The organism is Neorhizobium descurainiae, from assembly GCF_051400715.1.
GTDB lineage: Bacteria > Pseudomonadota > Alphaproteobacteria > Rhizobiales > Rhizobiaceae > Neorhizobium.
In genome coordinates this window covers 1-55,133 of record NZ_JBLFFK010000020.1, presented here as the reverse complement: position 1 = coordinate 55,133, position 55,133 = coordinate 1, and the positions used below count along the sequence as shown (strand labels likewise).

Sequence of the window (55,133 nt, the reverse complement as noted above, 5' to 3'; positions counted from 1 at the left end):
GCCATGCCCGCTTGTCCGACCGATCCGTCAGGCGGTGTTACCGGCGTGCGACGATCCGGGCAAGCGCCAAGGCGTCGCATGGCCTGCATTGCCGCGCTGCCGGCCGGTTCCCTACGCGGTGACCCGGATCAATCCGGTCCGGCATCCGCTTCCTTCGCGTCGGGCTCGGGGAGAGAACCCGTGCCGGGCGTCTTCTCCCGGTCCGTCAGGTGTTCCTTGGCATGCGGCCCGGCCGGCGGTCTTTGAAGCCTGCCTGTCCTGTCGGCATGTTCCACGGCTTCCCGTGCCTTCTTGTCTTCAGCCATCGCGGTTCTCCAAAGGTTGACGCTCATGGAAGGAACGCTCGCGCGGAAGGCCTGTTCCCGTTCGATAGGCGGGTTATGGCCGCGCTTTTGCAATCACAGCTGTCGCGATCGCCGCTTGGCTCTGGCAACATGGTGCGTAACCCTTTATGAGCGGACGAGCGGTTACTGATGCCGCTGCTCGCGCGGTTCATTGCAGATGGTTCCTGTCAAAGTCCGACACGCCATTTCTCCTTGGGAAGAGGGTCACTTCATCGGCGGCCACCCCGCGCTCGATCTGACCAACACGGTCTTCAACCGCGCCGAACCAATTGCCGACAACGAACTGCTGAAGAGCAGCGCGGATGTAAGCACCTGGTGCCAATCGGTCGGCCTCGTCTCGTCTTCGCAGGCAGCCAGGCTCGCCGCCGGCCGCGACGAGCGATTTGTCAGGGCCGTTCGCCGGGTCCGCGAGAACGCGTGGGCCGTGTTTAGCGCCGTGTCTGAAAGCCGCGCCCCACCAAAGAAGCCCTTGGAAGCCCTTCTTCGATCCGCCGCGGCCGGCGTGTTCGAGCACGGCCTATTTTCCGAAGAGGGCGCCTTGAAAGCACTCCCCGACAGTCTGGCCAGCCCCGACGCAATCCCGCCCGCGCTTTCCTTGCTCGTGGTCGAAGCGCTGTTCGTTCTGCCGAAAGAGCGCGTTCGGGCATGTCCGCGCTGCGGCTGGCTGTTTCTTGACGCATCCAGGAGCGGCCAACGCCGGTGGTGCAGCATGAGCACATGCGGCAACCGAGAGAAAGCCCGCCGACATCGAGCCGGCTGAGGCTCCTCAAACGCCCTCGCGTCGGCGCGTCTCCATGTTCCCGATAAAATCGCCGATCAGGGCGGCGCATTCCTGCGCGTGCGTTTCAAGCAGGAAATGCCCGGCGTCAAACACATGCGTTTCCACCGTTCCGAGCGCGCGATTATAGGCCATCACTTCGCCCAGTTGGAAAAACGGATCGTGCCGCCCCCACAGAACGAGGCAGGGCGGCTGACGTTCGCGGTGATAGGTTCGTATCTCCGGGAAACGCGCGACATGGTTCTTGAAGTCGCAGAACAACTTGAAATGGATGTCGATCACATCCGGCCGCGAAGACCTCTCCCAATCCAAGTGCCAGCATTCCGGCGGAATGAGCGGTGTCAACGCATCAGGCAGCCCGCCGAGATATTCATTGCGCGTTCCGTCGAAATTGAGCCAATCGGGCAGATTGGCCCTGTTCTTCGCCGACGGATCCGCCCAATATGCCTTGGCGCCGTCCCATTCAGCACCCAGTCCTTCGTCGTGGGCGCTTCCGTTTTGGACGATCAGGCCGAGGACCCTGTCTGGAGAGCGGGTCGCAAGATAATAGCCGACCGCCACGCCCCAGTCCTGCATATACAGATAGCACGGGCCGATGCCCAATTCGTCCAGCAATGTCTCGATCGTGCGCGAGATGTTCTCGAACGTGTACTCGTATTCCTTTGCCGAAGGCACCGCGGAAAACCCAAACGCCGGCATGTCCGGCGCCACGACATATGCCACATCCGACAGGGGCGAGATGACATGCCGGAACATGTGCGACGAACTCGGAAAGCCGTGCAGAAGCAAAAGCGCCGGCTTTTCGTGCGATCCCGCGTCGCGATAAGCGATCTCCACACCGTTAACGGTTTTGCGATTGTGCCTGGTTTTGTGGAGGGTCAGCATCTCCCACCTCCTGTTCGCTTCGCGCCCGAAAACGCGAATGGCCAAAGCAAAGTAACCTTTGTAACGTCTTTATCGGTTATTTTGTTGCACGCCGAATCTGCGAAGGATCGTGGCATCCTTCTTGCCGAGCGCCGCCGGGCGCCCCGAGCACGAGCCGGTGGCGGCCTTCGGAGCGACGGACCGCCTGCCGCGCGGTGAGCTTTTCATGCGTGAGAAGATCGGCGAGCACGAGGCCCATGCCGACCGCCTGAAGACAGTTCGGGATCGGGGATGAAGCGCTCCGCATCCGGCACGGCATCGGGGTCGAAACCGTCGGGATCAGCCATGTTGGTCTGACGCACGGCGTGCAGGCTGCGCATGAAGGGCCCTGATCGGAATAAAGAATTACGCTGCCATCGCCGATCGGGAATTGAGATGATCGCGGATGGCGGCCTTCAACTCGCCGACGCTTGCGAATTGTCGATTGTCCAGATCGATGACGTGGAATTTCACGGCAATGAACCGCAGCTTGTCGTTATGGGGAACGGTTATTCCGACCGGGATGCCGCCATATTCAATGACTTGTCTCTGCATTTTCGTTTCTCCGCCTTCTCGGGCCTTGTCTTTCAGCGATGTGCGTGTCTCGGGTGAGCGAGGTCCGCATTCGGGACGGGGAGAAACGACAACAGGCAATGCGCGAGGCATGGATACGATTTCCCGTCAGGAGTACCGGCGCTGTGAGGGAAAGGGTCATATCTCAAGTCCTCGACCTGGCTTGTTTTCTATCAAAACACTATACTAAATCATGCCGGAGGCCAATGGGAATTGCTCTTTAAAGAGAAGAAAAATCTATATTTCCAGCAGATCGGCAGGGATGCAGGATTAAAATCTCGCTGTGTGGCGCTCTGTGAAACGGAATTCCGTCAATCGCGTTTTGCCCGCAACCGCCGCACCGGTCCGAGGCTATAGCGAGAGCGCCTAAGGGAAGGCCCGGCAAGTTCGGTGGGCTACGGACCCGGCTCCTCGTGGTTATCTGCCAAGGTCGCGGCGTCGCCTGGGTTGGCGGAGGGCGGGCGCACGTTCGTGGGTCTCCACAAACATGCGCCGGCAAATCAGGCAGCCTTGATCTTTGTATCCGTCTGCGGATAGCGGAACTAGCTCTGCAGCGGCGCATGCGAAGCTGTCGGCGAGAGATTCCGGCTGACAAGGCGCATTCGGTAGACAGCGGCCTGCCCGTCTTTTTCGAGAGGCCCGATCTGACCTATATCGACGCCTCAGACGAACATGGCACTATCGGTGACCCCGGCCATACTTTGCGCTTGAACGAGCAGTTGAAGCTGATCCCCGGCCATTGCGATCCGACCTGCAATCTCCATGACTGGTATGTCTGCGTCCGCAACGGGCGCGTCGAAGCTCTCTGGCCTGTTACCGCCAGGGGAAAGCTGATGTGACAGGTCTTGGACCCTATTCGCATTAGAGCTCCGCTTCAGCCGGAAGTTTTCAAAGCTGGACTGAAGACCCTCGCATGCACGGAGGGAAGGGGACGCTATTCCGCAAGAGCTATCTCAAGGGAATAGAATTCCCATCCTTGGCTCGCTGATACTTCTCCGAAAGCTCCGCATAGCGCCTGGAAATCATCGAGGCTCGCGCGTCCAGCTGTCTGCGCAGAGGAGAGGGAGCACTTTGTACCATCTCCTTGATTGAGTGGCTTCTCCAGAAGGCATTGGCGCGTCTGTAGCCGCCGGGGCGGAGAGTGAATACCTCTTTCAGAATTCGCAGATCGTGTGGAATTGCAAACGCATCCCGGGAATCTTCGTGGCTGAAGAAGTAATAAAAATTATCGAAGCCTGACCAGGTGATGGCCGAAAGGCACATCGAGCACGGTTCATGGGTGGAGAGGAATATCAGCTCGCTGGGGCTCGGACGCATTTCAGCGGGCAGCTCATAGAAGCGTTTCAGCGTATGAACCTCCCCATGCCACAGTGGATTTTCGATCTCGTTGTTGGTCTCGGCCAGTACGACGGAATAGTCCGCCTTTTTGAGAAGAGCCGCACCGAAAATCTTGTTTCCTTGTTCGACGCCAAGGGTTGTTCGCGGAATGATCTCCTCCTCGATGGCGCCGAGGAGCGCGTTTAACAGAGTGCTGTTTTGCTCGTCCGCCATCGGTGTTTCCAATCTCGGCAAATGAAGTGAATATGCATGTCGTCAATTTGAAAGAAGCCGCCCCGCCCGAGCGGCATCCGACGTCAGACAGGCTTGCATGAGCAAATGCCGGACACCATCGCGATCGACGGAGGCGGCGATCGACTGATCGGGGGCGCTATCCCAGGCACCCGGCGGGTGGAAAACCGATCGGTCCTTCTGGATGGTTTGGCCGATCGTTATCCCCTCGGTCGCGACCCTTATCGGCCCTTGTCGAGTTCCAAACAGCGAGCGATCCAGGACGAAGGCCACCGCCGTCGAATCGTGGACGTAGAAACCGTCGACGCCGAAGCGCTGGTGATACGCCATATAATGCCGCGATATGTCGGCAACGAACCGCCCGGCATCCCCGCTCTCGCGTGCCAGTATCTCGATATCGGCGGGGCGCATGATCACCTGCCGGGTCACGTCAAGTCCGACGGCCGTTACCGGCCAGGACGCACCGAACACCACGTCCGCGGCATGCGGATCGCCTATGATGTTCGCCTCCGCCACGGGCGTGACATTGCCGTTGGGGCCGGCAAGGCCGAACGCCCCTCCCATCACGACCACGTCCTTTACCAACTCCGCAATCGCCGGATCCTCCGAAAGCGCCAGGGCGAGATTGGTCAGCCGACCCACGGCCAGCAAAGTGACCTGATGCGGGTGGGCGCGCACCTGGTCTATGATGAAGCGATGGGCGGGGCGTGGATCAAGGGCGGGCAGGGCGTTCTCATCGATCCGCACGTTGCCCAGACCGTTGATCCCATGCACATGGACCGGAGGGGGAGCTGCATCGATCCGCAGGGCTCGATCCGCCCCACGGGCGATTGGCGCGGCGATGGAAAACCGGCGCTTCAGGTATCGCGCATTGCGCGTGACCGTATCGATGTCACCATTGCCGAAAACCGTCGTGATGCCGAGCAGCTCCACATTCCGGCTCGCATTCAGGAACAGAAGCGCGGTGGCATCATCGATGCCGGGATCCGTGTCAAAGACGATCTTGAGCGACATGTCGGCGTTCTACGAACTCAGGCCACCAGGGACGGGAAGAGGTGCGATTTTCCGGCCGCCTGTTTCTTCGCATCCCAGCCGGCCAAAATCACGACCGCACGGCTTGCCACGGCGCAGCAGCGCTTGATCGAGTCGGCCGAGTCCGCCCGCTTGCGCGTGATGCGGTTCGCGCCGACCGAGCAGATCATGCCTCCCCGGAAGCCGAAGAGTTGAGCCAGGGTAAAGATCGTGGCCGCTTCCATTTCGAAGTTTGCCACCTTGGCCCGCTGCAGATCCTCCAGCACGTGGTCCATCTTCGACTGCCAGAAACCCCCGGGCATGGGATTGACTTCGCCGGCATAGAAACTGTCCACGCTGGCGGCCAGGCCCAGGTGGTATTTCTCGCCCATCTCTTCCGCCGCCTGGATCAGCGCCATAAGGACCTCGTGATTGGCGACAGCCGGGTAGGACCTGTCGACATAGGCGTCCACCGTGCCCGTCAGACGCAACGCACCGGTCGAGATCACCAGATCGCCGGGTTCGATTTCCGGCTGCAATGCCGCGCAGGATCCGACGCGGATGAAGGTGTCGGCGCCGCAGTTCGACAGCTCCACGACCGCAATATCCGTCGAAGGGCCGCCCACTCCGTGGGAGCATGCGGTAATATCCACGCCGTCGAGCGTGCCGCGGGCGGTCCGATATTCGCGAAAATGTGCGACCTCCTCATAGGTATCCCAGCTACTGCCCACGACTGGGACGCGTCCCGGATCTCCCGGCGTCAGCACGTAACGGGACACATCGCCCGGCTTGATCTTGAGGTGCATCTGGACCCCGTCGGGATGGATGGGCGTGTGCTGGAGGTTCATGGCCGTGTTTCCTCTTGAAAGCTTATTTGTGGGGGATGAAATCGGTGGAGTAGAGCGCCTCGACATCGACATCTGCCGTGAGGCCTCCGAACTCCTGGAGCATTGCCTTCGTATCGCGAATGACCGTGCCATCGAACGCGCAAGCGCCATTGACTTCGGTGAAATCCGTGTAGACGTAGCTCTCTTGAAGCTTGAGCTGCTCGGCTTGCTGCTTCGGGTCGAGCTGATTGTTGAGTTCCAGGACGGCTGCGACCGTCTCGTCCTGATGGGCGAAGGCGTAGTCGTATCCCTTCCGGGTCGCCGCCACGAAGCGCTTCACCAGATCAGGATTTTCATCGACCATCTTTCGGGTCGTGAAGATCACCTCCGCATAGGTCTGCACACCGTAGTCGGAGGGCAGGAGCACAGAGGTTTTGTGACCCTGCAGATCGAGCGCGACCGCTTCGTTGATCGCAAAGCCGGTTTTTGCGTCCACCGAACCGTTGAGCAGCAGTTCGGTGCTGGGCGAAACCACAAGCTGAACCTGATCGAGGGCAACGCCTGCCTTTGCCAGCATCGCCCGTGTGAGGACCCATGGCCCGCCTTCGTTATATGCGAGCTTTTTGCCGGCAAGGTCCTTCGGCTCCTTGATATTCTCCGACGCCAGCGAGATCACGCCGCCCGGATGGCGCTGGAAGCAGGCGCCTACCATGACAAGGTCCATGCCGTTCGCGGCGCCCAAGACGATCTGGCTTACGTCGTTGGTCCCGAACGTATTGGCCCCCGAGGCCACCAGTGCCGTCGAATTGAGGTTCGGACCGCCAGGCATGATGTCGACATTCAGCCCTGCCTGCTCATAAAAGCCCTGCTTCTTCGCCATCACATAACCTGCCGACTGGACGTTGAGGAGCCAGGGCAGGCGCAGCGATACGTCATCGGTGGAAGAGGCAGGCGCTGCCGTCGGCAGGGACGCCGCCGATAGGAGGATGAGGGCGAGCAGGGTCTTGAAGCCAGCTGTCATGACGGGTTTCTCCGGAAAGGGCTGATCAAACATCGGCGGTGGCCTCTGGCCAGAAGAGGCAGAGTTTTTCGACGGCGACAACGAGGTAGAACATGAGGATGGTGGCGATCGAGGAGACGACGATCGCGGAAAAGAGCATGGCGGAATCCTGCTGGTAGCCGGCGGTGACGATGACTGTGCCGATGCCGAGATTGGCGCCTGTGAACTCGGCGACGATCGCTCCGATCACCGCCATGCTGGAGCTGATTTTCGCCGCCGCAAAGATGTAGGGCAGCGCGGCATAGAGCCGGGCGTGACGGAATGTCTGACTGCGCGAGGCACCGATGATCGTCAGGAATTCGAGGGACTGCCGGTCGATGGTGCGAAAACCCTTTGCCGCATTCACGAGTGTCGGAAAGAAGCAGACGATCGCAGCGATCGCGACCTTCGGCGCCAAACCGAAGCCCAGCCATATGGTAAGCAAGGGCGCAATCGCGAGGATGGGAATGGTCTTGAGCGTGATCGCCCAAGGGAAAAGCGCGCGCTCGGCAATGCGCGAATAGAGGAAAAGAACCGCCAGAAGGACAGCGAAGGCGGTGCCGATCGCAAAGCCGAGAACGGCGGCCGTCATCGTCGATATCAGGTTCTCAAGCAGCATTCCGCGCACGGCGTACATCTTGCCGGCGATCGCGCTCGGTGCAGGCAGAAGGTATCCGGGGATATCGAAGAGACGTACCGCCGCTTCCCAAAAGCAGGCAACCGCCAGAAACAGCGCAAGGGAAGGGCCGAGTTCCGCGACGCGCCGAAACGCGCTGAACCGCCTGCCGGGGCCGACCGTCGTCTTGTCATTGCTCATGAAGCAGCGCCTCCAGTTCCTGGATCTGGCGAGCATAAGCGGCACTCGCCCGGATTGCGGGATCGGCTACACGCGGCTCGATCACGGGCACGACCGCCTTTATGCGACCCGGGCGTGGCGCCATCACGATGATCTGGTCGGACAGGTAAAGTGCCTCGGAAAGGGAATGCGTGACGAACAGCACCGTCAAGCTGCGTGACTTCCAGATATTGATGAGCTCGTCGTGCATCTCTCGACGCGTGAAATCGTCGAGCGCACCGAAGGGCTCGTCCATGAGCAGGAACTCGGGCTCGTAGGACAGAGCTCGGGCGATCGCCACCCTCTGACGCATTCCACCGGAAAGCTGTGCAGGATAGTGGTCGTCAAATCCGTCAAGACGGACCAGGCCGAGGAGTTCGCGGGCTCTTTCGCGCCGCTCGGACGCCGACATCACGCCCATGATCTCAAGCGGCAATTCCACGTTCTGGAGCGTGGTTTTCCACGGAAACAGGCATGCTTCCTGGAACACGAAGCCAAACTTGCGCTTCCGCTGGTACTCTTCGCTGCTTGTTCCGTTGATGCGGACGCTACCCTGCGAGGGCGCAACGAGATTGCTGATGATGCGCAGCAGCGTCGATTTTCCGCAGCCGCTGCGGCCGACGACCGAAACGAACTGGTCGCGTGGGATGGCCAGACTGATATCATCCAGCACATCGACCTGACGGCCATTGCCCGAAAAGGACATGGATACGTTGCTGATTTCTATGGCCGCAGGCATCGTTTCGGCAATCCCGGAGGAGCGTGGCGATGGAGCGAGGTCGCGGCTTCCTAGTGCCATGGTTGATGCATTCATTCTGTTCCCCATGTGGAAGCCCCCGGGACAAGCGTGATCGGGTGGCGTTCCGGCATCGCTTGACGGTGCTCTGACGGCACTTTCATTCAAGCTGTGAAATAGTAAGCATCATCAAAAGCATTGCACTAGCAGTAAATTTCGCGCTTACTGCGCGAATTATTGGATCGCTTCGAGGTGCAAAGATGGCGCTCCTGCGCACGGCGCTTCTCTATTTCGACACTGCGGTGCGGCACGGCTCGATCAGAAGGGCCGCCGAAAGCCTGCATGTGGCGTCGTCGGCAATCAATCGCCAGCTTATCCTGCTGGAGGAAGAGCTGGGTATCGAATTGTTCGAGCGGTTGCCGCGGGGTATACGACCGACCGCGGCGGGAGAGGTGCTGCTTGGGCATATCAGGCGCTGGAACCGTGAAAGCGCACTGCTGAAACAGGAGATCGGCAGCCTGCGCGGCGGCGTGCGGGGTACGATCCGGATCGCGGCCGCGGAAACCTTCACCGAACATGTGCTTCCATGCGCGATGACGAAGCTGCACCAGCGCTTCCCGCATGTCGACTACACGGTCATCTCCGGCGACAATCAGCGCATCACCAACGAGCTGTTGGCGAAGGATGCCGATGTCGTACTCGCCTACGACGTCAGCGACAATGTCAGGGCGGAGACCGTTTACACCGTGAGCGAACCCATCGGGGTCATCATGACGCAGGACCATCCTCTCGCACGGCGGCCCGTCCTATCCTTATCCGACTGTGCCGATTACCCGCTGATCGTTCCGGGGCGGGAATGGCTTTCCCACAGCGGGCTCAACGTTCTGTTTCAGGGGAATTACCCCCTTGGCCACGTGGTCGCCCATGCCGAGCGCCCCGGCATATTGAAGGCGCTCGTGCGCGCGGGCCTCGGTATTGCATTCCTGACCTCGCTCGGCGTCGAAAAGGAGGTCAGCGAAGGTGCACTGGCCTGGGTTCCCCTTTCCAAGGGCGCGATCGAGCCCGCCCGCATCTCCATGCTCGTGCCGCGCGGACGCGTCCACCCCAGCTATCTGACGGCATTCATCGAAGTGCTCAAGAACGAGTTCGCGGACTACGTCGCGGTCAACCGCCGTTCGGTCGTGCCGGACGCCGTGCTCGAGCGTACGCACAAGATGCGGGCCGATTGAGGCCCGACCAGGCAAGCTGCCCCGGTGATCGCGGCTCAGTCAGGCAGATCGACGGCACATGCGCGACGCACCTCCTGAACGGTAGCGGGTGCTCTCAAGTTGAACAGGCCGGACAGGCCGCGTTCCACGCGCGATGCCCGGATTGCATCCTTGATGGCGAAGAAGACCGAATTCGCCAGCACCAGCGGCGGTTCCCCGACTTCCTTGGCAGAGAAGATCCCCTGATCGTCCGGAGGGATGTTGACCACCGAGGGATCGTTGCGCGGAAACAGCGATACGTTGAACTCGAGTGGGATCGTGACCTGCGCAGGGATCTTATACCGCCATGTATTCGTCGTATTGAGTTGCCCCTTCTCGTTTCCCGCATTCGTGTCGGGCTGGTAGACGAGATCCTCTGTCATGAGGAAGCCGACGCCCTGAACGAAGGCGCCCTCGACTTGCCCGACGTCGAGCGCGGGGTTCAGACTCCAGCCAACGTCATAGACGAGGTCGGAACTGCGTATCTTGGTCTCGCCGGTGAGGATGTCGACCTCGACGACCGAGCAGGCTGCCGAGTAGGTGAACCCGACGAACTGGTTCTGCACGTCTGTGACCGTTGCGACGTTCGCCCGCGTGATGCCAGGAATATTCGGCTGATCCCCGGCCTGCTTGAAGGTCAGCACCGGCATGTCGAAGTCGCCGTGCTCGATATTGGCGTTGAACGTTGCGGTCAGCGGCAGTCGCTGTACATAGGCGTAGTTGACCAGGTTTTGCCAGATCAAGGCCGTGTTGTCGTTGATGGTGACCTCGGTGTTCCAGCCGGCCTCGCCGTAGTTCCAGAAGTCAAACCCATGCGCCCGGCACCAGTCATTTCCATTGTCCTTGAGCAGCCGATAGCCGAATTCGTTCAATTCTTGCCGCAGTTGCTCGCAGGTGCGCTTCACCGCCTCCGCGCTATAGGGCGTTCCCGTCGAGGCACCCGAGCTGCTGGTGTTGGGAGTTGTATCCGTTTGCGGACTTTCCACATGGATGAGTGACTGCGGGATGTTGAGCACATAGGCCGCCACCTGCCTGACCTGGGTCAACAAGCCCTGGCCCATGTCGACACCGCCCTGATGGATGACGAGCGAGCCGTCCGATTGATTGACCACGACGATCGCAGAGGACTGCTTCAATTGCTCGAAATTGTATCCCGATCCGTATTTGACGGGAATGAGCGCAATGCCTCTCTTCCTCCATTTGTTCTGCGCATTATACGCTTGAACCTCCATAAGCTTATTCTGGAATTGACATTTTTCCTTCAGGTAATTCCAGACCTCCAGCATGTAACAGGCGGTCAAGGTCTGGCCGTAAGGCGTGACTTCACCCCGCTGGTAGAAATTCTTCTCCCGCAGATCCTCCGGGCGAAGACCAACCGCGGTCGCAGCGTCGTCGATAAGGTTCTCCAGGATATTGGTCGCCTGAATGTCTCCAAACGCTCTCATCGCCGTATTTGGAGGCGTATTGGTCCTGCAGGCGTCGATCTGGCTCTCGAAGTTGCCGATCATGTAGGCGTTGTCGATGCGGGTCTGGATACAGTTCGTGACCACGAAAGAACAGTCGTAATATGCGCCGCCGTCTGCCCAGAGCGTCAGATGCGTGCCTTTAATCCTCCCTTTGTCTTCGGGACGGACGGAGCCGTCATCGACGGCTATCTGTCCCACTCCGTAAAGGGCGTGCCGCTTGCCGATCATCGCCATATCGCTGTCGCGGGCCATCGCCAGTCGGACGGGCGCATCGATCACCGCGGCAGCGACGGCCGTCGGCCCCGTGGTGAAACGCGCCTGCTCGGTTTTTCCGCCAAAGGCGCCGCCCAGCAACCGTGTCTGGATCTTGACCTTGTTGTATTGGCGCCCCAGAGCCGAGGCGACCGTCTGATGCATCTCCATCGGACTCTGGGTCGATGAATTGACGACGATCCTTCCTTCGTCCGCCGGAACTGCCAGGCAGGCTTGCGTTTCCATGTAGAAGTGCGCCTGACCGCCGGTTTTCTGGTTGTTCACGACTCGGATGCAATTCGCCCCGTCGACAAGCACGTTGTCCGTCGTCGCCGGATCTGCGTCGAAGTCGCTCGGAATGGCGGGCAGGGTGGCCATCCAATCAAACCGGCTGCGCGGACGGGTCACCTTCCAGATGTGGCACAGATACGACGCCGTAGATGGAGTGTCGGGAAAAATACTTCCCTTTGCGATAGCGTCCTCGATCGCCAGGATCGGGTCCTGCCAACCTGCGTCCCAACCGATCGGCTGGTAGCCGAGGCAATGCGCGGAAACATAGTCGGCAATCAGGTTCGCATCCTCTTCGGTATCGGCAAGCACCATTGCGATCGCCTGCCCGAAATAAAGAACGGAGCCTTCGGCAAACATCGGTTGGTCGCCGCCCATGCCTTGGAAATTGGCTGGCCGGACGGGCACGTCCTCGCATGTCAGCAGCCGGCGGAAGCGCGGGAACATGTCCGCCAACTCACCGTTGAGATCATCCGGTTGAACCGGGTTGCCTTCCCATTGGAATGAAAATTGGGCCAGGGCGTTGCGGCTCTGCACGAAGGCGGCATGCAAGGTCCCTTGGGGATAGGCGAGTTCGTGGGTATAGTGCGTGCGGCCCGAGCACTGCTCCAGGGCCGTCGCCTTGACATAGGGCTGACCGACCGGGGCCTTGAAATCCTGTGCGGCGTAATCCTGAAGGCCATCGCTGACCGCCCAGGTTCCCCAGGTCATTTCCCCGGCAGAATTGGCGTTGACCGGCATGGCGAAGCCCAGCCTTACAAGAACCGCGACCCCCGCCTTGTAAAACATCGCCACGGCAAGGTTCGCCTTGTACGCGTCGGTGAATCCTTCCCATGGAGCTTCGCCCCTTCGAGCTGCGGAATCCACCAGAGCTTGCGTTACGTCTGCCTTGAGTTGCGCGCAGGCGGACAGCAGGTTTTCATACGAGAAAACCTTCCCGTTCCAGAACCAGCCCTCGATGGTCGACGCCCGCCAGTAAGAGGCATTTATCCCTCCGAATATGACCTTGCCAGGGCTGTCCACGTTCCCCGACTGGGTATCAACATCGAATGAAATGAACGAGTTTACGATGGAATGCGAATTCACCTCCCGCAGCGCCACCTTCTGGGCAAAGGAGAAGTAGCGCTCATAAGCATCCGTGATGGAGGTACGGACGGGAGTGATCTGGAAGCTGACGATCACAATTCTGGCGGGGAAGGTGGGATCGGCTTCGATCTTGGCAAGGAGCGCATCGACCTGATCGGTCGATTGCTGTCCCGGCGCTCCATTGGCGAGATCCAGTTCATAATAGGTTACGGTCATGCTCGTGCCGATCAGGGCCAGCGTCAGGTCGGACGGGAACGGCTCACCGCTGCCGCCGGCAACGTGATGGAGCCACAGCATGAAGTTTCCGCCGATCGAAGCGGCATTTCGGACGATCCGCCCGGCCGTTCTTTCGGCCATGTACAGTATGGCGGCAAAATCGGGAGAGTCGTCATCGAGGTTGACGATAAATTCGATGAGCTCATTGTAGGTGGTGCAGGCGGGAAGAGTGTAGTTAAGCTGATCGTGAAATGCCGGGCTGGGTTTGCCTTGCAGTTCCTGGACGTACCGCAGGTCGATAAAGGCGTCGACGGTTTCGAACTCGGTCTTGTAGATCCCATAGGACGTGCCGCCATGTATGAAACGGAACGTCTTGCCGCCCTTCGTCAGGCCGGCCGCGTCCGCTGCCAGTTCATCCATGTTCGACGGCGTGAACCACTGCACAGATCCCGGAACGTCCAGGGGCTCCACTGGAAATGGCGAGGTCGGTGCGTCGATTCTGACCGGCGTTCCTTTCGGAATGTCGATCTCCGGATCCTCCATGCACTTCATCCGGTTGTCCTCGTCTTCCGAGGACCAGTCGCTGGCCAGGGTTTTCATGCCGGTGAGGATTGGACGGTATCCCGTGCATCGACAGAGATTGCCATCGAAAATGTCTTCGATATCCTGCTTGGTGGCCTGGGGATTGTTCGTGATGAACTCCGACATGTTCATCACGAAGCCAACGCTGCAATAGCCGCATTGGCTGCCATTGTTGCTTGAAAGAGCATGGGCCACAGGATTGATTTGCGAGATGTCGGGGCCTGCGGCCAGTGCGAGATCGCCCCTGTTGCTTGCCTTTACCTGCTTGACGGCTTCAATCAGGCTGGAGGGCAGGGAATCGTGGAAATCCGGCCCACCGCGTGAGGCGGTTGGATGATGTGCGGGATAGGCAGCCAGCGACGGGGGTACACTGCCTGTCCCCTCGATCGTTGTAATCGCCATTCCATTCAGCGAGCAGAGCCGGCGCAGGCAGGAATTGATGGCGCGGTGCCTGACGGGGCCTCCATCCGGCCAGTCCGAAAGAATGACCGTGCAGCCACCGCACCCGCCTTGCCCGCAGGGCTTCTTCGTGCCTGTCAGCCGCACCTCCGGCGACCGCAGATAATCAACCAGCAACGTAGAAGGAGAGGGGTTTTCGATCGTTACCGATTTTCCATTGAGAAAAAACTGCAAGGTCGACGTTGTGGCTGTCATTTGCGGCTCCCTGGCTGATTTCGACGAATAAATGGCCTCGCCAGCGGAAAGGTCGGTCCGCTAGTCGTGAATCGGTATGCCTATTTGAGGTTGATTAATCTGCCGGAGGAGCCGGATTTTACCAGCACCAATTCAAGTGCGGCGTGTCCGAATTATTAGGGCGCTGTCCGGCGAGGCCGGAAGGCAGAAGCCGACCGACCGGCGACGGAAAGGTGCTCTTTTTTATCGTGACAGATTGTTGGTCACGGCAGGGTTTCGCACCTTGTCCGTGGGACAACGGGATTCCGGCACGAGGCGTGCTCGTTTGGAGGCCAGGGATGTTGGACGCGTCGTGCGGCAACGCCTCAAGTCGGCAAGCCAAGGCCTAATGTTCCTTCGGAATGGCTGGCGTCGGCGCCTCCAAGATTTCCTTCTGGCGTTCCCGGATCTCCGACAGATCACGATCGAGAAAGTAGTTGAGGAAGGTGCGGATCACCGCGATCGCCGCAATGCGCCCGACAGCCTCCCAATCCGTCGTGATCGACGTCTCGATGATATCGGCCGCGAGCTGGAAGGTGAGGGCGGCCACCAGCCAGCGGGCGTAGCGCAGCCAGATGTCGCGCCGCTCGTGGCCGGATAGCGAGCCGAGCATTGCGGATAGGCCCAGGAAAAACGCCTCCACCGTCCCGATCAGGACAATGACAAGCGCCATCCAGTCGATGATGACTATCCCGTGCTCCGTTATGACGATCAGCCATTCCTTCATCTATCCGACCTCGCATTCCTTCCATCATCGTTTCAACCCGTTTCGAATACCGTGCGCCAATCCCGCTTCATGCTGACGACAACGATGCCGTATTCGTCTGCTTTGTCGAGGGCTTCGGCGAGCGGGCTCAGACGGAACTCGCGGTCGTAAGCGAATTCGCGCTCCGCGTCGTCGTGATGAATCAGCAGCGCCAGGCGCGGCCCAGGCCCCGTCTTGCAGTACCGCAGCATGGCGAGATCGCCGTCGGAGTTGCCGAAGGCCAGGATCGGACGGCGGCCGATATGCAGGCCGATATTATGCGGCTTGACCTCGCGGTCGTCGAAGGAGTCTATCTCGGCCAGCTTCACAAGTTCGCCGCGGTCATCCTGCATTTCGAAACGCGTCTTGACGCTGGAGCCGACGACCTGATCGCGGGCAACGCCGTAGCGCTCTTCGGAAAAGCAACGGATGAGGTCGATACCGCCGCCGGAGACGATGAAGGTCTTGAAGCCGTGTGCCCGCAGGAAATCCAGAAGCTCGACCTGAGGCCGGTAGGTGAGCTCCGTGAACAGCCGTCCGAGCTTCGGGTGCTTCGTGGTCGCCAGCCAGTTGCGTGCATATTCCTCGAACGCGTCCTCCGTCATGCCGGCATGGACGGCGGCACCGACTTCGAGCAGACCCTTCTTTCCGAGATCGTGGATCGCCGCCATGTCGCGTTCGAGATAGGCCTTGAACGGCTGCCGCTCTTTCAGACCAGGGTCCTTCCGGGCCATGGTCTCCAGCCGCTCGCGGCCGAAGAAGAACTGCACCTGCAGCGGCTGTTCGCACCAGAGCGTGCCGTCATTGTCGAAGATGGCGATGCGTTCGGCGGGCGGCACGAAATCGGGGCCGCCTTCTTTGGTCACGCGCGCGACGAAATCGAGAATTGCGGATTTCGCCGCGCCGTCGTTCCAGGAGGGAAGTGAATCGTTCGTCATGGACATCTTCCGGATTTGCAAGGGACGCGGGCGGGTGAAAGCTCCCGCCCGCGTCCCTTGTCTCAGTGGCCGGCACCGCCGGCCGTGTCCTCCATCACCCTGATGGAATCATCGATGGTGAAGGTGTTCGGCTTCTGGATGATCGGGAACTCCTTGAACGTCGCCGCGAACTTTTGCGCGATCGTCATCGCGCCGTAGAGGATGTAGGCGTGATAAAGGAGCCACTCGTAATAGGAGTTCGAGGTAATGTCCGCGAACTCGTAAGGATCCGTTCGCAGATTGAAGAACTTGGCCAGCCGCAGCCGGACGAACGGTTCTGCCCAGACGCCCATCGTTCCCGGAAGGCGCTGTTCCATGAAGACAACTTTCCAGTTGTCGTAGCGCACGGCCAGAATATCGCCGTCGTCGCTGATGTACATGAACAGCTTGCGCGGGCTCTCCTTGGTCTCGCCCGTCAGGTAGGGCACCAAGTTGAAACCGTCGAGGTGGTTCTTGTAGGTGCGCCCGCAGGCCTGATAACCCTTCTTCACCTTTTCCTCGATGTCGGGCTCGCCGGCGATGGCGAGGAAGGTCGGGAACCAGTCGTGGTGCTGAACGATCTCGTTCGAGATCGAGCCAGGCTTGATCTTGCCCGGCCAGCGCACCAGCAGCGGAATACGGAAGGCGCCTTCCCAGTTGGTGTTCTTCTCGCTGCGGAACGGCGTCATGCCGCCGTCCGGCCAAGAGTTGCGGTGCGGGCCATTATCGGTCGAGTACTGCACGAAGGTGTCGTCGGCGATGCCGAGCTCGTCGAGGAAATCGAGCATCTCGCCGACGTTCTTGTCGTGGTCGATCATGGTGTCATGATAGGGTGACTGCCAGCGGCCGGCCTGACGCAGGCTTTCCGGCTTGGTGTGCGTCATGAAGTGCATGTGGGTGGTGTTCAGCCAGATGAACCATGGCTTGCCGGCATCGTTGGCGCGCTTGATGAAATCCTTCGCTGCCGCGACGAACTCATCGTCGCAGGTTTCCATCCGCTTGGTCGTTAGCGGACCTGTGTCCTCGATCTTCTGCTTGCCCACGCGGCCCCATCGGGGCATTTCGGTCGGGTCGTCCTTGTCGGTCGCCCATGAGTGGATCACGCCGCGCGGTTTGATGTTCTTGAGCAGGTTGGGAAAATCCTTCTCCGGATAGTAGTCGTACATCTCCGGCTCTTCCTCGGCGTTCAAGTGGTACAGGTTCCCGAAGAACTCGTCGAAGCCATGATTTGTCGGCAGCATGTGATTGAGATCGCCGAGGTGGTTCTTGCCGAATTGGCCCGTCGCATAACCCTGGTTCTTGAGTGCGCCGGCCATGGTGATGATCTTCTCGTTCATGCCGATCGGCGCCGCAGGGATGCCGACTTTCGACAAACCCGTCCGCAGCACGCTTTGTCCCGTGATAAAGGACGACCGGCCCGCGGTGCAGGACTGCTCGCCGTAGCTGTCGGTGAACATCATGCCTTCCCTGGCGATGCGATCGATATTGGGCGTCTGGTAGCCCATCAGCCCATGCGAGTAGCAACTCAGGTTGCTGATGCCGATATCGTCGCCCCAGATGACGAGGATGTTCGGCTTTCCATTTTTCGGTGGCTTTGCCATGAATCTCTCTCCTGTCGCCATGTTCCATCTTCGGCCGCCCCAACTGCGGGACGGCCTCTAGGTCGGGTTTGGACCGTCAAATAGCAGCGAGGTCCTCAGTTGTTCGAAGTGTGGGCAGCTTCCATCTTTGCCATTGCCGCTTCGAGGGCCTTGTGGAGGCTGAGCGTGTCGGCGCCCTGTCGCGGTGGATAGTCCATCAAACTCTTCAGGTGGCTGCGGATGAACGGCTGTGCAGCGGTTGGCGCCCACATCTTCTGCGCGAAGAACTTGCGGCCGGCATAGCCCCACTCGTGGGATTCCGGATCGATCTTTTCCATCGGATCCATCAGCAGGTTGAAGACATAGGGGACGTTCGGGTAGTATTTCTCGTTCCACCAGCTGCCCTCCGGCTTCAGGCCGATATGCATCTTCCAGCTGTCGACGCGCACGGCCATCAGGTCCGTCTCGTCGTAGTAGAAGAATTCGCGCCGGGCCGATTTCTTCGAGCCGCCGGTCCAGTGATCGAGGTTGTTGTAGCCGTCGAGATGGACCTTGTAGGTCGTGCCGTTCATCTTATGGCCCGTAAGCAGCTTGTCCTTGAGGTCCGGCAAGCCGGCGGCGGCGGCAAGCGTGACGAAAAGGTCCTCATGGCTCTGGATCCCGTTGGAGATGGAATGAGCGGGTATTTTCGCAGGCCAGCGCACGAGGCAGGGAACCCGTAGTCCTCCCTCCCAGCTCGTTCCCTTTTCACCGCGGAACGGCGCATAGCCGCCGTCCGGCCAAAACAAGAGCTCGTTGCCGTTGTCGGTGGTGTAGACGACGATGGTGTTGTCGGCGACCCCGAGGTCTTCGAGCTTCTTCAGAAGCATTCCGATCTGTTCATCGTGCTCCAGCATTTTCGCGCGCACGACGTCCTCTTCGGCGCGCCCTTCGTCCACCGCCATCTGCACGTACTTCTTTTGCGGATGCGACCAGATGTGGATGGCAGTCGTGTTGAACCAGCAGAAGAAGGGCTTGTCGCCCTTGCCGTTGCGGTCGAGCCAGTCAAGCGTATGCTCAAGTACCTCCGAATCGAAGGTCTCCATGCGCTTGCGCGTGAGCATGCCGGTGTTTTCGATCCTCTGCTTGCCGACGCGGCCGAAGACGGGGTCCGTGGTCTCATCATCCTCGTCTGTTGCCCAGGCATGCAGCACGCCGCGGGGGCCATATTTCTTGAGGTATTCGGGGTTCTTCTGACCGGGATAATCGAGCTCTTCTGGTTCTTCTTCTGCATTGAGGTGATAGAGGTTGCCGAACCATTCGTCGAACCCGTGCACGGTCGGCAGGAACTCGTTGCGGTCGCCGAGATGGTTCTTGCCGAATTGTCCGGTCGCATAGCCCTGTGTTTTCAGAACTTCGGCGAGCGTCGGGTCCTCTTTCTGAATGCCGCGAGGCGAGCCCGGAATGCCAATCGTCGTCATGCCGGTACGGACCGGCACCTGCCCCATGATGAAAGCTGCGCGGCCCGCCGTGCAACTCGCCTGGCCGTAGTGATCGGTAAAGACAACGCCTTCGCGTCCGATGCGATCGATGTTGGGCGTGTGGCCCATCATGCCGTTGGCGTAGACGCCGACATTCCACATCCCGATGTCATCTCCGAAAATGACGAGAATGTTTGGCTTATCTGTATTGGCCATGTCGCTAACTCCTTATTTGATGATCGTTGGCCGGTAGTGTGAAGACAGCCGAGGATGGCGTGCTCGCCTGCTCGCTATGCTTGGTTACCGTCCCAGTTCATCCGAACGGGCCGGCCCGGAACACCATGCTGAGGATGACGATCACCCCGATGATCAGCAGCAGGACGGCGGTGATCAGCGTCATCGAAGGTGGAAATCTGCTCTCCGCGTGAACAAGGCCTTCCTGGTGCATCGCCTGGCGCTCGTGGCGCAGGCCGAGCATGAACTGGACGTGATAGACGATGCCGACGACCAGCATCACGATGCCCAGAAGGACCAGCGTGGCGCCGAAGTTGCGCGGGGCGGCCGCATGCGTGATGGTGCCGGCGTCGCGCATCCTCTCGAAGAACTGGAAGATGGTGAAGCCGAAGGAGATCAACGACAGCGACGTGCGGATCACGGACATCAGCGTGCGGTCGGCGCTCATGCGCGTGCGCTGGAACGACATGCCGGTCCGGCGCATCGACATTTCGGTGCGGTCGGTCGAAAGGTCGGTGCGATGCGTGGAAAGGTCGGTCCTGTATTCCGACAGCGAGGTGCGGTGTTCCGACAGGCCCGTCCGGTGGTTGGAGAGACCGGTCCTGTAAGCCGAATATTGTACCGACGCGATGTCCGATTTCGACTCGTCGACTTTCGGGACCGGCGGCACGGGGGTTTCCGGCAGCCTCGCGGGCCTTTCAGGGATTGCTTTCGGTGGTTTGGTCATGTCGCTCACTCGTTCTACGCAGTGGGTTTGCGGGCGAACCACCAGCCGGCGACGCGCTCGATGATCCAGCGGAAGGCGAAATAGGGAATGATCGCGAGCAGGATCGCCATCATCACCGCCTCTGCCGGATAGAAACGGTCGAACATCCTGAGCTGGTAGATGACATCCATGCTGATCCCCAGCAGCACCACGCGCGCGGTGGAGATAAGCCCTTGCCGCAGCCGGCCGTGACGCGCAGTCGGATCTCCCCTGTTCGTCCAGAGGAAGAAGGAATGCCCGTGCCGCGCGTCCGCCAGGCCGTCCGGAACGGCGGCGAGCAGCGCCATTGCCGGTTGCAGGAAAAAGCGGAAACTCATCGGCCCACCCACTCGGCCGAAAATATCGGCCCAGAAGCGTTGATGAACGTCAGCCGAAAAGCCGTGAATGGACACGCCGAGCAGAAGCAGCAGCGCAGTGATGCCGAGGGCGAGCCAGGTCAGCGCCAACTGGAACCGTGAAGGCTGGCCGTTGCTCATGTCTGCACTCCCTTCCGGACTATGCAGCGAAAGCCGACATGGCTCGCCGAACTGTCGATCGGCTGGGCATGTCGCGCCGCCGGGCGGTACCGCCGGCAATAGCTCGGCGCGCAGAGATGAGATCCGCCCTTCAAGACGCGGCGGGGGATGCGGATCCCCGCCTGGCACGGATCGATGCTTTCTTCGGACCGCATATTCCGGGGATTGACGGGTATGCAGCATGGCTTCGCCGCGTCCGCCGGATGCCGCGCCGCATAGAAGTCGGACGTCCACTCCCAGACATTGCCGATCATGTCATGGAGCCCATAGCCATTTGCCGGAAAAGCGCGCACCGGCGAGGTCCGATCGTATCCGTCCTCTTTCGTATTCTGATGGGGGAAGGCACCCTGCCAGATGTTGGCCATCGGTTTGCCGTCGGGCATGAAGACGTCGCCCCATGCATATTCGGCGCCGTCAAGCCCGCCGCGCGCGGCGAATTCCCATTCAGCCTCGGTGGGCAGGTCCTTCCCTGCCCATCTTGCGTAGGCCTCGGCGTCCTCATAGGCGACGTGCACCACCGGATGATCGTCCAGCCCGCTGATCGAAGAACGAGGACCATGGGGGCGGCGCCAGTTGGCTCCGAACTTGAACCGCCACCACTGCGTCCAATCGCGCAGATCGACGGCCAGTCTGGGTGGTGTAAACACCAGCGAGCCGGCCTTGAGCATTTGCGGCAGGGCGCCGGGATAGTCCTCGGCTCGCGGCTTGCGCTCCGCAAGCGTGACGTAGCCGGTCGCATTGACGAATTTGCGGAACTCGCGGTTCGTGACGGGGGTCTCGTCGATCCAGAAGCCGTCGACCTTCACGGAATGAACCGGAGCTTCCTCAGGATAGTGATCGGCGGATCCCATCATGAAGACCCTGCCGGGAACCCAGATCATCCCTGCGGGTGTCGTATCCTCGCAGTCAGCACCGTCGAATGCCAATGCCATTGGTCGCCTCCGGTTCGTGAGGCGGTCATGTTTGCGATTGCAACGGGCCAGCGGAAGTACGCAACGGTAAATGTCGGGATCGTTTACGTAAACCGGCAGTGGTCATCTGCCCGGCAGTATGGATTTGGCCGTCTGTGTGAATCCGGCCTGACTGTGGCCTCTCGGACCGGGGCAAACACTGGAAGCCATGGGCGCGCGAACGCAACGGTAAACGGGCGTAAACTTACGTTCGCGGCGGGGGCATTTACCGTTGTGTACTTACCTCTCGCCGGAGCTTCTGCTCGACTCCGGCCGGATGAACGAGCCGCCTCCAAGGTGAGGCCACGGACGTGACAGCGATCGCAATTGTCTTCGGCTCGATGGAGAGATGGGCTCCAAGGTCTATGACCAGATCAACACTTCGTCGCCTTGCCGGCTGTCTTTTTGGCACGTATGCGGGAGATCGTGATGTCAGCGTTTGAACAGAAGGAGCAGATTCACGCGCCACATGATTTTATCGTGACGCCGGAATTGGCTCTCGCCGAACTCAACCGCGTTCTGGAAAGCAGGGAATTCAAAGGCACGCCGCGACGCAGGAAATTCCTGCAGTACATTGTTCACGAATTTCTCGCAGGCCGTGATCGTGGTCTCAAGGGGTATACGATTGCGACGATCGTCTTTGGGCGGGACGAAAGCTTCGATCCCCAGACAGACCCTGTTGTGCGCCTGGAGGCCCGGCGTCTGCGTCATGACCTCGCCAGCTATTACGTTTCAGCCGGGCGCGGCAATCCGCTTCGAATTTCCATCCCGAAGGGGCAATACGTGCCGGTGATCGAGTGGGTCGGGGTAGATTATCAGCACGCGGCTTCACTCCCGGCGGGAGCCGCGAGGTTCAATCGCTTTTACTCTCCAGCCATCGTACGTAAAGCTGTCGCCATTGCATTTGCGGTATTCGCCCTCGTTGCGATGACGGCGTGGTTTCATCCCTCGGCCGTTGGCCAGAATGCGAAGGCGGATGCATCAGGCGGATCTTTGGCCGTATTGCCGTTCAAGGCGCCGTCGATCAAATGCGAAATTCCCAGCGGATAGCCCCGGCGGAACCTGCCGACCTTCCGGCAGTTCGCCGTTTGAGGAACAGGAACGTGACGGTGGCGCGAATTGGAACGGCAAGCCGATCAAGGAGGCGACCGGATTGGACAGCTGTTTGGCAAGGTCGGACCCGGAGGAGTCTTGCGCCGGCGTCTCCTCCGGGCATGCGACCGCGCCGGCGAGCGCCAATACCGTCACCACCGCGGCGTTTCTCGACGTTTGAACCGCTCGGGAAAGATGGCTTGCATCAATCATCAACCACCTGCCAATCATCGTTCGGATTGAAGGTTTCGATCTTCGACGCAATGTCCGCCGTCTGCTCGCCAAGATCGGCTTCGTATATGATGCCGCTCTTGTTGACGACGAAAGTCCTCACGCCGGTCACGCCATAATGGACCGGCCAGGCCACGAGGCCGAACCCGGCAATCATGTTGCCGTTGATGACGTAGTCATGAGCTCCCCCGGCGATCACGTCTCCCTGGCGCGTCAGTATTCGATAGCGATAACCGTTGAAGCCTTCTCCCGCCCTGGCGGATTGCAGCGCGTCTCCATCCGAAAGTGCCGCGCCGCCTGGACTTTCCTCTCCGCCGAAAGCGTCTGCCGGCCAGTACAGACCGTCCTGCTCGCCGGGTGTGCTGATGAGCTTCGGCGCATATTCGAGAACGCCGTCCCCATCGTGATCGGCGAGGGCATATTGTTCCTGCGCAGCCACGTAGTCCTGCATGGTCTGGATAGTCGATAGCTCGTTTGCGCCGACCTTGCGATTGGCGACTTCTTCGAGCCCGACATAGGTATCGAAGGCCCACCTGCCGTCATCGCCCCTGGACACCGGGAAGGGGAAAGGCCAGCGTTCGCTGCCGATCTCCAGCACCTTGCGCCCATTCACATCCTCAACGTCCAGCTTCTCCTTCAAACCGGCCTGGATTTCAGCATAGGCATCCATGACGCCGTCAGCGGCCCTGGTCTTGGCGACATCCAAGCCGAGCAGGGCTGCGAGCTTATCGACATCGCCTTCCTCGACGGTCGATCTGAAGGCGGCAACTGCCTCTTCGGGCGAGGAGAAGGTCGGCGGTTCCTCCGGGGAGGCGAATGCCGAGATCGCCATCTCCTCGCCCGCGTCCTGGGAGTGGACGGCGGGGACCGGCATCGCGGCGCTGATCACCGCGGCGCAGGTCAACGTGTGAAGAATGTTCCTGTAACCTGTCTTCATCGTCATGTTCTCCTCCAAGCGGGGATTAGCGACGACGTCCGCCACCGTGTCTGACAAACTTGTGCCCGCCGCCACGATGGCCGCCTCCCATGGAGTGCCGGCCGCGGTTGGACGACATATGCGTGAGATGACGGTTTCCGGGGCTTCCGAGAACGGAGTGCTGCCGGCTCGGGCGGTGCTGCACATGCGCACCCGGCCTCGGCTGCGTGGCACGCCGAGTTGCGTGTTTGACATCGCGGCTGCCGACATGCGCAGTTGCGGCATTCGACCGGCGGGAGACCGCCGTCTGTCCCGCCGGGCGCGATCTTTGGTTGGCCGCGCCGGAGCGATTGCGTATCCGGTCGGCATCGATCTTGCTCTTGCGGATATCGGTGGCCGTGACTTTGGGATGATGGGCGATCGCGGCGCCGCGGTCCCGGCCGATATCTTTGGCTTTGGCCGCGATATTGTTGCTGCGGTTCGACTTGAACTCATTCCGTATCGCGTTTTGGTCGATCCTGCTGAACTGGTTCTTGTCGAAATTGATCTTGGAGCGGTCGACGTTCCTCCAGTCGATATCGTTGAACTTCAGGTTGCCTCGATCGAAGTCGCGGTCGTTGAAGCAATGATCGCAGTTAATGTCGATGTCGGCGCCATCCCAATCGCCGCTCCAAACGCCCCAATCGTCCCAATCCACCACCGATGCCCAGATTGCTCCGGTCACGGCTGCAGCAAAGAACGGAGCCGTCGGATAGTAGTAGTTGGGATATGGGTCGGGATAGTAGGTGATCGGCGCCGGCGTATAGGTCGGCTCATAGAGCATCTGAGGCTCATATTGCGGCACGTAGACCTTTTCGGGATCCTTGGATTTGATCAGGACGTTGTCGCCCTCGTTCACCACCGTAATCTTGTCGTCGCTCTTGATGACATTATTCGCAACTGCCTTGTCGCGCAGCGTCTGGATGGCGATCAGCACATCCTTCTGCTGGTAGGTCAGGGCACTGCCAAGCCCCTGCGTCCATTCCAGGTCGTCGCTCATCATCTTGACGACCTGCGGATAGTTCAGCAACGAAATGACGCTGCCGTCCCAGTCGTCGCTCGGCTTCAGGTCCTTGGTCGTCTTCGATTGCTCAAGGAAGCGCTCGGCTTGCACAATCTGCAGCGGAAAGATCGACGCGGAGGTGATGACGGCGACGAGCTCGTCCGGATAGAGCGCTATGCGCGCAACAAGCACTTCGAGCTCCTCTTCCGTCAGGAGGTCCGGCGCGGTCTGGCCGTCTGCTCCCGATTGGCTCTCAGAAGCGTTCTGCGCCTTTGCTTCAGGTAGTGAGACCGGAAAGGCAGTCGCAGCCAATGACAGGGCAAGTGCCATGCTCAGGATGCGGCCGATAGAACTGAGTAGGTCTGGCATTGCTTTGAACTCCCGAGCCATGTTCCGATGCCGAGGCCTTGCGTTTCATCGTGCGCCGACATCGGGATCGGATCGTCCAGTCGAGAGAATGAGTATCGTGCCAGTTTCCGGTCGGTGAAACGTGCGAACATGTACGAACATGTGCCTTGAGGCTTATCGTCTGTTGCGACTTGCCGTTCCTTGCGGGCACTATAGTGTTGCCGTGCCGCCAGAGTTGGCTCGTTCTTCATCTGCCGGAAATTCAGGCCATCGAGCTCCGAATTGACGCCATCCGGCAGGTTCTTCATAGTTGAACGGGGCTCCGTAGATGTCGAATCATGGAGGTTGCTATGACGCAGCGCATCTCGCCAGCCATCGCCGGCTTGGGTCTATGCCTGTGGAGCCAGACGGCTCTTGCCGCGGATCCCTCATTGATGATCACGCCCGATGCGAAGCAGGTGGAGACTGAAAGCGGCTGGACGCTGACATTCGCACCCTATTTCTGGGCGGCGGGCCTGACCGGCGATCTCGGTGTTTTCGGTCTGCCCACCGTTCACGCGGACGCCTCTTTCGGCGATATCTGGGACCATCTCGACTTTGCTGCCATGGCGATGGGCGAAGCCCGGAACGGTCCCTACAGCGTTTTCGCGGACATTATATATACCGATCTTTCCGGTAACGCGGCGACGCCCCGGGGCATTCTGGCCGACGAAGCCGAGGTCGACAGCAAAACGTTCGCAGGCCTCCTGGGCGTGGGCTACTCGGTTCTTCGGAATGAAAGCGGCTATCTCGACGTCGTTGGCGGCGTCCGCGTCTGGTCGGCGGATACGACGATTTCGCTGAGCGGCGGCATTCTGGACGGTGTCGAGGAAAGTGACGGCGCCACATGGGTCGATGCGCTTGTAGGGGTAAGGGGTGTCCACGCGATAACGCCGAACGTCTTCCTGAGCGCGTGGGGTCTGGTGGGCGGCGGCGGCGCGGATCTCGATTGGGACGTTGCTGCAGCCATCGGCTACAAATTCAATGACAGGATTTCCGCGACGGTCGGCTACCGGGCGCTGGGTGTCGACTATAACAATGACGGCTTTGAATTCGACGTCGTTGAACAGGGGCCGATGCTCGGCTTGCTTGTGAAATTTTGATACGGGCGGGCCGTCCGTCTGCGGCGGCGGACAAGATTGCACAGCGCGAAGCGACCATCCCTCATTTTTCACTCACCTTCTGGGGGAGCCAAATCCTGCCCGCCCCTTCAGGTGCGCTGAATTCGAACGTTTCCGGCGGCAATATCGGGTTCTCTTCCCACTCAATTTTGGCCGTGACTCTCGGACGCGCGAGGTTGTCAACGTCGACGAGGGAGACCTTCAGGGGCAAGGGACTGCCTTCGGCGGCAATCCAGAACTCGGCATCCTGGTCGGGACTGCGAAATGCCCAATGGCCGGTAAGCTTGCCGTCCACATAGGCAGGCCCCACGAAGAAACCTTCCGTTATCAGCGCGAATGAAGCGTCGGGCGTGCTCCATGCGAACAGATCGGCAAGCGGAAAGGTGAGCTGGTATTTTTGCGCGATCTCATCGAGAATTTCCTTGATCGTCGAGGGGGCGGGCAGGATGGCAAAGACATTGTCGTGCGGCCAGGCATAGATCACGTTCCGGCCGTCGTAGATGAGTTCGCCATCGACCACGTCCGTGGTCAGATCCATTCTGAGTTTGTCCGGTCGCCTCACTTCGTATGTGACTTCGCTTCCGATTTCGACTTTTTGTTCGGTGTCGAGAACCACCTCCGCCGATACTTCCGCCTCGATTGTGAAGCTCTGCAAGGACTGGAGATGGTCGCCCATTCTTCTCAACGCGTCCACGGCATCCGGCTCGATCCGAACATCCGCCTCTTCGCCGTCCTGCGCCAGGAGGCTTCCGGACACGAGCAGTGCCGCTCCCACCGTGGCGATGCGAGATTTGCATCGTGTGTCCATTTGAGCGCTCCTCGATCGACAGAACTGAGCTCAGATACGGGGTTGGAGGCACGAATGAGCAGCCGGACGCGCAGACATCTTCGCTGGAATTGGTCTGACGAGGGGAAGGGTGTCTTTGACAGGCGTAAATTGTAAGTACGCAACGGTAACTGATGGTGAAGCCACCCTCGTGGATGCCGTCGCTTAAGAGCAAATCTGCTGACCGCTGACGATGGTGGACCAACGAAATCAGGTCGGGAGCACGCACCAGCAAGCATCCTCTCCGGTCAACCCGCAGAGGATCGAGGTGCGTTGGAATGGATCGCGGCATTCTGTAACTGTTGCGTACTTCCCCCGACGCGGCCGGAAGATAAGTTTGTTTCCGATGAACACCCAGGAGGCCGCCGGTGCCCGGGCGAAACAACAGCGGAGAAGCATCAGGCGAGGCCGGGCAGCGTGGATTGCTGAAGCTGATGCTGAGACTGCCAACCGTCCGGGGCAGGCTGCAGATCCTCGCAGCGCGATCGTCCTCCCTTGCCGAACTTTGCGAAGCATACGAGGAGGCCTGCGCGATGCTCGACAAGCTCGAAGCCGACCAATCCAATTCCGACACGGCCCTGATCGGGGAATACCGGACGATCTGTATCGATATCGAAGCGGACGTCATCCAATACTGTCTCGATCATCGACATCATGTGCCGGATTAGCACGCAAACCGGGAGCGCCCTATCGCTATAAGTTTGGACGCTCCGGTTTCCTATGAGATGATCCTCCGGTGGCAGCGGCTCACGTCGAGGATCTGGCGTGAGCCGCTTTGCCGGCACCAGCCCGGGTCTACAGCACTGCTCAGGACTTCGGGCCAACGGCGGGCGACTGCCGGACAGGGCAGGGCGCCCCGTCCCGCGAGCCCCTTACCCGGTGACGAACTCCAGAAGGTCGGCGTTCAGCACACCGGCGTTCACCGTCAGCATGCCATGAGAGAAACCGGGATAGGTCTTCAGCGTGCCGTTCGGCAGCAGCTTGACCGCCTTCAAAGCCGAGGCGGCGATCGGAACGACCTGGTCGTCCTCGCCGTGCAGCACCAGCGTCGGCACGGCGATCGCCTTCAGGTCCTCGGTCTGGTCGGTTTCCGAAAAGGCCTTGATGCCGTCATAATGCGCCTTGGCGCTACCCGTCATGCCCTGCCGCCACCAGTTCTGGATCACGCCTTCATGGACCGTCGCGCCCTCGCGATTGAAGCCGTAGAACGGGCCCGCCGGGACGTCGCGGAAGAACTGCGCGCGATTGCCGGCCAGCGCCGTCCGAAAATCGTCGAACATCTCCATCGGCGTGCCCTCGGGGTTGTCGCCGGTCTTCAGCATCAGCGGCGGAATGGCGGCGACGAGGACGGCCTTGGCCACCCGGCCCGCAGGTTCGCCATGTCGCGCCACATAGCGCGCGACTTCGCCGCCACCGGTGGAATGGCCGATGTGAACCGCGTTCTTCAGGTCCAGCGCCTTGACGACGGCAAAGGCGTCGGCTGCGTAGTGATTAATGTCGTGACCGTTGGCGACCTGCTCCGAGCGTCCGTGGCCGCGCCGATCATGCGCGACGACCCGATAGCCCTTCGACAGGAAGAAAAGCATCTGCGCGTCCCAGTCGTCGGAACTGAGCGGCCAGCCATGGTGAAAAACGATGGGCTGGGCGTCCTTGGGCCCCCAGTCCTTGTAGAAAATCTGTACGCCGTCGTCGGTCGTGACAAAGCCCATGGTGTGTTCTCCTTCCGGAATATTGTGGATCGCAGGCCCCGCGGCATACGCGGGGCCCGGCGGAAAGGCGAAGCTTGCGGCAAGCGCCGAGGCCGAGATCAGAACGTCGCGGCGGCTGAGCGGCAGGCCGAGGGTGAAGGTGGGAGGCATGGAGGAGTATCCGCGAGTTGTTCAAAAGGCGGCGGGTGGATCACACGCAGTCGCCGCACATGAACGGGTCTGTTGCGGCAGAAGGCTTCCCTGTGAGGTGAGGGCGGCGAGGGCCTGCAAACGGATCGCTTCCGACCCTCACCGAAATGCTGGCCATCCCGGCCGGAATCAGCCAGCTACTGGCGTGTTGAGAAGCTGCTGCTCCCAAAGATACGCGATGCCGCTGCCGCCGAAGTGCTGGATGAGAATCTCGGTCAGCTCCTCGACATGCTCGGTGCGCGCCCAATCGCGCTGCCATTCGCCAGCGAGCGCCATCACGGTCATCACGTTCGCGCCGGCCGCGATCATTCGCTGAATGGCAACTTCGTGAGACTCCTTCGAAATCCCGCCCGACGCGTCGGTGATCACGGTCACGTCCCAGCCTTCGCCGGCGGCCTGGATGACAGGCATTGCGACGCAGACCTCGGTCCACAGGCCGGCGATGATCAGTTGCTTGCGGCCAGTCGCCTTGACGACGTTCACCACATTCTCGTCCTGCCAGGTGTTCACCCAGGTGCGATCGATGACTTCCTGATCCGGAAATACGTCGGTGATCTGCTTGAAGAGAAGCCCACCGCGCGCCGCGATCACGCTGGTGAGAATGGTCGGAACGTTGAAGGCTTTTGCCAGCTTCGCCAGCGCGGTCGTGAGGTTGACCACAGCTTGCGGATCGTGGCTGTTCAGGTTTGCGAGCTGATAAGGCTGGTGATCGATCAGAACGAGGACCGAATCTTCGGGACGAAGAAGCGAATCGAGGCCGTTACGAGGGGTCATCAAGACTTCCTTTCTCTGCCGCTATGGACGGCGGTGGGTTCACGGGGGACATGCGCCAGGGGGCGACGTTGCCGGGACGCAATTTGCCGTTCCCTCTGGTGATGCGGTAGTGTCATAGTCGGGCAAGCTGTGTCGCGAAATGAGGAACGCCGGAATGGACATCGAAGACCTACAGACATTCGTCGCAGTGGCCGATGCCGGGGGCGTATCGGCCGCCGCGCGCCGGCTTGGCGTCTCCAAGTCGATCGTCAGCCGGAGGCTCTTTCGGGTTGAAGCAGAGCTTGGCGTTCAGTTGCTTGCGCGGACGACCCGCGGTGCCGCGCTCACGGAAGCGGGGATCACGTTCAGGGACCATGCGGCCAGAGCCAGCGCCGAGATCGACACCGCCAGGGAAACGATCCTCCCGACCGGTGAGCTGCGCGGCCGTCTGAGGGTTGCCATGCCGCTTACTTTCGGCCCAACCCACTTCGCCCCGGTGCTCGCGGACATGGCGCGCCAGCACCCGCAGCTTCACATTCATACCTCCTACAGCGATCGCTTCGTCGATCTCATCGCAGAGGGTTTCGATTGCGCGATCCGGGGCGCCTACCTTCAGGACTCCAACCTGATCGCGAAGCGCGTCGGGCCGATCCATGGAAAGCTTGTCGCCAGCCCGGATTATATCGAAGCGCACGGATCACCCGAAACGCTGGACGAACTCGTCACCCATCAGGCGCTCATGCAGGGAACGGAAGCCTGGCAGTTCATGGATGGCGACAAGATCGTCACGGTCCAGCCGCAGGGCCGGTTCAAGGCCGACAGCGCCACGGCGCTTGCCGCCGCGGCGGCGGCAGGTCTCGGCATCGCCTGGCTTCCCGATTGCATCACATATGAATATGTGACCTCCGGCGCATTGGTTCCGATCATGACACGCTATCCGGTGCCTCCGGGGGCCGCGTATGTCGTACGCCCGCCGGGTCAGCATCCCACGCGAAAGGTGCGGGTGCTCACCGAAATGCTGAGTGAGTATTTCGCACGAAATCCGGACGTTTGGGGTTTCGATCGTTGAAACACGACGGGCGGGCCGGTCATTCGGTCCAACGACGAAACAGGGCACTCGCATTCACGCCCCCGAACCCAAATCCGTTCGTAATTGCATAGTCCATCTGCATCGGCCGGGCCTTGTTCACAACGAAGTCGATCCCGTCGCCGGCGGGATCTGGGGCATTCAGGTTCAGCGTCGGTGGAGCCGTCTGATCTCTGAGGGCGAGGATCGAGAAGATTGCTTCCAGCCCACCTGCGGCGCCGAGAAGGTGTCCCGTCGCGGACTTCGTACCGCTGACTGCTATCCCTGCTGTCGAACCGAATACTTTCTTGATGGCTTCGATTTCACCGCGATCGCCGAGAGGGGTCGACGTGGCGTGCGCGTTGAGGTGCTGAATCTCATGCGGAGAAATGCCAGCCTGCTTGATGGCAATTTGCATCGCTCTTGCGGCGCCGGATCCGTCCTCGGGGCCGGAGGTGACGTGGTGCGCGTCCGCCGTTGTTCCATAGCCCACCAGTTCAGCGAGCGGCTCGGCCCCGCGAGCCAGCGCATGGCTCAAGGACTCGATCACCAAGATGCCTGCACCTTCTCCCATCACGAAGCCGTCACGGAGCATGTCGAAAGGCCGCGACGCCAAGGCAGGGGTGTCGTTGAAGCCGGTCGAGAGAGCCCGCGCGGCCGCGAAGCCTCCAAGGCTAACGGTGTTCATGCATGCTTCCGTGCCGCCACAGATGGCAATATCGGCCTCGTTCGCCCGGATCATGCGGGCTGCGTCTCCGATTGCCTGGACGCCAGCCGCGCATGCTGTCACCGGAGCGCCGAGCGGTCCCTTGAGGCCATGTCGGATGGATACCTGGCCAGCCGCGAGGTTCACCAGAAATGATGGAATGGTGAAGGGCGAAAGGCGCCGCGGCCCTTTCTGGTCGACGGTCCGTACCGCGTCCGTGATCGCCGGAAATCCTCCGACCCCGGACGCAATGATCGTTGCCGTCCTGAGGCGGTCCTCTTCCGAGACAGGTTTCCAACGGGCTTGCGTAAGGGCTTCCTCCGCCGCCGCCAGTGCGAAGAGGATAAACCGGTCCACCTTGCGCTGATCCTTTGGCGCCAAAACGCTGTCGGGGTCAAAGCCGCCGTCGCGGTCCTCTTCGAAGGACGGGACAACACCGCCGATTTTTGCGGGGAGATCGCCGACGACTTCGTCAGGTAGCCGGCGGATGCCTGACTTGCCCGCCAGCAAGCGGGTCCATGAGCTGTTGACGTTGGCAGCCAGTGGGCTGACCGCCCCCATTCCGGTTACGACGATACGACGCATGGCAACTCCAGTAGTAAATTTGCATCCCCGCAGGATTCGAATGCTGAAACGATCGAGACCTGCATGCCCTGCTCCTCAATCAGCCGTCTCTGAGACTGCAATGCGTTTCACCTCGGTAGCCGCTGCTTCCAGCAGGCGGTCTGACAGCTTCTCATCGGTCAGGATCCGCGAAAGCGTCACTGCACCGACCATGAGCGAAAGCGCTGCCATTGCCTTTTGCGAGGCATCAGGATGGCCAGACGTCGGCATCAGTTCCTCGAGAACCTGCAGATGTCCCTTGATGCCGTCCTGAAACGGCTTGCGGACGTCTATGCTCTGGCGGGCCGCGTCGGCTCCAAGCGCCACCAGCGGGCACCCATCTCCTGTTTCGCTACGGTGTCCTGCCGAGAGATAGAGGTCGACGACCCCCTGGAGCGGATCGGGACTCGAAGCGGCCACCGAGGACCATCTCCTCGTGGCGCTCTCCATCGCCCGCCGCGAGGCGAGTGCCGCCAAGTCGTCCTTGGACTCAAATTGCTTGTAGAACCCGCCTTGGGTGAGGCCGGCGCCTTTCATCAAATCCTTAAGGCCGATGCCATCAAAGCCGCGTTCGCGAAAGAGCCTGCTCGCGACATTGATGACCGTTTCCCGGTTTGCTTCCGCTTGAGCGCGACTGACCCTCATGATCGTCTCCTTTTAGATTTCTATTGACATCTATAATGCATTTAGAGTTATGTTGCAATCTAAACCTATAACCCCGCCCGTCAAGAAGGGTCAGAGAAAATGAAGCGCAAAATCCTCCTCTCCTCCGTGGCCGTACTCGCCACGGTCGGCGCTGTCGCCGCCACTTTTCTGTTGGCGCCGACGCGCAAGGAAGCGGAGGCCGCAGATCCGCGTAGCCTCGCTCCGCTCGTCAGCGTGACAAAAGCCGGAACCCCGGACGCCGCCAATCGCAGCTTCACGGGTACCGTTGCTGCCCGGGTGCAGAGCGATCTCGGCTTTCGAGTTCCGGGAAAGATTGTCGAGCGGCTTGTGGGCCTCGGCGAAGAAGTCAAAGCCGGGCAGCCATTGATGCGGGTTGACGACACCGATCTGCGCCTTGCTCTGTCGGCAAAGCGCAATGCCGTTGCCGCGGCCCGGGCAACATCCATTCAGGCGCAAGCCGGCGTGGTTCCCGTCCTGCTCATCTTCAACCAGCCATTTGGATTCAACGCCATCCTTGGCCTCATCGGACTGGCCGGCATCCTTATGCGCAACACTTTGATCCTGACGGAACAGATCAAGGAGAACCAGGCGGCTGGTCTGGATGACTACCATGCGGTCATCGAGGCGACCGTGCAAAGAACAAGGCCCGTGATCCTGACGGCATTGGCAGCAGTCCTTGCATTCATCCCCCTGACGCATTCGGTCTTCTGGGGATCCATGGCCTATACGCTCATCGGAGGTACGGCGGTCGGAACGGTTCTAATCCTGCTGTTCCTGCCCGCTCTTTATGCGACGTGGTTCCGCATTCAGCCGCCTGAACGAGCGGCCGATGACCGGAGCGAAGATTACGTTCAACGTGAACAACTGGCACTGGCTGCGGAGTGATTGCCGTGTCTGGTGCCGGTAAGGTCGATGATGGATCATTCGGGTCCGTATCGATGATTTGGGACGCCTTGGCCTACAAGGCTGCTCGTCGAACTGCTCCCGGTACGACAGGCAGGCGGTCTTGCAAAAGAGGATACCGAGTGCCTTCGGACCTAAGCACTCTCTCTGCGTATCAGGCTCCCGACGAAGAGATGGTTAAGGTCCTGCTCATCCGGATCGGCCAGGACTTTGACCAGGTATTCCGCCATGTCTGCGAGAGGCTGACGATAAGTCGTGAGGCGATAGTTGGGGTTGTCGGCCTGGGGAACGTCATCGAAGCCGGTAATGGCAATATCGCCAGGGATCGAGAGACCCAAGGCATACCGAACCGCATCGCTTGCGCCCATCGCGAGGGCGTCGTTCTCGCATACCAGCACATCCGGCAGGTCTTCCCGCGCACAGTTGCTCAAACGCTCCGTCACGACTTTGCCGGCCAAGGCTGGATCGTATGTCTGAACAGTCACCAATTCCGGCTCAACCCCGAAATGCGTTGTCCAGTATGAGAAAAAGGTTTCCTTCCGCAGGAGATGCGCCGAATAGGTCTGCGGTCCGGCGACAAAAAGCGGACGTTGATATCCGCGTTGATGAACGTATCTCGCGAGTTCGGTCATCGCCCCCACATCATCGACCGCGATCGAGATCGTATTCGAGTGCTCCGAGCTGCGAGCAAAGATGATCAGCTTGCGAAACCGGCGCGCGTGAAGCGCGGTTTCAAGCACTTCATCGTCGAATTGCAAGCCGATCAGGATGACCGCGTCCACGCGTCTTTGGCTGGCATTCAACAAAGCATGGCCGGCGTCATCCCGATCCAGGGTATTGACCAGCAGTATATCCCATCCCTCGCGCCGCAAGATCCGGGTCAGGCATTCCATCATAACCAGTTTGTGGGGGTTGGCGAAGTCGTCGATCAGCAGCGCTATCAGGTTCGACCGGTCCGAGGCCAGACTTGCGGCACGCAGGTCTGGTACGTAGCCCAGCCGCTCGGCGGCAATCATCACCTTTTCGAGACTTTTACGGGAGATCGAGGCTTCCTTGCGGAAGGCACGGTTGACCGTCCACCGCGACACACCAGCAGCGGCAGCGACATCGTCCGCAGTCACGTTCGCAAATTCAAGCTTTTTCCCGTCCGGCATCCTCATCTCCCGATCCTCCTCGATAGGATCGCGCTTTATTGATAGCGCGAATATCGGCCAGTCCAATAAAAAAATTGCTCCCGCGAGCAAAAAATTCTTGCTCGCGAGAGCAAAATTAAAGATAGTCCCTCGAAGGCGGCGGCAGGCCCGCTTGTTGGGAGGATATCAGTGCTTAGAATTGGATTACTCGGGGCGGGCCGGATTGGCCGTGTGCACGCCATCAATATTGCCGGTCATGCCAGGAGCGAGTTGATCGCAGTCTCGGACGTAAATGAAGAGGCGGCGCGTTCCCTGGCCGACTCCTACGGTGCGAAGGTCCTGAGCTCCGACGAAATCCTCATGGATGCCTCTATCGATGCCGTGCTGATCGCTACGTCCACCGATACCCATTCGGACCTGATTGAAAGGGCGACGGCCGCCGGCAAGGCCGTGCTTTGCGAAAAGCCGGTGGATCTTTCCCTGCAGCGGGCCAAGGCATGCCTGGCCATGGCATCGGCAACCGGCGTGCCAGTCATGATCGGCTTCAACCGCCGTTTCGATCCGAATTTCGCAGGAGTCAAGGCGACCCTGGAGGCTGGCGGGATAGGCAAGCCGGAACTGCTATCGATCACGTCATTCGATCCCTCGCCGCCACCCGTCAGCTACGTCAAGGTGTCCGGCGGCCTGTTCCGCGACATGATGATCCACGACTTCGATATGGCGAATTTCCTCATGGGCGATGCACCCAACGCCGTTCATGCGGTCGGAACCTCGATCGTCGATCCTGAAATCGGAGCAGCCGGCGACGTCGATACCGCCGTCGTGACGCTGACATATGCCGACGGGCGCATCGCCGTCATCAAGAACAGCCGCCGTGCCGTCTATGGCTATGACCAGCGCGTCGAACTGCTGGGCTCGGAGGGACTGCTTTCGGCGGGGAATGTCCTCGAGCACACCGTTTCCAAGGCGACGAAGACCGGCGTTACGAGCGCCAAGCCCGAGTTCTTCTTCCTTGAACGATACATGCGCGCCTATGCGGCGGAATGGGATGCCTTCGTGCGTGCCATCCTCGACGGCACCCGTATTCCGGTCACGCTGAAGGACGGTGTTGCAGCTCTGGTAATGGCCGAAGCGGCAACGCAATCGGCGGCATCGGGACAGCCGGTTTCCTTGGCATTCTGAAAGATTACGATGGCGCGGGCCATCCGCAAACATTGCCGAGTGCACGGGAGGTGCCGTCGCCGGCTTTCAATTCCGGCCTTTTGGGCCGGATGAGTGGGCGTCGAGGAGTGGCGCCGGTGGCAATCTTAACTGGGAGGTTAGCATGAAGAAACTATTCGCATCTGTCACGGTTGCCGGCATCATGGCCATGGCCGCGCCGGCGTTCGCAATTGACATTATCGTCGTGGCGCATGGCCAGGCGAACGATCCATTCTGGTCAGTGGTCAAGAACGGCGTCGAGAAGGCGGCCAAGGACACCGGTGCAAATGTCGAGTTCCGTTCGCCGGAAACCTTCGACATGGTCCAGATGGGCCAGATGATCGACGCCGCCGTAAACCAGGAGCCGGACGGCCTCGTCGTCTCCATTCCGGACGGCGACGCGCTTGGTCCGGCGATCAAACGTGCGGTCGATGCGGGCATTCCGGTCATCTCGATGAATTCCGGTTCCGACGTCGCGCACAAGCTGGGCGCGCTTCTGCATGTCGGCCAGTCGGAGTTCGACGCCGGCAAGGCCGCCGGCGCCAAGCTCGCTGAAATGGGTGGCACCAAGGGCATCTGCGTCAACCAGGAAGTCGGCAATGTCGCCCTCGACCTTCGTTGCAATGGCTTTACCGAAGGCTTTGGCAAGCCTGTTGCCGTCATCCCCACGCAGAATGATCCAGCGGAAGTCGAATCCAAAGTTCGCGCGGCGCTCGAATCCGATCCAGCCGTCGATACTGTGCTGGGCCTCGGTGCTTCCCTGGTTGGCGAGCCCGCGGTCAAGGCCGTTCAGGCGCTGGGCCGCGACAACGTCCTGGTCGCTAGCTTCGACCTGTCTGCTGGTTTTCTGAAGGACGTCGCCGACGGCAAGGCCGCTTTCGCAATCGACCAGCAGCAGTTCCTCCAAGGCTATCTGCCTGTCGCATTCCTCGCCTTGAAAGCCCAGTATGGCCTCGTTCCGGGTGGCGACGTACCCTCTGGACCGAACCTCGTGACCAAGGAGAGCGCCGCCAAGGTGATTGATTTGTCCGCTCAGGGCATCCGCTAAGAAAAAGTGGCCGGGAGGCATGTGGGTAGGGCCGCCCGGCCATCGCCAAGAGGAGGAAAACCATGTCGATTGAAACGCTGACGCAAACGGATGAGCGGATCAAATCCGAGTCCTTTGCCACCAAACTCATGAAACGACCGGAATTGGGGGCAATCGGGGGCGTGGTCCTCGTCACACTTTTCTTTCTCGCCACTGCGGATCGGACAATGTTTACCCTGTCCGGCATAATGAATTTCATGACCCCGGCGGCCCAGCTCGGCATTCTTGGCATCGCCGCCGCCATGCTAATGATCGGTGGAGAGTTCGATCTCTCCATCGGGTCGATGGTAGCGTTCTCCGGCATGCTCTTTGGCGCTTTTACCGTCAATGTCGGTATGCCGCTCATTCTTGCCATCCCGCTCACCATGACGTTTGCCGCCATGCTTGGCGCAGCCAATGGCCTGATCGTCATCCGAACAGGTCTACCGTCGTTTATCGTGACGTTGGCTGGATTGTTCATACTGCGCGGCGCGACGCTGGTTGGTCTCAAGGTCCTGACCGGCGGGGCTACGCAGCTTCGCGGAATCAGGGAAGCCATCGGCGAAGATTTTCTCACGCCGATCTTTTCCGGCGACGCCTTCGGGTTTGTGTTCAGATGGCTCGCCGAGGCCGGTCTTGTGGAGAGCTTCAAGTCCGGCGTGCCCAAGGTGCCTGGCATTCCGGTGGAAATCATCTGGTTTGTCCTCTTCGCCGTGATCGCCACCTACGTCCTGTTGCGAACTCCGGTTGGCAACTGGATCTTCGCCACGGGCGGCGATTCTCTTGCTGCGCAGAATTCCGGCGTTCCTGTCCGAAACGTCAAGATCGCGCTCTTCATGCTCACAGCCGTCGCTGCCGCCCTCGTTGCCATCATCACGGTCATCGACGCCGGTTCGACCGATGCCCGTCGCGGCTTCATGAAGGAATTCGAGGCGATCATCACGGCGGTCATCGGCGGCTGCCTGCTGACCGGGGGCTACGGCTCGGCAATCGGAGCCTTCTTCGGTGCGATTATCTTCGGCATGGTGACGATCGGTCTTACCTATACGAGATTCGACCAGGACTGGTTTCAGATCTTCCTTGGCGCAATGCTGCTGCTCGCCGTGATCTTCAACAACGTCATCCGCCGACGTGTGACCGGAGAGCGCTGACATGACCGCACCGATCATCCACATGGAAAATATCAAGAAGCACTATGGCAATGTCATTGCGCTGAACGGGGTAACCTTCGACGTCATAGCGGGCGAATGCCACTGCCTTCTCGGCGACAACGGCGCCGGCAAGTCGACCTTCATCAAGACCATGTCGGGCGTGCACAAGCCGACGGAAGGTTCGATCACCTTCGAGGGCCGGCCCCTGTCATTCGAGAGCCCGCGCGATGCGATGGAAGCCGGCATTGCCACGGTGTTCCAAGATCTCGCGATGATCCCGCTGATGTCGGTCACGCGCAACTTCTTCATGGGGCGCGAGCCGACCAAGGGGTGGGGGCCGTTCAAACGCTTCGACATCGACAAGGCCAATGAGATCACCATGGCGGAGATGCGCAAGATGGGCATCAACCTGCGGGCTCCGGATCAGGCGGTCGGCACGCTGTCCGGCGGCGAGCGGCAGACGGTGGCGATCGCCCGCGCCGTCTATTTTGGCGCCAAGGTGCTGATCCTCGACGAGCCGACCTCCGCGCTCGGCGTCCGGCAGACCTCCAATGTGCTCGCCACCATCAACCGAGTGCGTGCCCAAGGCATTGGTGTCGTCTTCATTTCACACAACGTCCGTCATGCCATGGCGGTCGGCGACCGCTTCACCGTGCTCAACCGGGGCCAGACGCTGGGGACTGCAAGGAAGGGCGAAATCAATGCCGCTCAATTGCAGGACCTGATGGCCGGCGGCCAGGAACTCGCCGAGCTGGAAGGCTCGCTGGGCGGGACGATCTGAGGGTTGCAGCGGCGGTCGATACGCCGCCCCGCCATGCTTAAACCGGGGATGAAAATGTCGTCTTCAATGCCGCAGACAGAACTTGGAATCGCCCTGATCGGCACGGGCTTCATGGGCAAGTGCCATGCCATGGCCTGGCGCAATGTCGCCGCCGTTTTCGGCGGCGCGCATCCCAGGCTCGAGATTCTTTCGGACGTCACCGAGGACGGTGCGGGGCGGTTCTCCCGGCAGTTCGGATTTGCACGGTCGACCGCTCGCTGGGAGGAGGCGGTTTCCGACCCGAAGGTCGATGTGGTTTCGATCACCGCGCCGAACGGGATGCACCGGCCGATGGCTGAAGCGGCGCTGAAAGCCGGCAAGCACGTCTGGTTGGAGAAGCCGATGGCTCTGACGCTCGAAGACGCCGAGGCCATGGCCGAAACGGCCGCCGCCCATTCGGGGCAGGTGACCATGCTTGGCTACAACTACCTGAGAAGTCCGGCATTCCAGGCTGCACGGAACATGGTTCGCGACAGAGTGATCGGCAAGCCGCTCGCCTTTCGCGGGGTCTATGACGAGGACTATTCCGCTGATCCACTCCTCCCGTGGTCCTGGCGGATGACTCGCGAGGGCGGCGGTCTGGGGGCGCTCGGTGACCTCGGCTGCCACCTTGTGAGCCATATGCTGGCGCTGATGGGGCCGGTGGCGGAAGTCGTCGCCCAGACCCAGATCGCCGTTCCCTCGCGCCCTTCGCCCGATGGGGCGAAGCGGGTGGAGAACGAGGACAGTGCGCTCGCGCTTTTGCGCTTTACCTCCGGCGCGCAGGGCTCGTTCGCCACCTCGCGGGTGGCGCGTGGGCGCAAGTGCAGACTGCAGTGGGAGCTGCACGGTACGGACGGAACGATCGTGTTCGATCAGGAGAACATGAACGAACTCTGGGTGTATCGCGCGGGAGATGACGGATTCGTCCGCCACCTGACAGGCCCTGCGCAACCGGATTTCTCAGTCTTCTGCCCGGCGCCGGGCCACAATTTCGGTTTCAATGAGCAGAAAGTCATCGAGGCACGCGATCTCCTGACGGCGATTGCCGGCGGTCCGAACGCGGGTCCCGATTTCGCCCATGGGCTGGAGATCGAGAGGATCATTCACGCGATGGCTGCCTCGAACGGTACAGCGATCCGGCTCGGGAGGTAATAAAATGACCAAGGTACTCGATGTCATCACCATCGGCCGCGCCGGCGTCGATCTCTACGGCGCCCAGATCGGCGGGCGCCTGGAGGATATGGGCTCCTTCGAGAAATATATCGGCGGTTCGCCCACCAATATTGCCTGCGGCAGTGCCCGGCTCGGCTTGAAGACGGCGCTGATCAGCCGGGTCGGTGACGAGCATATGGGGCGCTTCATCCTCGAACAGCTTGCCCGGGAAGGCGTCTCGACGGAAGGGGTGAAGATCGACCCGGAACGGCTGACCGCGCTCGTTATCCTCGGTATTCGCGACGACACGCAATTCCCGCTGATATTCTATCGTGAGAACTGCGCCGACATGGCGCTTTGCGAAGACGACATCGACGAGGCCTTCATCTCTTCGGCGCGTGCCGTCGTCGTCACCGGCACCCATCTCAGCCATCCGCGCACGGAGGCCGCCGTCGTCAAGGCGCTGGAACTGGCACGCAAGCACGGGCTGCGCACGGCGCTCGACATCGACTATCGGCCCAATCTCTGGGGAGTTGCCGGGCATGGCGACGGCGAAAGCCGCTTCGTCGAGAGCGCGAAGGTGACAGCACGGCTTCAGGCTTCGCTCCACTATTTCGACCTGATCGTCGGGACGGAAGAAGAATTCCACATCGCCGGCGGATCGACCGACACGCTTGCCGCGCTCGGCGCGGTGCGGGCGGTGAGCAAAGCGACGCTGGTCTGCAAGCGCGGCCCGCTGGGCGCGGTGGCCTTCCAGGATGCCATCCCCGACAGCCTCGACAAGGGCCAGACGGGGCAGGGCTTCTCGATCGAGGTGTTCAACGTGCTGGGGGCAGGAGACGGTTTCTTTTCCGGTCTGCTGCGCGGCTGGATGACGGGAGAGGACTGGCCGACCTCTCTCAAATACGCCAATGCCTGTGGTGCCTTCGCGGTCAGCCGGCATGGCTGTACGCCGGCCTATCCAAGCTTCGAGGAACTGCAGTTCTTCCTGAAGCGCGGCGTGGTTCGCCCGGATCTGCGCAACGATGCCGAACTCGAACAGCTTCACTGGTCCACAACGCGTCATACGCGGGTCAACGGCGACTGGTCGACCATGCGGGTTTTCGCCTTCGACCACCGGATGCAGCTGGAACAGATGGACGGGTTCACACTGCCCAAGGGCGCGGCGTTCAAACAGCTTTGCCTCGATGCAGCGCTTCGCGTCCAGGCGGGCCGCGGCGGCTACGGCATCCTCTGCGACAATCGCATCGGCCGGTCCGCGCTGCATCGGGCGTCCGGCACGGGTCTCTGGATCGGGCGGCCGGCGGAATGGCCCGGTTCGCGACCGCTAGCCCTGGAGCCTGAACTTGGGCTCGATTGCGGAACGCTCGGCGAATGGGCGGGCGAGGACGTGGTGAAGGTACTCTGCTTTTGCCACCCGGACGACGACAAGCAAACGCGGGCGGCTCAGGAAGCGACCGTGAAGCGATTGTTCGAGGCCGCGCGGCGCAACCGGCTGGAGTTCCTGCTGGAGATCATTCCTTCCAAGGTCGGCACTACCGACGAAACGACCGTCGCAACGCTGATCCATCAGTTCTATGCGGCGGGAATCTATCCCGACTGGTGGAAGCTGGAGCCGATGACGTCGCGCAAAGGCTGGGCCAACGCGATCGCGGCCATCGAGGAACACGACCGGCACACGCGAGGTATCGTCGTGCTCGGACTGGATGCGCCGGAGGAGGAACTGGCGGCGAGCTTCGAGATCGCGGCGGGCTTTGATCTCGTCAAGGGGTTTGCCGTCGGGCGGACGATCTTCGGCGATGTGGCGCGTCGCTGGTTTGCCGGCGAACTCGCCGATGCTGCGGCGGTGGACGAAATGGCGACGCGTTATGCCCGGCTATGCGGCATCTGGGACGCGGCGCGGGTGAAGGCACGGGAGGCAGCATGAACACGGTAAGACTGACGGCGGCGCAGGCCATGGTGAAATGGCTTGCCGCGCAGATGACGGAAGAGCGGGAACGTTTCGTCGACGGTGTGTGGGCGATATTCGGCCACGGCAATGTCGCAGGTCTCGGCGAGGCACTGCAGAAGGCCGGCAACGGGCTGCCGACCTGGCGCGGCCAGAACGAGCAGACCATGGCGCATGCAGCCATCGCCTATGCCAAGGCGAAGAAGCGCCGGCAGGTGCAGGCGGTGACGTCCTCGATCGGGCCGGGCGCAACCAATATGGTGACGGCGGCGGCGCTGGCCCATGTAAACCGTCTTCCGGTTCTCTTCATTCCCGGCGACGTTTTTGCTAACCGGCGGCCGGACCCAGTTCTGCAGCAGATCGAGGATTTCGACGACGGTACCGTTTCCGCCAATGACTGCTTCCGTCCGGTGAGCCGTTATTTCGACCGCATTACCCGGCCCGAGCAATTGCTGACGGCACTGCCGCGGGCCTTGCGCGTCATGACCGACCCGGCGAATTGTGGGCCGGTGACGCTCTCGTTTTGCCAGGACGTTCAGGCCGAGGCGCACGACTGGCCGGAAGAATTCTTCGAGTCAAAGATCTGGCGCATTCGCCGGCCTGTTCCCGACGCACGGGACGTGGAGGATGTGGCGGTTCTGATCAGGGCGGCAAAGAATCCGGTGATCGTAGCTGGCGGCGGCGTCATCTATAGCGGCGCGGAAAAAGACCTCGCGGAGTTTGCCACGAGGCATGCCATTCCGGTGATCGAGACGCAGGCCGGCAAGTCGGCGCTGGCGCAAAACCATCCAATGAACTTCGGTGCGGCCGGCGTCGACGGTTCGGCCGCCGCCAATGCGCTGGCCCGCAAGGCTGATCTCGTCATCGGCATCGGAACACGTTTCCAGGATTTCACCACCGGTTCGTGGTCGCTGTTTCAGGCAAAAGACCGGCGGTTGGTGTCGATCAACGTGCAGGCCTACGACGCGGACAAGCATGGAGCGTTGGGGCTCGTCGCCGACGCAAAGGTCGCGCTCGGGGCACTCAGCGAACATCTCGGCCAACATAGGGCGCCGGCGCCGGACGTGACATTGCGTGCCGAATGGCTTGCTGCCGTGGATCGCCATTGCGCGGCTCCCTCGGGCGAGGATCTGCCGACAGATGCGCAGGTCATCGGTGCCGTGCAGCGCGCGACCGGAGAAAATGCGATCGCCATGTGCGCCGCCGGTACCATGCCCGGCGCGCTCAAACTGCTCTGGCAGCCGAGCCAGGGCGGCTACCACATGGAATACGGCTATTCCTGCATGGGCTACGAGATTGCCGGCGCCATGGGCCTGAAGCTCGCGCGGCCGGACCGCGAGGTGATCTGCTTCGTTGGCGACGGTTCCTACATGATGGCCAATTCCGAACTGGCGACGGCGGTGATGCGCAAGGTGCCGTTCACTGTCGTCTTGACCGACAATCGCGGTTACGGCTGCATTAACCGCCTGCAGCAAGGCACGGGCGGCGAGGCGTTCAACAATCTCTACAGGGATTGCAATGTCGAGCAGCAGCCCGAGATCGATTTCGTCGCGCATGCCGCCTCCATGGGAGCGCACGCGGTGAAGGCGAAGAATATCGCGGATCTCGAAGCGCAGGTCGCCGCCGCCCGCGGGCGCGACATTCCGACCGTGATTGTCGTTGACAGCGACCCGACCAACGGACCGGGTTTCGGCGATGCCGGGAACTGGTGGGATGTTGCCGTGCCAGAAGTGGGAACGACGGACAAGTTGAAACAGGCCTATGCGCGCTACCTCGAAGGGGCGGCGGGGCAAAGACTCGTGAATTGAGGACAACACATGATTCGCTTCGGCACCAATCCCATTGCCTGGGCCAACGACGACGATCAGACGCTGGGCGCGCATATCCCGACCGAGCAGATTCTGCGTGAGGCCGCGGAAATCGGTTTCGACGGAATCGAAAACGGTCATCGCTGGCCAGACAATCCAGAGGAACTGAAGCAGTTGCTCGGCTCGCATGGCCTCGCTTTCGTGTCCGGCTGGTTTTCGCTGAACCTGCTGACGCGATCCGTCGAGGACGAACAAAAGGCGATCCAGCCGCATCTCGACAAGCTGAAACATAACGGCTGCAAGGTGTGCATTGCCTGCGAGACTTCCAACAGCGTCCAGGGGTTGCAAGTGCCGCTGTCGGAAAGCCCGGTGCTGACGCCGGAAGAGATGAAGGCCTTCGGAGCCAAGGTCGAGGAACTCGCCGCCTTCACCGCCCGCCAGGGTATCAGGCTGGTCTATCACCACCACATGGGAACGGTGGTCGAAACGCCTGAGGAGATTGACGCCTTCTTGAAGGCGACCGGACCGGAAACGCGTCTTCTCTTTGATGCCGGGCATTGCTATTTCGGTGGCAACGGCAAGGATCCGACGCCGGTTCTGGCGAAGTATGTCGATCGGGTCAGCCATTTCCATGCCAAGAACGTGCGGCCGGCAGTGATGCGACAGGTTCGGGAGACCGGCATGTCCTTCATGGACGGCGTGCGAGCCGGTGTCTTTACCGTTCCTGGCGACGAGGACGGCGGGATCGATTTTGCGCCACTCCTGAACATCCTCAAGGCTGCCGGCTATGACGGCTGGATCGTGATCGAGGCAGAGCAGGATCCGGAGGTCCGCAAGCCGTTCAAATACCAGTCGCTCGGTCTCAGGACCCTGAAATCCGCCGCTGCCCATGTCGGCCTGGTCTGACGCAAGAGCGAGGAGGAATCCCATGCCCAATCTGCTCCATCGCCCCTTCGGCTCCCATGGCAAGGTGCACGAGATCACGCCCGCTTCGGCCGGCTGGCGCTATGTCGGCTTTTCGCTCTATCGCCTTCGTGCGGGGGATCGCGCCGCAGAGACGACCGGCGAGCGCGAAGTCATCCTTGTGATGGTTGAAGGCAAGGCCGCGGTCTACGGCTCCGGAAAGGACTGGGGCGTGCTCGGCGAACGCATGAGCGTCTTCGAGAAGAGCACGCCGCATTGCCTCTATCTGCCAAACGGCTGCGACTGGGAGGCCATGGCCGAAACGGATTGTGTGATCGCGGTCTGTTCCGCGCCCGGCAAATGCGGACACGAAGCGCGCAAGATCGGGCCGGACGGCATCACGCTTACGCAGCGCGGCGAGGGCACCAATACCCGCTACATCAACAACATTGCCATGGAGAACGAGGACTACTGCGACTCTCTTCTGGTAACTGAGGTATTTACGCCTGCGGGCCACTGGTCGAGCTATCCGAGCCATCGTCACGACGAGGACGATTTCCCGCGCATAACCTATCTCGAGGAAACCTATTATCACCGGCTGAACCCGGCCGATGGTTTCGGCATCCAGCGGGTTTACACCGACGACCTGCAACTGAACGAGACCATGGCCGTACACGACGGCGATGTCGTTTGCGTGCCGCGCGGGCACCATCCCTGCGGAGCCCCTTACGGGTTCGAAATGTACTATCTCAACGTCATGGCCGGCCCCTTGCGGAAGTGGCGTTTCGTTGCCGCACCTCATGTCCAGCACCTGATGCGCTGAGCAAGGCGCCCTTATCTTCGGGAAATGAAAATGGAACAGCCGTTCACCCTTGCCGCCTGCGCCGAAATGCTGTGGCGCGACAGACCGATAGAGTGGCGCTGCGCGCGCCTGAACGAAATGGGCTTCGAAGTGGGCCTTTGGAACTGGCCGGATCACGATCTGGGAGCACTGGAAAGATCGGGGGCCACCTTCTCGATCATGAACGGCTATCTCACGGGACGGCTTGCCGATGATGAAGGCGCCGACGAACTCCTGCGCTCTGCGCGCGAAACAGCGCAGATCGGCAAGCGGCTCGGTGTGGCGCGGCTAAATCTGCACGGAACGGGGCTGGGCGAGGGCGGCTTGCCGGCCCGGCCTTGCGAGGTGACGACAGGCCGCATGTGGCTGAAGGCGCGCGATACGCTTGCCCGCATCGCGGACATGGCGGAGGAGGAGAACGTTGTCTTCACGCTGGAAAACCTCAACCTTCCAGTCGACCATCCGGGCACACCGTTCGGCCGCGCCGAGGATACGCTGGCGCTGGTTTCGTCCGTCAATCATCCACGGCTTGCGCTCAATCTCGACCTCTACCATGTCCAGATCGGCGAGGGGAATTTGATCGAAACCTGTAGGGCTTGCCTGCCATGGATCGGCGAAGTGCAAGTGGCCGACGTGCCCGGGCGCTGCGAGCCGGGTACAGGCGAAATAAACTATTTGGCTATCGCGCGAGCGCTCCATGAGATGGGTTACCGCGGCCCGATCGGATTGGAGGCTTTTGCCAAGGATGATGCAGAGCGCGCGCTTGAGGCTTTCCGAGCCGCCTTTACGATTTCCTGAACGGTTCCCATCCCCGGATAACGAACCCGGCACAGCATCCGGCGAGGATTGCGTACCTCAACCATGCCGAAGACGGTTCGGATCCGGCGTGTCGTGTAATCCTTGACAGGCCGGAAGGTATGGCAATCCGGACAGGCTCGACGAAAGCAGCCATCGGCACGCCGGGTGGTGTCGCTGCCTCAGGCCTGAACTCTCAGCTGCGAGAAGAGATCCGAAATTTCGCCGGCGTGACACCCGACCATTTCACGAATGCCCGGTGAAACGCGCTTGGCTCGGCGTACCCTAGTGCAGAAGCAATTTCGAAGACGCTGGTTTCATGCGATCTGAGCATGATCTGTGCGGATGCATAACGAAGTTCGTCCCTGATCGCGTTGAAGCTTTGGCCCTCCCGCCGGAGCCGCCGCCGCAGTGTTGCCGGAGAGAGTTCGAGGCGCTCCGCAACTTCGTCGAAATGGGGCCACTCCTGCGGAGGGGAATGACGCAGGACCGTGCGAACGCGCGACGACAGGCCTTGATCGTGTCTGTACCGCACCAAAATGTTCGCCGGTGCTCCGCGCACGAACGCCCGCACTGCGTTATTCTCTCTGATGACAGGAAGAGAAAGGTAGGTCGCATCGAAGGAGAGCCGGCTGACTGGCTGGTCGAAATGAACAGGAGCTCCAAAAAACTGCCGGTAGTCAGATCGGCTTACAGGAGCTGCACAAGCAAAGTCGATCTGTCTCAGGGCAATCCGACGGCCGATCAGCCAGCAGCATATTCCGAGTAAAATAAGCCAGTAGGTCCGGTATGCAAACGCGCTGCGCAGTCCATCCTGGTCGCGCAGAGTAATCTCCGCGCAACCGTTCCTTTGCGTGAGATGACCGGTCGGGTCATCGAGTACGATGGCAAGAAACCGCAAAGCGCGGCGTAGCGCCTGCTCGAGCGTGTCTGAACCAATTACAGCATGACACAGCATCCGGAAGCTGCCCGGCCGCATGGGTCTTCGCGCCAGTCCAAAAAACTCGTCTTGGATCAGCTCGGCGATCCCTAACCACAGGGCGCCATACTGGACGTTCGTGACATACGGCTCAATCTCCGCACCGATACCCGCTTTCTCGAGCGCTTCCGATGGATCGATCCCACACTGACGGAGGCACTCAAGCGCGTCTTCCACGAAGCCGCGGGAAATCATTCCGCGCTCCAAACGTACCTCCATTGTATTTTCGATCACAAAATGTGGTTCACAATGTCATTGTTTGCAAGTTTTGTTTTGGTAAGTTTTTCTCGAGCCTGGAGGAGACGCCATGCGTCGGGTTCATGTGGAGGAAAACATGCTTGTACGGGCAGCTTCGGCAGCGCGGCCGACCTACGAACGCGCTTATGCGGAATTTAAGCTACAGGACGTAATCGAGAGCCTCTCAGGCAATCTGTCCACGGGGCTGAACGCATGCGTCGAGTGTTGCGATAAACATGTCGGGGAAAACCGCGTCGCCTTGCGGTGCCTCTCGCTTGATCAGAGCCTTTCCGAGTACACGTTCGAGGATCTTCGCAATCTTTCTGCCCGCGTCGCGAACGTTTTGGCGTCGCACGGCGTCGAAGCTGGAGATGTTGTGGCTGGCCTCCTGCCGAGAACCGTGGAATTGGTCGCCACTATTTTGGGGACGTGGAGGCTGGGGGCAGTCTACCAACCTCTCTTCACCGCTTTTGGGCCGAAAGCTATCGAGCATCGTCTTGCAATGAGCCAGGCAAAGCTCGTGGTGACGAACACGGCAAACCGGGCCAAGCTCGACGATGTGGGCGGATGTCCGCGGATTGCCGTCGTTCGGAAACAGGGAGAGGCGATCGCACCTGATGATCTTGATTTCAGGGCTGAGATCGAGTCGGCCGACAGCGCCTTCGAGCCTGTCCAGCGCAACGGCGACGACCTGTTCCTGATGATGGCGACGTCTGGCACAACTGGACTGCCGAAAGGCGTGCCGGTTCCATTGCATGCATTGCTTGCGTTTTCGACCTATATGCGCCTCGCCATTGATCTTCGTGAGGAAGACGTTTTCTGGAATATTGCCGATCCTGGCTGGGCATACGGCCTCTACTACGGCGTGACGGGGCCGCTTCTTCTCGGATGTGCGACAATTCTCTATGAAGCCGGGTTCACGGCGGAAGGAACATATGACGTCATCGAACGTCTCGGCGTGACGAGTCTTGCCGGCTCACCGACGGCGTTCCGGATGCTCATCGCGGCCGGGCCAGACATTGCTGCGCGGGCCAAGGCGCGCCTTCGGGTAGTCAGCAGCGCCGGCGAACCTCTCAATCCCGAGGTCGTTCGATGGTTTGACGCTCATCTAGCGGCGCCGATTTATGACCATTACGGCCAGACCGAACTCGGCATGGTCGTCAACAACCATCACGGACTGCAGCATCTGGTGCATCCAGGATCGGCCGGCTTTGCCATGCCCGGCTATCGCGTAGCCGTTATCGACGACAATGATGAGGAGCTTGGTCCAAACGTACCGGGCATTCTGGCCATCGATACTGCGAACTCTCCTCTCCTCTGGTTCAGCGGCTACCTGAATGAGCAGACGCCGTCGATTTACGGCGGCTACTATCGGACGGGCGACACCGTTGAACGGGAACAAGACGGCACGATAAGCTTCGTCGGGCGCTCCGACGATCTGATCACCTCGTCCGGCTATCGCATCGGCCCGTTCGACGTCGAGAGCGCGTTGATCGAACACCCTGCGGTCGTCGAAGCGGCTGTCATAGGTGTCCCGGATCCCGAACGGACTGAAATCGTCAAGGCGTTCGTCGTGCTTGCGACCGGGACGCAGCCGAGCGATCAGCTCGCCGAAGAACTGGCGCAACACGTGAAAAGGCGACTTGCTGCGCACGCCTACCCGCGCGCCGTCGAGTTTGTCGCCGGCCTGCCTAAGACGCCAAGCGGCAAGATCCAGCGCTTCATCCTGCGGAAGGCGGAAGTCGAAAAACTGCAAGCAAGAGAAAGCAGGTAAGCATGGACATCAAAGACTCGACGTTCGTTATCACAGGCGCAGGCTCGGGTCTCGGGGCCGCTGTTGCAAGATCAGTGACGAGCCTGGGCGCAAACGTGATGCTGCTCGACATGAACGAAATGGCTGTCGGTGCCGTCGCCGCAGAATTAGGTTCTGCTGCTGCCTATCGCATCGTGGACGTGGTGGACGAGGAGGCGGTATCGGCTGCGATCACAGACACCAAAACGGCTTTCGGGCGGGTGGACGTCCTCGTCAACTGTGCCGGCGTCGCACCAAGTGAGAAGATCATAGGACGGGAGGCCCCGCACAAGCTGCAGAGCTTTTCCCGGACGGTGTCCATCAATCTCATTGGAACATTCAACACGCTGCGTATCGCGGCAGACGCGATGGCAAAGCAAGAGCCCAGGGCAAGCGGAGAACGTGGCGTCATCATCAACACCGCGTCCGTGGCAGCTTTCGAGGGTCAAATCGGCCAAGCCGCCTACTCAGCGTCAAAAGGTGGCGTCGCAGCAATGACCCTGCCTGCGGCGCGTGAATTGGCCCGGCATGCGATCAGAGTGGTGACGATTGCGCCAGGTATCTTCGAGACGCCGATGATGGCGGGCATGCCGCAAGAAGTTCAGGATGCACTTGGGGCTTCTGTCCCCTATCCGCCGCGACTGGGTCGGCCCGCCGAGTATGCCGCACTCGTGCGCCATATCGTCGAGAATGAGATGTTGAACGGGGAAGTTATCCGATTGGACGGCGCGCTGAGAATGCCCCCCAAATAATGTCGAGGCCACGCATTGGTTTGCTGACCGGCGACGAATGCAGCGTTCATGGAGAAACGTCAATGAGTGATCTGGAAGATTCAATCGTCATCGTCGGTGCCGCGCGGACAGCGATGGGTGGGTTTCAGGGCGAGCTTTCCGGTTTGTCCGGCCCGGAACTCGGGGCCGCCGCAATTCGTGGTGCGCTATCGTCGGGAGGCATAGGCGCCGAGGCCGTCGAGGAAGTTATCATGGGATGCGTCCTTTCGGCGGGCCAAGGTCAGGGCCCGGCCCGGCAGGCGTCGATAAAGGCCGGCGTGCCGATCGGCGCCGCCGCGGCAACGATCAACAAGATGTGCGGCTCCGGCATGAAGGCCACTATGCTGGCCCATGATCTTATTCGTGCGGATTCTGCCTCCATCATCGTCGCCGGCGGAATGGAGAGCATGTCGAACGCTCCGTATCTTTTGCCCAAAGCCCGCTCCGGCCTCAGGATGGGACATGGAACGCTCATAGACCACATGGTTCTCGACGGGCTTGAAGATGCCTACGATCGGGGCCGGCTGATGGGCACGTTTGCAGAAGATTGCGCCGAAGCCTTCCAGTTCAGCCGCGAAGCCCAGGATGCCTTCGCCGTCAGTTCGCTGTCTCGGGCTCAAAAAGCGATCGCCGATGGATTGTTTAGATCGGAAATCACGGCCGTTGACGTCGTCGCAGCCAAGACCCTCAATACGGTTGAAACCGACGAACAGCCGGGAAAGGCACGACTTGAAAAAATCCCCACACTGCGACCCGCCTTTCGCGAAGGCGGAACCGTAACCGCAGCCAATTCCTCGTCGATCTCGGACGGTGCTGCCGCACTCGTCCTGATGCGGTTGTCTGAAGCCGAGCGCCGCGGATTGCAGCCAAAGGCTCGTATCGTGGCTCATGCCAGCTTCTCCGACCAGCCCGAAAAATTCGCTACTGCGCCAATCGGAGCACTGCGTCGCCTCGCCGAGAAGACGGGCTGGTCGCTGGCGGATGTCGATCTCTTTGAGATCAATGAAGCCTTTGCTGTCGTGCCGATGGCGGCAATGCGGTCGCTCGGCTTGCCGCATGAAAAAGTGAACGTCAACGGTGGCGCATGCGCTTTGGGCCATCCGATCGGTGCGTCCGGCGCGCGCATCATCGTCACGCTGCTCGCCGCACTCGATCAACGGGGGGGCGATCGCGGGATAGCCTCCGTCTGCATCGGCGGTGGCGAAGCGACAGCAATAGCGATTGAAGGGATGCACTGATGCAATTGACCGACGAGCAGCAACAAATCCGCGAAATGGCCCGGAGTTTCGCCCAGGAGCGTCTCGCCCCTGGAGCCGGAACCCGTGACCGGGACAGTCTTTTTCCTCGGGAAGAACTGAGCGAGATGGGCGAACTCGGCTTTCTGGGAATGCTCGTGCCGGAAGAGTTCGGAGGCTCCGATCTTGGCTTGGTCGCGTACGCGCTCGCCCTGGAGGAAATCGCGGCGGGTGACGGGGCATGCTCGACCATTGTCTCAGTCCACTCGTCGGTCGCCTGTGCACCCATCCTCAGATTTGGGACCGATGAACAAAAGTCCCGCTTTCTGCCGAAGCTTGCTTCGGGAAAATGGATCGGTGGTTTCGCACTGACGGAACCGCAGGCGGGCTCCGACGCCTCGGCGCTGCGAACCCGGGCACGTCGTGACGGCGACGCGTATGTGATCGATGGGACCAAGCAGTTCATCACGTCGGGCAAGAACGGGGATGTCGTTATCGCCTTCGCGGTGACCGATCCGGCAGCCGGAAAGAAGGGAATCTCTGCCTTCATCGTTCCCACCGACACGCCCGGTTACAATGTCGTCTCGGTTGAGCACAAGATGGGGCTTCGCTCATCAGATACTTGTGCGCTGGCGTTCGAGAACATGCGCATTCCAGTCGAAAACAGGCTTGGCGAAGAAGGCGAGGGCTATCGTATCGCGCTCGCTAACCTGGAGGGCGGACGCATCGGCATCGCCGCGCAGGCTGTCGGGATGGCAAAAGCTTCGTTCGAAGCCGCGACAGCTTATGCAAAAGAGCGGACGAGCTTTGGCAAGCCGATCATCGATCATCAGTCCGTGGGTTTCAGCCTGGCTGATATGGCGACGAAGATCGAAGCTGCCCGGCAGCTTGTTTTGCACGCTGCCAGTCTGCGCGAGCGCGGGTTGCCCTGTTTGACCGAGGCCTCCATGGCCAAGCTGTTCGCATCCGAGATCGCCGAGCAGGTGTGCTCCGCCGCGATCCAGGTCCACGGGGGTTACGGCTATCTTGCCGATTACGCGGTCGAGAGGATCTATCGGGATGTCCGGGTGTGCCAGATTTATGAAGGCACAAGTGAAGTCCAGCGCCTCGTCATCGCGCGGCAGTTGAAGGGGTGAGGCCATGACGGCATCTATCTTGGTTGAGCGCCGTGACACGGTTGCCTTGATCACGTTGAATCGGCCTGCCCAGCTTAACGCCCTGGATTCGGTCTTGGCTGGCGAGCTGGCGGCCGCCATTGAGGAACTCGACGCCGACAGGTCGATCGGAGCGATCGTGCTCACCGGCAGCGGGCGTGCGTTCGCCGCCGGCGCCGACGTCGCCGAGATGGCCGGCAAGACGGCCGACGAGATGATCGAGGAAAATTTCTTCGGTATCTGGGACCGGTTCAGCCGATGCAGAACGCCCAAAATTGCGGCTGTCAACGGTTTCGCATTGGGTGGCGGTTGTGAGCTTATGATGATGTGCGATTTCGCAATCGCCGGCGAAGGAGCCAGATTCGGCCAACCGGAGGTCAAGCTTGGTGTCATCGCAGGGATGGGTGGCACCCAGCGGATGACGAAACTGGTGGGGCGCTCCCTCGCGATGGATCTTCATCTCACTGGGCGTCTCATGACCGCCGCGGAAGCGTTACGTGCTGGACTGGTGGCACGGGTGGTGCCCGACGCCGAAGTGCTTGAAACCGCACTCCAAGCTGCATCCGAGATAGCGTCCTTCTCGCGCCCGGCAGTCCGGGCTGCGAGAGAAGCAATCCTGCGGGCTGAAGAGCTGCCGCTGGGCGAAGGTATCATCTACGAGCGCACGGTCTTCCACCGTCTTTTTGGAACCCGTGATCAGCGCGAGGGGATGCGAGCCTTTTTGGAGAAGCGCCCCCCTAACTTCAAGAGGGGCGGATCGGATGAGCATGATTGATGGTATCATCGAGACATCAGGTGAACTCGTTCTTTCGAAAGTCGATGGCGCACTCGGACACATTCATCTCAACCGACCCCAGGCGCTCAACAGCCTGAACCAGGAGATGGTCCGGCAGATTGCCGAGGATGTCGATGCCTTGGAAAGCAATCCATCCGTCAAGACACTCGCGATCACGGGAGAGGGACGTGGCCTCTGTGCTGGTGGCGACATCAAGTGGGTCTGGAAGACCGGTCAGACGGATCCCGAAGCCGCATTGGAATTTTGGGCCGAAGAATATCGGTTGAACGCCAGGATAGCGTCCACAAGAAAGCCTTGGCTGGCTGTCATGGACGGGATTTGCATGGGTGGCGGTGCGGGGCTTTCGGTCCATGGCTCGCACCGCGTCGTTACGGAGAGAACTCAGTTTGCAATGCCCGAAACAGGGATCGGCTTCTTTCCTGATGTGGGCATGACATGGGAGCTCGGGCGTGCAAGAAAGCACCTGGGATTCTGGATCGGACTGACCGGATCGACGATAACCGCCGCAGACACCATAGCCGCCGGGCTGGCGGACGTCATGGTCCCGTCGGAATCCATCCCGGAACTGCTGGATGAACTTGCAGCTGGGAGGAAAGTCGACGATATCCTCGCAACTTTGCGCGTCGATCCAGGCCCCTCCAGGCTGGAGGAGCATTCAGATCTGATCGACGAAGTATTCTCCGCCGGCACCGTCGAGAAAATCCTCGCAGCGCTTGAAACTTCGCCTTCCGGGTTCGGTCGTGAGACGTTTGATCGTTTATCAAGGCTGTCGCCTACGAGCCTTGTAATTACCTTGGAACTTCTTGAGGCCGCGGCAGCCTCGAAGTCCTTGGAAGAGTGCCTGGCTCGCGAATATGCTGGATGCTCTATCATATTGCGCCGGCGCGATTTCTACGAAGGAGTCCGCGCCGCAGTCATCGATAAGGATCGCAATCCGAGCTGGTCTCCAAAGCGACTGATCGACGTCGACAAGGCCGCTATACAGAAGGTTATCCGATCTCATTCAATGCTCCCGCCCCAGGCGAACTCGCGCAGCACCGTGGGAGTGCAATGAGTGGAGCCCGGCAATCGGTGGAGCTCCCCGAACGGGATTCGATGGAATTCGACGTCGTGATCGTCGGGGCGGGGCCTGCCGGCTTGTCGGCGGCCATTCGCTTGAAGCGCAGGTCAATCCGGAGCGTTCCGTCGTCGTTTTGGAAAAAGCTCGGAAGTCGGCGCGCATATCCTGTCGGGCGCCGTCGTCGATGCGCTTCTGCCCGGCTGGGCGCGAGGAGGAGGGCCATCCCTTCGATACGCCGGTGACGGACGATCAGGTGAAATTCAACAAAGAGGCTATAGCGTGAAGGAAGTGATCATAGATCTCGAGAAGCGTCGATCCGAAGCACGGCTTGGCGGTGGTGAGAGGCGGATCGAGGCGCAGCATGCCAAGGGGAAGCTGACGGCGCGCGAGCGCCTCGAGGTGCTGCTGGACGAGGGCTCCTTCGAGGAGTTCGACATGTACGTCACCCACCGCGCGGTGGATTTCGGCATG

Annotated in this window: 51 protein-coding genes and 6 pseudogenes (1 of these 57 running past the window's edge); 27 read left to right on the top strand and 30 right to left on the bottom strand. The window is 60.7% G+C overall.

The genetic code is table 11. The features are described from left to right. Together ACMGE0_RS26170 and ACMGE0_RS26165 are read right to left on the bottom strand one after the other, a co-directional pair. Positions 1–5, bottom strand: the start of a protein-coding gene (locus ACMGE0_RS26170) for a group II truncated hemoglobin (RefSeq protein ID WP_436818815.1). Its footprint begins 385 nt before the window's first position; the window shows 5 of its 390 coding nt (coding positions 1–5); the start codon lies at positions 3–5; its stop codon lies beyond the left edge, outside the window. Between the two features lie 123 nt (positions 6–128). Next, positions 129–305, bottom strand: a complete 177-nt coding sequence (locus ACMGE0_RS26165) for a hypothetical protein (protein ID WP_436818814.1) — start codon at positions 303–305, stop codon at positions 129–131. Positions 306–501: 196 nt separating this feature from the next. On the opposite strand from ACMGE0_RS26165, the gene ACMGE0_RS26160 reads away from it, so the two are divergent. Then, entirely contained in the window at positions 502–1,104 is a 603-nt protein-coding gene (locus ACMGE0_RS26160) for a CGNR zinc finger domain-containing protein (RefSeq protein WP_436818813.1), read from the top strand. A gap of 6 nt (positions 1,105–1,110) precedes the next feature. Here ACMGE0_RS26160 and ACMGE0_RS26155 read toward each other — a convergent pair whose 3' ends face one another. From ACMGE0_RS26155 to ACMGE0_RS26145, 3 genes and pseudogenes are all read right to left on the bottom strand, one after another. Continuing rightward, entirely contained in the window at positions 1,111–2,007 is an 897-nt protein-coding gene (locus ACMGE0_RS26155; RefSeq protein ID WP_436818812.1) for an alpha/beta fold hydrolase, read from the bottom strand. Positions 2,008–2,149: 142 nt separating this feature from the next. Beyond that, positions 2,150–2,336: pseudogene (locus ACMGE0_RS26150) on the bottom strand (NtaA/DmoA family FMN-dependent monooxygenase); the annotation flags it as partial. A 55-nt stretch (positions 2,337–2,391) separates the two neighbouring features. Beyond that, positions 2,392–2,580, bottom strand: coding sequence for a hypothetical protein (locus ACMGE0_RS26145; protein WP_436818811.1), 189 nt, complete (start codon positions 2,578–2,580; stop codon positions 2,392–2,394). A 611-nt stretch (positions 2,581–3,191) separates the two neighbouring features. Here ACMGE0_RS26145 and ACMGE0_RS26140 point away from each other — a divergent pair. After that, positions 3,192–3,437 (top strand): annotated as a pseudogene (locus ACMGE0_RS26140) (DSD1 family PLP-dependent enzyme); the annotation flags it as partial. Between the two features lie 109 nt (positions 3,438–3,546). Here ACMGE0_RS26140 and ACMGE0_RS26135 read toward each other — a convergent pair. The 6 genes from ACMGE0_RS26135 to ACMGE0_RS26110 are packed head-to-tail and all read right to left on the bottom strand — an operon-like array spanning position 3,547 to position 8,585. Further along, positions 3,547–4,149, bottom strand: coding sequence for a nucleoside deaminase (locus ACMGE0_RS26135; protein WP_436818810.1), 603 nt, complete (start codon positions 4,147–4,149; stop codon positions 3,547–3,549). 42 nt (positions 4,150–4,191) lie between these two features. Further along, a complete protein-coding gene (locus ACMGE0_RS26130) occupies positions 4,192–5,181 on the bottom strand; it encodes a nucleoside hydrolase (protein WP_436818809.1) in 990 nt (329 codons plus the stop codon). 17 nt (positions 5,182–5,198) lie between these two features. Next, on the bottom strand, positions 5,199–6,026 hold the full coding sequence (locus tag ACMGE0_RS26125; RefSeq protein WP_436818808.1) for a nucleoside phosphorylase: 828 nt from the start codon (positions 6,024–6,026) through the stop codon (positions 5,199–5,201). A gap of 22 nt (positions 6,027–6,048) precedes the next feature. Next, positions 6,049–7,026 carry an ABC transporter substrate-binding protein gene (locus tag ACMGE0_RS26120; RefSeq protein WP_436818807.1) on the bottom strand — a complete coding sequence of 326 codons (978 nt, stop codon included), beginning with the start codon at positions 7,024–7,026 and terminating at the stop codon, positions 6,049–6,051. Between the two features lie 25 nt (positions 7,027–7,051). Continuing rightward, the gene (locus ACMGE0_RS26115) at positions 7,052–7,861 is read right to left on the bottom strand and encodes an ABC transporter permease (RefSeq protein WP_436818806.1); all 810 of its coding nucleotides are present in this window, start codon (positions 7,859–7,861) and stop codon (positions 7,052–7,054) included. After that, the gene (locus ACMGE0_RS26110; RefSeq protein WP_436818805.1) at positions 7,851–8,585 is read right to left on the bottom strand and encodes an ABC transporter ATP-binding protein; all 735 of its coding nucleotides are present in this window, start codon (positions 8,583–8,585) and stop codon (positions 7,851–7,853) included. The genes ACMGE0_RS26115 and ACMGE0_RS26110 overlap by 11 nt, the downstream gene beginning before the upstream one ends. Positions 8,586–8,875: 290 nt before the next feature. Here ACMGE0_RS26110 and ACMGE0_RS26105 point away from each other — a divergent pair, with 290 nt between their 5' ends. Further along, positions 8,876–9,844, top strand: a complete 969-nt coding sequence (locus ACMGE0_RS26105) for a LysR family transcriptional regulator (RefSeq protein WP_436818804.1) — start codon at positions 8,876–8,878, stop codon at positions 9,842–9,844. 35 nt (positions 9,845–9,879) lie between these two features. Here ACMGE0_RS26105 and ACMGE0_RS26100 read toward each other — a convergent pair whose 3' ends face one another. The 8 genes from ACMGE0_RS26100 to ACMGE0_RS26065 form a co-directional block, all read right to left on the bottom strand. Further along, positions 9,880–14,406, bottom strand: a complete 4,527-nt coding sequence (locus tag ACMGE0_RS26100; RefSeq protein ID WP_436818803.1) for a molybdopterin cofactor-binding domain-containing protein — start codon at positions 14,404–14,406, stop codon at positions 9,880–9,882. Between the two features lie 364 nt (positions 14,407–14,770). Continuing rightward, complete coding sequence (locus ACMGE0_RS26095; RefSeq protein ID WP_436818802.1) at positions 14,771–15,151, bottom strand: DUF1622 domain-containing protein; 381 nt, start codon at positions 15,149–15,151, stop codon at positions 14,771–14,773. Positions 15,152–15,183: 32 nt separating this feature from the next. Further along, a complete protein-coding gene (locus ACMGE0_RS26090; RefSeq protein WP_436818801.1) occupies positions 15,184–16,107 on the bottom strand; it encodes an HAD family hydrolase in 924 nt (307 codons plus the stop codon). A 62-nt stretch (positions 16,108–16,169) separates the two neighbouring features. Beyond that, entirely contained in the window at positions 16,170–17,726 is a 1,557-nt protein-coding gene (locus ACMGE0_RS26085) for an arylsulfatase (protein WP_436818800.1), read from the bottom strand. A gap of 95 nt (positions 17,727–17,821) precedes the next feature. After that, entirely contained in the window at positions 17,822–19,381 is a 1,560-nt protein-coding gene (locus ACMGE0_RS26080; RefSeq protein ID WP_436818799.1) for an arylsulfatase, read from the bottom strand. A gap of 97 nt (positions 19,382–19,478) precedes the next feature. Further along, the gene (locus tag ACMGE0_RS26075) at positions 19,479–20,126 is read right to left on the bottom strand and encodes a YidH family protein (RefSeq protein ID WP_436818798.1); all 648 of its coding nucleotides are present in this window, start codon (positions 20,124–20,126) and stop codon (positions 19,479–19,481) included. Positions 20,127–20,140: 14 nt separating this feature from the next. Next, complete coding sequence (locus tag ACMGE0_RS26070; protein ID WP_436818797.1) at positions 20,141–20,641, bottom strand: hypothetical protein; 501 nt, start codon at positions 20,639–20,641, stop codon at positions 20,141–20,143. Further along, positions 20,638–21,612, bottom strand: coding sequence for a formylglycine-generating enzyme family protein (locus ACMGE0_RS26065; RefSeq protein WP_436818796.1), 975 nt, complete (start codon positions 21,610–21,612; stop codon positions 20,638–20,640). The genes ACMGE0_RS26070 and ACMGE0_RS26065 overlap by 4 nt, the downstream gene beginning before the upstream one ends. 447 nt (positions 21,613–22,059) lie before the next feature. Between ACMGE0_RS26065 and ACMGE0_RS26060 the strand changes: the two genes are divergently transcribed. Then, positions 22,060–22,680 (top strand): hypothetical protein, encoded by a 621-nt coding sequence (locus tag ACMGE0_RS26060; RefSeq protein ID WP_436818795.1) that lies wholly within the window; start codon positions 22,060–22,062, stop codon positions 22,678–22,680. 69 nt (positions 22,681–22,749) lie between these two features. Here ACMGE0_RS26060 and ACMGE0_RS26055 read toward each other — a convergent pair. The 4 genes and pseudogenes from ACMGE0_RS26055 to ACMGE0_RS26040 all read right to left on the bottom strand — a co-directional run. After that, positions 22,750–22,935: pseudogene (locus tag ACMGE0_RS26055) on the bottom strand (hypothetical protein); the annotation flags it as partial. Continuing rightward, positions 22,928–23,890, bottom strand: coding sequence for a DUF2950 family protein (locus ACMGE0_RS26050; RefSeq protein WP_436818891.1), 963 nt, complete (start codon positions 23,888–23,890; stop codon positions 22,928–22,930). The gene ACMGE0_RS26050 and the pseudogene ACMGE0_RS26055, both read right to left, overlap by 8 nt. Positions 23,891–23,915: 25 nt before the next feature. Continuing rightward, positions 23,916–25,280: a DUF3300 domain-containing protein gene (locus ACMGE0_RS26045; RefSeq protein WP_436818794.1), complete on the bottom strand. Its 1,365-nt coding sequence runs from the start codon at positions 25,278–25,280 to the stop codon at positions 23,916–23,918. After that, on the bottom strand, positions 25,244–25,567 hold the full coding sequence (locus ACMGE0_RS26040; protein ID WP_436818793.1) for a hypothetical protein: 324 nt from the start codon (positions 25,565–25,567) through the stop codon (positions 25,244–25,246). Before ACMGE0_RS26040 ends, ACMGE0_RS26045 begins: the two co-directional genes overlap by 37 nt. Before the next feature lie 42 nt (positions 25,568–25,609). Here ACMGE0_RS26040 and ACMGE0_RS26035 point away from each other — a divergent pair, with 42 nt between their 5' ends. Beyond that, the gene (locus tag ACMGE0_RS26035) at positions 25,610–26,401 is read left to right on the top strand and encodes a hypothetical protein (protein ID WP_436818792.1); all 792 of its coding nucleotides are present in this window, start codon (positions 25,610–25,612) and stop codon (positions 26,399–26,401) included. 61 nt (positions 26,402–26,462) lie between these two features. Here ACMGE0_RS26035 and ACMGE0_RS26030 read toward each other — a convergent pair whose 3' ends face one another. Continuing rightward, positions 26,463–27,194 (bottom strand): DUF2092 domain-containing protein, encoded by a 732-nt coding sequence (locus tag ACMGE0_RS26030; protein WP_436818791.1) that lies wholly within the window; start codon positions 27,192–27,194, stop codon positions 26,463–26,465. Between the two features lie 419 nt (positions 27,195–27,613). On the opposite strand from ACMGE0_RS26030, the gene ACMGE0_RS26025 reads away from it, so the two are divergent. After that, positions 27,614–27,913 carry a hypothetical protein gene (locus ACMGE0_RS26025; RefSeq protein WP_436818121.1) on the top strand — a complete coding sequence of 100 codons (300 nt, stop codon included), beginning with the start codon at positions 27,614–27,616 and terminating at the stop codon, positions 27,911–27,913. 204 nt (positions 27,914–28,117) lie between these two features. On the opposite strand, the gene ACMGE0_RS26020 is transcribed toward ACMGE0_RS26025, so the two are convergent. Both ACMGE0_RS26020 and ACMGE0_RS26015 read right to left on the bottom strand, forming a co-directional pair. Continuing rightward, entirely contained in the window at positions 28,118–28,954 is an 837-nt protein-coding gene (locus ACMGE0_RS26020; RefSeq protein WP_436818890.1) for an alpha/beta fold hydrolase, read from the bottom strand. Between the two features lie 318 nt (positions 28,955–29,272). Further along, complete coding sequence (locus tag ACMGE0_RS26015) at positions 29,273–29,917, bottom strand: hydrolase (RefSeq protein ID WP_436818790.1); 645 nt, start codon at positions 29,915–29,917, stop codon at positions 29,273–29,275. Between the two features lie 154 nt (positions 29,918–30,071). Here ACMGE0_RS26015 and ACMGE0_RS26010 point away from each other — a divergent pair, with 154 nt between their 5' ends. Then, on the top strand, positions 30,072–30,965 hold the full coding sequence (locus ACMGE0_RS26010; protein WP_436818789.1) for a LysR family transcriptional regulator: 894 nt from the start codon (positions 30,072–30,074) through the stop codon (positions 30,963–30,965). 19 nt (positions 30,966–30,984) lie between these two features. Here ACMGE0_RS26010 and fabF read toward each other — a convergent pair whose 3' ends face one another. Both fabF and ACMGE0_RS26000 read right to left on the bottom strand, forming a co-directional pair. After that, complete coding sequence (gene fabF, locus ACMGE0_RS26005) at positions 30,985–32,253, bottom strand: beta-ketoacyl-ACP synthase II (protein ID WP_436818788.1); 1,269 nt, start codon at positions 32,251–32,253, stop codon at positions 30,985–30,987. 75 nt (positions 32,254–32,328) lie between these two features. Continuing rightward, positions 32,329–32,916, bottom strand: a complete 588-nt coding sequence (locus ACMGE0_RS26000) for a TetR family transcriptional regulator (RefSeq protein WP_436818787.1) — start codon at positions 32,914–32,916, stop codon at positions 32,329–32,331. A 99-nt stretch (positions 32,917–33,015) separates the two neighbouring features. On the opposite strand from ACMGE0_RS26000, the pseudogene ACMGE0_RS25995 reads away from it, so the two are divergent. Next, positions 33,016–33,396, top strand: a pseudogene (locus tag ACMGE0_RS25995) (efflux RND transporter periplasmic adaptor subunit); the annotation flags it as partial. Beyond that, a pseudogene (locus tag ACMGE0_RS25990) lies at positions 33,394–33,822 on the top strand (efflux RND transporter permease subunit); the annotation flags it as partial. The pseudogenes ACMGE0_RS25995 and ACMGE0_RS25990, both read left to right, overlap by 3 nt. Positions 33,823–33,974: 152 nt before the next feature. Here ACMGE0_RS25990 and ACMGE0_RS25985 read toward each other — a convergent pair. After that, positions 33,975–34,994 (bottom strand): substrate-binding domain-containing protein, encoded by a 1,020-nt coding sequence (locus ACMGE0_RS25985; protein WP_436818786.1) that lies wholly within the window; start codon positions 34,992–34,994, stop codon positions 33,975–33,977. A 168-nt stretch (positions 34,995–35,162) separates the two neighbouring features. Here ACMGE0_RS25985 and iolG point away from each other — a divergent pair, with 168 nt between their 5' ends. The 10 genes from iolG (at position 35,163) to ACMGE0_RS25935 (ending at position 46,642) form a co-directional block, all read left to right on the top strand. Then, positions 35,163–36,155 (top strand): inositol 2-dehydrogenase, encoded by a 993-nt coding sequence (iolG, locus tag ACMGE0_RS25980; protein ID WP_436818785.1) that lies wholly within the window; start codon positions 35,163–35,165, stop codon positions 36,153–36,155. Positions 36,156–36,297: 142 nt separating this feature from the next. After that, positions 36,298–37,221, top strand: a complete 924-nt coding sequence (locus ACMGE0_RS25975; protein WP_436818784.1) for a sugar ABC transporter substrate-binding protein — start codon at positions 36,298–36,300, stop codon at positions 37,219–37,221. Between the two features lie 62 nt (positions 37,222–37,283). Continuing rightward, positions 37,284–38,390: an ABC transporter permease gene (locus ACMGE0_RS25970; RefSeq protein ID WP_436818783.1), complete on the top strand. Its 1,107-nt coding sequence runs from the start codon at positions 37,284–37,286 to the stop codon at positions 38,388–38,390. Between the two features lies 1 nt (position 38,391). Next, positions 38,392–39,171 (top strand): ATP-binding cassette domain-containing protein, encoded by a 780-nt coding sequence (locus tag ACMGE0_RS25965; RefSeq protein ID WP_436818782.1) that lies wholly within the window; start codon positions 38,392–38,394, stop codon positions 39,169–39,171. 54 nt (positions 39,172–39,225) lie between these two features. Next, complete coding sequence (locus tag ACMGE0_RS25960) at positions 39,226–40,344, top strand: Gfo/Idh/MocA family protein (RefSeq protein ID WP_436818781.1); 1,119 nt, start codon at positions 39,226–39,228, stop codon at positions 40,342–40,344. Positions 40,345–40,348: 4 nt separating this feature from the next. After that, the gene (locus tag ACMGE0_RS25955; protein ID WP_436818780.1) at positions 40,349–42,271 is read left to right on the top strand and encodes a bifunctional 5-dehydro-2-deoxygluconokinase/5-dehydro-2-deoxyphosphogluconate aldolase; all 1,923 of its coding nucleotides are present in this window, start codon (positions 40,349–40,351) and stop codon (positions 42,269–42,271) included. Next, a complete protein-coding gene (iolD, locus tag ACMGE0_RS25950; protein WP_436818779.1) occupies positions 42,268–44,100 on the top strand; it encodes a 3D-(3,5/4)-trihydroxycyclohexane-1,2-dione acylhydrolase (decyclizing) in 1,833 nt (610 codons plus the stop codon). The genes ACMGE0_RS25955 and iolD overlap by 4 nt, the downstream gene beginning before the upstream one ends. A gap of 9 nt (positions 44,101–44,109) precedes the next feature. Continuing rightward, positions 44,110–45,006: a myo-inosose-2 dehydratase gene (gene iolE, locus ACMGE0_RS25945; protein ID WP_436818778.1), complete on the top strand. Its 897-nt coding sequence runs from the start codon at positions 44,110–44,112 to the stop codon at positions 45,004–45,006. Positions 45,007–45,028: 22 nt separating this feature from the next. Continuing rightward, a complete protein-coding gene (iolB, locus tag ACMGE0_RS25940) occupies positions 45,029–45,826 on the top strand; it encodes a 5-deoxy-glucuronate isomerase (protein ID WP_436818777.1) in 798 nt (265 codons plus the stop codon). Between the two features lie 30 nt (positions 45,827–45,856). Further along, positions 45,857–46,642 (top strand): TIM barrel protein, encoded by a 786-nt coding sequence (locus tag ACMGE0_RS25935; protein WP_436818776.1) that lies wholly within the window; start codon positions 45,857–45,859, stop codon positions 46,640–46,642. Between the two features lie 193 nt (positions 46,643–46,835). On the opposite strand, the gene ACMGE0_RS25930 is transcribed toward ACMGE0_RS25935, so the two are convergent. Further along, positions 46,836–47,825 carry an AraC family transcriptional regulator gene (locus tag ACMGE0_RS25930; protein ID WP_436818889.1) on the bottom strand — a complete coding sequence of 330 codons (990 nt, stop codon included), beginning with the start codon at positions 47,823–47,825 and terminating at the stop codon, positions 46,836–46,838. 127 nt (positions 47,826–47,952) lie between these two features. Between ACMGE0_RS25930 and ACMGE0_RS25925 the strand changes: the two genes are divergently transcribed. The 8 genes and pseudogenes from ACMGE0_RS25925 to ACMGE0_RS25890 all read left to right on the top strand — a co-directional run. Next, on the top strand, positions 47,953–49,629 hold the full coding sequence (locus ACMGE0_RS25925; RefSeq protein ID WP_436818888.1) for an acyl-CoA synthetase: 1,677 nt from the start codon (positions 47,953–47,955) through the stop codon (positions 49,627–49,629). 2 nt (positions 49,630–49,631) lie between these two features. Further along, on the top strand, positions 49,632–50,399 hold the full coding sequence (locus tag ACMGE0_RS25920) for a 3-hydroxyacyl-CoA dehydrogenase (protein WP_436818775.1): 768 nt from the start codon (positions 49,632–49,634) through the stop codon (positions 50,397–50,399). A 62-nt stretch (positions 50,400–50,461) separates the two neighbouring features. Continuing rightward, positions 50,462–51,655: an acetyl-CoA C-acyltransferase gene (locus ACMGE0_RS25915; RefSeq protein ID WP_436818774.1), complete on the top strand. Its 1,194-nt coding sequence runs from the start codon at positions 50,462–50,464 to the stop codon at positions 51,653–51,655. Next, complete coding sequence (locus ACMGE0_RS25910; RefSeq protein ID WP_436818773.1) at positions 51,655–52,788, top strand: acyl-CoA dehydrogenase family protein; 1,134 nt, start codon at positions 51,655–51,657, stop codon at positions 52,786–52,788. Before ACMGE0_RS25915 ends, ACMGE0_RS25910 begins: the two co-directional genes overlap by 1 nt. A 4-nt stretch (positions 52,789–52,792) precedes the next feature. After that, positions 52,793–53,581 (top strand): enoyl-CoA hydratase-related protein, encoded by a 789-nt coding sequence (locus ACMGE0_RS25905; RefSeq protein WP_436818772.1) that lies wholly within the window; start codon positions 52,793–52,795, stop codon positions 53,579–53,581. Then, the gene (locus ACMGE0_RS25900; RefSeq protein ID WP_436818771.1) at positions 53,568–54,656 is read left to right on the top strand and encodes an enoyl-CoA hydratase/isomerase family protein; all 1,089 of its coding nucleotides are present in this window, start codon (positions 53,568–53,570) and stop codon (positions 54,654–54,656) included. Before ACMGE0_RS25905 ends, ACMGE0_RS25900 begins: the two co-directional genes overlap by 14 nt. After that, positions 54,653–54,912, top strand: a pseudogene (locus tag ACMGE0_RS25895) (FAD-dependent oxidoreductase); the annotation flags it as partial. The gene ACMGE0_RS25900 and the pseudogene ACMGE0_RS25895, both read left to right, overlap by 4 nt. 29 nt (positions 54,913–54,941) lie before the next feature. Continuing rightward, the coding region (locus ACMGE0_RS25890; protein ID WP_436818770.1) for a carboxyl transferase domain-containing protein at positions 54,942–55,133 on the top strand (192 nt) is incomplete at its 3' end.

Excerpts from the sequence above, each read along its gene's own strand:
- ACMGE0_RS26165 (WP_436818814.1), bottom strand. The coding sequence starts at position 305 with ATGGCTGAAGACAAGAAGGCACGGGAAGCCGTGGAACATGCCGACAGG.
- ACMGE0_RS26160 (WP_436818813.1), top strand. The coding sequence starts at position 502 with ATGGTTCCTGTCAAAGTCCGACACGCCATTTCTCCTTGGGAAGAGGGT.
- ACMGE0_RS26155 (WP_436818812.1), bottom strand. The coding sequence starts at position 2,007 with ATGCTGACCCTCCACAAAACCAGGCACAATCGCAAAACCGTTAACGGT.
- ACMGE0_RS26145 (WP_436818811.1), bottom strand. The coding sequence starts at position 2,580 with ATGCAGAGACAAGTCATTGAATATGGCGGCATCCCGGTCGGAATAACC.
- ACMGE0_RS26135 (WP_436818810.1), bottom strand. The coding sequence starts at position 4,149 with ATGGCGGACGAGCAAAACAGCACTCTGTTAAACGCGCTCCTCGGCGCC.
- ACMGE0_RS26130 (WP_436818809.1), bottom strand. The coding sequence starts at position 5,181 with ATGTCGCTCAAGATCGTCTTTGACACGGATCCCGGCATCGATGATGCC.
- ACMGE0_RS26125 (WP_436818808.1), bottom strand. The coding sequence starts at position 6,026 with ATGAACCTCCAGCACACGCCCATCCATCCCGACGGGGTCCAGATGCAC.
- ACMGE0_RS26120 (WP_436818807.1), bottom strand. The coding sequence starts at position 7,026 with ATGACAGCTGGCTTCAAGACCCTGCTCGCCCTCATCCTCCTATCGGCG.
- ACMGE0_RS26115 (WP_436818806.1), bottom strand. The coding sequence starts at position 7,861 with ATGAGCAATGACAAGACGACGGTCGGCCCCGGCAGGCGGTTCAGCGCG.
- ACMGE0_RS26110 (WP_436818805.1), bottom strand. The coding sequence starts at position 8,585 with ATGTCCTTTTCGGGCAATGGCCGTCAGGTCGATGTGCTGGATGATATC.
- ACMGE0_RS26105 (WP_436818804.1), top strand. The coding sequence starts at position 8,876 with ATGGCGCTCCTGCGCACGGCGCTTCTCTATTTCGACACTGCGGTGCGG.
- ACMGE0_RS26100 (WP_436818803.1), bottom strand. The coding sequence starts at position 14,406 with ATGACAGCCACAACGTCGACCTTGCAGTTTTTTCTCAATGGAAAATCG.
- ACMGE0_RS26095 (WP_436818802.1), bottom strand. The coding sequence starts at position 15,151 with ATGAAGGAATGGCTGATCGTCATAACGGAGCACGGGATAGTCATCATC.
- ACMGE0_RS26090 (WP_436818801.1), bottom strand. The coding sequence starts at position 16,107 with ATGACGAACGATTCACTTCCCTCCTGGAACGACGGCGCGGCGAAATCC.
- ACMGE0_RS26085 (WP_436818800.1), bottom strand. The coding sequence starts at position 17,726 with ATGGCAAAGCCACCGAAAAATGGAAAGCCGAACATCCTCGTCATCTGG.
- ACMGE0_RS26080 (WP_436818799.1), bottom strand. The coding sequence starts at position 19,381 with ATGGCCAATACAGATAAGCCAAACATTCTCGTCATTTTCGGAGATGAC.
- ACMGE0_RS26075 (WP_436818798.1), bottom strand. The coding sequence starts at position 20,126 with ATGACCAAACCACCGAAAGCAATCCCTGAAAGGCCCGCGAGGCTGCCG.
- ACMGE0_RS26070 (WP_436818797.1), bottom strand. The coding sequence starts at position 20,641 with ATGAGCAACGGCCAGCCTTCACGGTTCCAGTTGGCGCTGACCTGGCTC.
- ACMGE0_RS26065 (WP_436818796.1), bottom strand. The coding sequence starts at position 21,612 with ATGGCATTGGCATTCGACGGTGCTGACTGCGAGGATACGACACCCGCA.
- ACMGE0_RS26060 (WP_436818795.1), top strand. The coding sequence starts at position 22,060 with ATGTCAGCGTTTGAACAGAAGGAGCAGATTCACGCGCCACATGATTTT.
- ACMGE0_RS26050 (WP_436818891.1), bottom strand. The coding sequence starts at position 23,890 with ATGAAGACAGGTTACAGGAACATTCTTCACACGTTGACCTGCGCCGCG.
- ACMGE0_RS26045 (WP_436818794.1), bottom strand. The coding sequence starts at position 25,280 with ATGCCAGACCTACTCAGTTCTATCGGCCGCATCCTGAGCATGGCACTT.
- ACMGE0_RS26040 (WP_436818793.1), bottom strand. The coding sequence starts at position 25,567 with ATGAAGAACCTGCCGGATGGCGTCAATTCGGAGCTCGATGGCCTGAAT.
- ACMGE0_RS26035 (WP_436818792.1), top strand. The coding sequence starts at position 25,610 with ATGACGCAGCGCATCTCGCCAGCCATCGCCGGCTTGGGTCTATGCCTG.
- ACMGE0_RS26020 (WP_436818890.1), bottom strand. The coding sequence starts at position 28,954 with ATGGGCTTTGTCACGACCGACGACGGCGTACAGATTTTCTACAAGGAC.
- ACMGE0_RS26015 (WP_436818790.1), bottom strand. The coding sequence starts at position 29,917 with ATGACCCCTCGTAACGGCCTCGATTCGCTTCTTCGTCCCGAAGATTCG.
- ACMGE0_RS26010 (WP_436818789.1), top strand. The coding sequence starts at position 30,072 with ATGGACATCGAAGACCTACAGACATTCGTCGCAGTGGCCGATGCCGGG.
- fabF (WP_436818788.1), bottom strand. The coding sequence starts at position 32,253 with ATGCGTCGTATCGTCGTAACCGGAATGGGGGCGGTCAGCCCACTGGCT.
- ACMGE0_RS26000 (WP_436818787.1), bottom strand. The coding sequence starts at position 32,916 with ATGAGGGTCAGTCGCGCTCAAGCGGAAGCAAACCGGGAAACGGTCATC.
- ACMGE0_RS25985 (WP_436818786.1), bottom strand. The coding sequence starts at position 34,994 with ATGCCGGACGGGAAAAAGCTTGAATTTGCGAACGTGACTGCGGACGAT.
- ACMGE0_RS25975 (WP_436818784.1), top strand. The coding sequence starts at position 36,298 with ATGAAGAAACTATTCGCATCTGTCACGGTTGCCGGCATCATGGCCATG.
- ACMGE0_RS25970 (WP_436818783.1), top strand. The coding sequence starts at position 37,284 with ATGTCGATTGAAACGCTGACGCAAACGGATGAGCGGATCAAATCCGAG.
- ACMGE0_RS25965 (WP_436818782.1), top strand. The coding sequence starts at position 38,392 with ATGACCGCACCGATCATCCACATGGAAAATATCAAGAAGCACTATGGC.
- ACMGE0_RS25960 (WP_436818781.1), top strand. The coding sequence starts at position 39,226 with ATGTCGTCTTCAATGCCGCAGACAGAACTTGGAATCGCCCTGATCGGC.
- ACMGE0_RS25955 (WP_436818780.1), top strand. The coding sequence starts at position 40,349 with ATGACCAAGGTACTCGATGTCATCACCATCGGCCGCGCCGGCGTCGAT.
- iolD (WP_436818779.1), top strand. The coding sequence starts at position 42,268 with ATGAACACGGTAAGACTGACGGCGGCGCAGGCCATGGTGAAATGGCTT.
- iolE (WP_436818778.1), top strand. The coding sequence starts at position 44,110 with ATGATTCGCTTCGGCACCAATCCCATTGCCTGGGCCAACGACGACGAT.
- iolB (WP_436818777.1), top strand. The coding sequence starts at position 45,029 with ATGCCCAATCTGCTCCATCGCCCCTTCGGCTCCCATGGCAAGGTGCAC.
- ACMGE0_RS25935 (WP_436818776.1), top strand. The coding sequence starts at position 45,857 with ATGGAACAGCCGTTCACCCTTGCCGCCTGCGCCGAAATGCTGTGGCGC.
- ACMGE0_RS25925 (WP_436818888.1), top strand. The coding sequence starts at position 47,953 with ATGCTTGTACGGGCAGCTTCGGCAGCGCGGCCGACCTACGAACGCGCT.
- ACMGE0_RS25920 (WP_436818775.1), top strand. The coding sequence starts at position 49,632 with ATGGACATCAAAGACTCGACGTTCGTTATCACAGGCGCAGGCTCGGGT.
- ACMGE0_RS25915 (WP_436818774.1), top strand. The coding sequence starts at position 50,462 with ATGAGTGATCTGGAAGATTCAATCGTCATCGTCGGTGCCGCGCGGACA.
- ACMGE0_RS25910 (WP_436818773.1), top strand. The coding sequence starts at position 51,655 with ATGCAATTGACCGACGAGCAGCAACAAATCCGCGAAATGGCCCGGAGT.
- ACMGE0_RS25905 (WP_436818772.1), top strand. The coding sequence starts at position 52,793 with ATGACGGCATCTATCTTGGTTGAGCGCCGTGACACGGTTGCCTTGATC.
- ACMGE0_RS25900 (WP_436818771.1), top strand. The coding sequence starts at position 53,568 with ATGAGCATGATTGATGGTATCATCGAGACATCAGGTGAACTCGTTCTT.